This is a genomic window from Microbulbifer variabilis ATCC 700307 (assembly GCF_000380565.1).
Lineage (GTDB): Bacteria > Pseudomonadota > Gammaproteobacteria > Pseudomonadales > Cellvibrionaceae > Microbulbifer > Microbulbifer variabilis.
Window position 1 is genome coordinate 57,672 of record NZ_AQYJ01000022.1, and the last position, 57,387, is coordinate 115,058.

General features: G+C 49.7%; 56 protein-coding genes (2 of these 56 running past the window's edge). 23 read left to right on the forward strand and 33 right to left on the reverse strand.

What is annotated here, in order from left to right:
- The 6 genes from G367_RS0104405 to G367_RS0104430 form a co-directional block, all read right to left on the reverse strand.
- On the reverse strand, window positions 1–48 hold the 5' portion of the coding sequence (locus G367_RS0104405) for a MotA/TolQ/ExbB proton channel family protein (protein WP_020411894.1). The gene continues 747 nt to the left of window position 1, outside the view; the window shows 48 of its 795 coding nt (coding positions 1–48); its start codon is at window positions 46–48; its stop codon lies off the left edge, out of view.
- A gap of 24 nt (window positions 49–72) precedes the next feature.
- Entirely contained in the window at window positions 73–285 is a 213-nt protein-coding gene (locus tag G367_RS0104410) for a hypothetical protein (protein ID WP_020411895.1), read from the reverse strand.
- A 9-nt stretch (window positions 286–294) separates the two neighbouring features.
- Entirely contained in the window at window positions 295–2,385 is a 2,091-nt protein-coding gene (locus G367_RS0104415; protein ID WP_020411896.1) for a PEGA domain-containing protein, read from the reverse strand.
- Window positions 2,386–2,659: 274 nt separating this feature from the next.
- Window positions 2,660–4,210, reverse strand: coding sequence for a tetratricopeptide repeat protein (locus G367_RS0104420; protein WP_020411897.1), 1,551 nt, complete (start codon window positions 4,208–4,210; stop codon window positions 2,660–2,662).
- Between the two features lie 97 nt (window positions 4,211–4,307).
- Window positions 4,308–5,534 carry a hypothetical protein gene (locus G367_RS0104425; RefSeq protein WP_020411898.1) on the reverse strand — a complete coding sequence of 409 codons (1,227 nt, stop codon included), beginning with the start codon at window positions 5,532–5,534 and terminating at the stop codon, window positions 4,308–4,310.
- Between the two features lie 17 nt (window positions 5,535–5,551).
- Window positions 5,552–6,316 carry a hypothetical protein gene (locus G367_RS0104430; RefSeq protein ID WP_157533338.1) on the reverse strand — a complete coding sequence of 255 codons (765 nt, stop codon included), beginning with the start codon at window positions 6,314–6,316 and terminating at the stop codon, window positions 5,552–5,554.
- Between G367_RS0104430 and G367_RS25990 the strand changes: the two genes are divergently transcribed.
- Window positions 6,294–6,518, forward strand: a complete 225-nt coding sequence (locus tag G367_RS25990; RefSeq protein ID WP_157533339.1) for a hypothetical protein — start codon at window positions 6,294–6,296, stop codon at window positions 6,516–6,518. The genes G367_RS0104430 and G367_RS25990 overlap by 23 nt on opposite strands.
- Window positions 6,519–6,528: 10 nt before the next feature.
- On the forward strand, window positions 6,529–6,738 hold the full coding sequence (locus tag G367_RS25995) for a hypothetical protein (RefSeq protein WP_157533340.1): 210 nt from the start codon (window positions 6,529–6,531) through the stop codon (window positions 6,736–6,738).
- Between the two features lie 154 nt (window positions 6,739–6,892).
- Here the strand turns inward: G367_RS25995 and G367_RS0104440 are convergent, their stop codons facing one another.
- Window positions 6,893–8,245, reverse strand: a complete 1,353-nt coding sequence (locus G367_RS0104440; protein WP_020411901.1) for an energy transducer TonB — start codon at window positions 8,243–8,245, stop codon at window positions 6,893–6,895.
- A gap of 550 nt (window positions 8,246–8,795) precedes the next feature.
- Between G367_RS0104440 and G367_RS0104450 the strand changes: the two genes are divergently transcribed.
- From G367_RS0104450 to G367_RS0104465, 3 genes are all read left to right on the forward strand, one after another.
- Window positions 8,796–9,860, forward strand: coding sequence for a branched-chain amino acid aminotransferase (locus G367_RS0104450; protein WP_020411903.1), 1,065 nt, complete (start codon window positions 8,796–8,798; stop codon window positions 9,858–9,860).
- Window positions 9,861–10,224: 364 nt separating this feature from the next.
- Window positions 10,225–10,821 carry a Yip1 family protein gene (locus G367_RS0104460; RefSeq protein WP_020411904.1) on the forward strand — a complete coding sequence of 199 codons (597 nt, stop codon included), beginning with the start codon at window positions 10,225–10,227 and terminating at the stop codon, window positions 10,819–10,821.
- A 185-nt stretch (window positions 10,822–11,006) separates the two neighbouring features.
- Window positions 11,007–11,942 (forward strand): alpha/beta hydrolase, encoded by a 936-nt coding sequence (locus G367_RS0104465; RefSeq protein ID WP_020411905.1) that lies wholly within the window; start codon window positions 11,007–11,009, stop codon window positions 11,940–11,942.
- Between the two features lie 14 nt (window positions 11,943–11,956).
- Here the strand turns inward: G367_RS0104465 and G367_RS0104470 are convergent, their stop codons facing one another.
- Entirely contained in the window at window positions 11,957–12,439 is a 483-nt protein-coding gene (locus G367_RS0104470) for a hypothetical protein (RefSeq protein ID WP_020411906.1), read from the reverse strand.
- A 236-nt stretch (window positions 12,440–12,675) separates the two neighbouring features.
- On the opposite strand from G367_RS0104470, the gene G367_RS0104475 reads away from it, so the two are divergent.
- Together G367_RS0104475 and G367_RS0104480 are read left to right on the forward strand one after the other, a co-directional pair.
- Window positions 12,676–13,992: a parallel beta-helix domain-containing protein gene (locus tag G367_RS0104475; protein WP_020411907.1), complete on the forward strand. Its 1,317-nt coding sequence runs from the start codon at window positions 12,676–12,678 to the stop codon at window positions 13,990–13,992.
- Window positions 13,985–15,139 (forward strand): SO2930 family diheme c-type cytochrome, encoded by a 1,155-nt coding sequence (locus G367_RS0104480; protein ID WP_020411908.1) that lies wholly within the window; start codon window positions 13,985–13,987, stop codon window positions 15,137–15,139. Before G367_RS0104475 ends, G367_RS0104480 begins: the two co-directional genes overlap by 8 nt.
- A gap of 77 nt (window positions 15,140–15,216) precedes the next feature.
- On the opposite strand, the gene G367_RS0104485 is transcribed toward G367_RS0104480, so the two are convergent.
- From G367_RS0104485 to rsxA, 7 genes are all read right to left on the reverse strand, one after another.
- Window positions 15,217–15,924, reverse strand: coding sequence for a TetR/AcrR family transcriptional regulator (locus G367_RS0104485; protein ID WP_020411909.1), 708 nt, complete (start codon window positions 15,922–15,924; stop codon window positions 15,217–15,219).
- A gap of 351 nt (window positions 15,925–16,275) precedes the next feature.
- Window positions 16,276–16,989, reverse strand: coding sequence for an electron transport complex subunit E (locus G367_RS0104490; RefSeq protein ID WP_020411910.1), 714 nt, complete (start codon window positions 16,987–16,989; stop codon window positions 16,276–16,278).
- A complete protein-coding gene (gene rsxG / locus G367_RS0104495; RefSeq protein ID WP_020411911.1) occupies window positions 16,989–17,693 on the reverse strand; it encodes an electron transport complex subunit RsxG in 705 nt (234 codons plus the stop codon). Before rsxG ends, G367_RS0104490 begins: the two co-directional genes overlap by 1 nt.
- The gene (locus tag G367_RS0104500; protein WP_020411912.1) at window positions 17,693–18,745 is read right to left on the reverse strand and encodes an RnfABCDGE type electron transport complex subunit D; all 1,053 of its coding nucleotides are present in this window, start codon (window positions 18,743–18,745) and stop codon (window positions 17,693–17,695) included. The genes rsxG and G367_RS0104500 overlap by 1 nt, the downstream gene beginning before the upstream one ends.
- Window positions 18,745–20,889 (reverse strand): electron transport complex subunit RsxC, encoded by a 2,145-nt coding sequence (rsxC, locus tag G367_RS0104505; protein ID WP_020411913.1) that lies wholly within the window; start codon window positions 20,887–20,889, stop codon window positions 18,745–18,747. The genes G367_RS0104500 and rsxC overlap by 1 nt, the downstream gene beginning before the upstream one ends.
- Window positions 20,886–21,500, reverse strand: a complete 615-nt coding sequence (rsxB, locus tag G367_RS0104510) for an electron transport complex subunit RsxB (protein ID WP_020411914.1) — start codon at window positions 21,498–21,500, stop codon at window positions 20,886–20,888. Before rsxB ends, rsxC begins: the two co-directional genes overlap by 4 nt.
- A 9-nt stretch (window positions 21,501–21,509) precedes the next feature.
- Window positions 21,510–22,085, reverse strand: a complete 576-nt coding sequence (rsxA, locus tag G367_RS0104515) for an electron transport complex subunit RsxA (RefSeq protein ID WP_020411915.1) — start codon at window positions 22,083–22,085, stop codon at window positions 21,510–21,512.
- Window positions 22,086–22,534: 449 nt separating this feature from the next.
- Between rsxA and yghU the strand changes: the two genes are divergently transcribed.
- Window positions 22,535–23,410, forward strand: coding sequence for a glutathione-dependent disulfide-bond oxidoreductase (yghU, locus tag G367_RS0104520; RefSeq protein ID WP_020411916.1), 876 nt, complete (start codon window positions 22,535–22,537; stop codon window positions 23,408–23,410).
- 38 nt (window positions 23,411–23,448) lie between these two features.
- Here yghU and G367_RS0104525 read toward each other — a convergent pair whose 3' ends face one another.
- The 4 genes from G367_RS0104525 to G367_RS0104540 form a co-directional block, all read right to left on the reverse strand.
- Entirely contained in the window at window positions 23,449–23,691 is a 243-nt protein-coding gene (locus tag G367_RS0104525; protein WP_020411917.1) for a hypothetical protein, read from the reverse strand.
- On the reverse strand, window positions 23,669–24,151 hold the full coding sequence (locus G367_RS0104530; RefSeq protein WP_020411918.1) for a hypothetical protein: 483 nt from the start codon (window positions 24,149–24,151) through the stop codon (window positions 23,669–23,671). Before G367_RS0104530 ends, G367_RS0104525 begins: the two co-directional genes overlap by 23 nt.
- Before the next feature lie 35 nt (window positions 24,152–24,186).
- Window positions 24,187–24,438 (reverse strand): hypothetical protein, encoded by a 252-nt coding sequence (locus G367_RS0104535; RefSeq protein WP_020411919.1) that lies wholly within the window; start codon window positions 24,436–24,438, stop codon window positions 24,187–24,189.
- A 306-nt stretch (window positions 24,439–24,744) separates the two neighbouring features.
- Window positions 24,745–25,701, reverse strand: a complete 957-nt coding sequence (locus G367_RS0104540; protein ID WP_020411920.1) for a D-2-hydroxyacid dehydrogenase — start codon at window positions 25,699–25,701, stop codon at window positions 24,745–24,747.
- A gap of 151 nt (window positions 25,702–25,852) precedes the next feature.
- Here G367_RS0104540 and G367_RS0104545 point away from each other — a divergent pair, with 151 nt between their 5' ends.
- Entirely contained in the window at window positions 25,853–26,755 is a 903-nt protein-coding gene (locus tag G367_RS0104545; protein ID WP_020411921.1) for an EamA family transporter, read from the forward strand.
- A 23-nt stretch (window positions 26,756–26,778) separates the two neighbouring features.
- Here G367_RS0104545 and metG read toward each other — a convergent pair whose 3' ends face one another.
- Window positions 26,779–28,806 (reverse strand): methionine--tRNA ligase, encoded by a 2,028-nt coding sequence (metG, locus tag G367_RS0104550; RefSeq protein WP_020411922.1) that lies wholly within the window; start codon window positions 28,804–28,806, stop codon window positions 26,779–26,781.
- A 233-nt stretch (window positions 28,807–29,039) separates the two neighbouring features.
- On the opposite strand from metG, the gene apbC reads away from it, so the two are divergent.
- Both apbC and G367_RS0104560 read left to right on the forward strand, forming a co-directional pair.
- On the forward strand, window positions 29,040–30,155 hold the full coding sequence (gene apbC, locus G367_RS23080; RefSeq protein WP_020411923.1) for an iron-sulfur cluster carrier protein ApbC: 1,116 nt from the start codon (window positions 29,040–29,042) through the stop codon (window positions 30,153–30,155).
- Between the two features lie 664 nt (window positions 30,156–30,819).
- Window positions 30,820–31,212 (forward strand): hypothetical protein, encoded by a 393-nt coding sequence (locus G367_RS0104560; RefSeq protein ID WP_020411924.1) that lies wholly within the window; start codon window positions 30,820–30,822, stop codon window positions 31,210–31,212.
- Between the two features lie 5 nt (window positions 31,213–31,217).
- On the opposite strand, the gene trhO is transcribed toward G367_RS0104560, so the two are convergent.
- Window positions 31,218–32,222 carry an oxygen-dependent tRNA uridine(34) hydroxylase TrhO gene (trhO, locus tag G367_RS0104565; RefSeq protein WP_020411925.1) on the reverse strand — a complete coding sequence of 335 codons (1,005 nt, stop codon included), beginning with the start codon at window positions 32,220–32,222 and terminating at the stop codon, window positions 31,218–31,220.
- Window positions 32,223–32,420: 198 nt separating this feature from the next.
- On the opposite strand from trhO, the gene G367_RS0104570 reads away from it, so the two are divergent.
- On the forward strand, window positions 32,421–32,681 hold the full coding sequence (locus G367_RS0104570; RefSeq protein WP_020411926.1) for a hypothetical protein: 261 nt from the start codon (window positions 32,421–32,423) through the stop codon (window positions 32,679–32,681).
- A 212-nt stretch (window positions 32,682–32,893) separates the two neighbouring features.
- On the forward strand, window positions 32,894–33,427 hold the full coding sequence (locus G367_RS0104575; RefSeq protein WP_020411927.1) for a hypothetical protein: 534 nt from the start codon (window positions 32,894–32,896) through the stop codon (window positions 33,425–33,427).
- A gap of 119 nt (window positions 33,428–33,546) precedes the next feature.
- Here G367_RS0104575 and G367_RS0104580 read toward each other — a convergent pair whose 3' ends face one another.
- The 3 genes from G367_RS0104580 to ydiJ form a co-directional block, all read right to left on the reverse strand.
- Window positions 33,547–33,948: a 3D domain-containing protein gene (locus G367_RS0104580; protein WP_020411928.1), complete on the reverse strand. Its 402-nt coding sequence runs from the start codon at window positions 33,946–33,948 to the stop codon at window positions 33,547–33,549.
- Between the two features lie 517 nt (window positions 33,949–34,465).
- Entirely contained in the window at window positions 34,466–35,200 is a 735-nt protein-coding gene (locus G367_RS0104590) for a tetratricopeptide repeat protein (protein WP_020411930.1), read from the reverse strand.
- Window positions 35,201–35,273: 73 nt separating this feature from the next.
- Entirely contained in the window at window positions 35,274–38,312 is a 3,039-nt protein-coding gene (gene ydiJ / locus G367_RS0104595; protein ID WP_020411931.1) for a D-2-hydroxyglutarate dehydrogenase YdiJ, read from the reverse strand.
- A 279-nt stretch (window positions 38,313–38,591) separates the two neighbouring features.
- On the opposite strand from ydiJ, the gene G367_RS0104600 reads away from it, so the two are divergent.
- From G367_RS0104600 to G367_RS0104610, 3 genes are read left to right on the forward strand one after another with little or no spacing between them, the layout of a single operon-like run.
- Window positions 38,592–39,521 carry a YbgA family protein gene (locus G367_RS0104600; protein ID WP_245556654.1) on the forward strand — a complete coding sequence of 310 codons (930 nt, stop codon included), beginning with the start codon at window positions 38,592–38,594 and terminating at the stop codon, window positions 39,519–39,521.
- A gap of 8 nt (window positions 39,522–39,529) precedes the next feature.
- On the forward strand, window positions 39,530–40,468 hold the full coding sequence (locus tag G367_RS24900) for a MerR family transcriptional regulator (protein ID WP_211214883.1): 939 nt from the start codon (window positions 39,530–39,532) through the stop codon (window positions 40,466–40,468).
- Window positions 40,468–41,940 (forward strand): cryptochrome/photolyase family protein, encoded by a 1,473-nt coding sequence (locus tag G367_RS0104610; RefSeq protein ID WP_020411934.1) that lies wholly within the window; start codon window positions 40,468–40,470, stop codon window positions 41,938–41,940. The genes G367_RS24900 and G367_RS0104610 overlap by 1 nt, the downstream gene beginning before the upstream one ends.
- A gap of 53 nt (window positions 41,941–41,993) precedes the next feature.
- Here the strand turns inward: G367_RS0104610 and G367_RS25560 are convergent, their stop codons facing one another.
- Entirely contained in the window at window positions 41,994–42,194 is a 201-nt protein-coding gene (locus G367_RS25560; RefSeq protein WP_083922672.1) for a CPXCG motif-containing cysteine-rich protein, read from the reverse strand.
- Window positions 42,195–42,626: 432 nt separating this feature from the next.
- Here G367_RS25560 and G367_RS0104620 point away from each other — a divergent pair, with 432 nt between their 5' ends.
- Complete coding sequence (locus G367_RS0104620) at window positions 42,627–43,133, forward strand: YqaA family protein (protein WP_020411936.1); 507 nt, start codon at window positions 42,627–42,629, stop codon at window positions 43,131–43,133.
- Between the two features lie 961 nt (window positions 43,134–44,094).
- Here the strand turns inward: G367_RS0104620 and G367_RS0104625 are convergent.
- Window positions 44,095–44,811: an aspartate/glutamate racemase family protein gene (locus tag G367_RS0104625; protein WP_020411938.1), complete on the reverse strand. Its 717-nt coding sequence runs from the start codon at window positions 44,809–44,811 to the stop codon at window positions 44,095–44,097.
- 1,110 nt (window positions 44,812–45,921) lie between these two features.
- Between G367_RS0104625 and G367_RS0104635 the strand changes: the two genes are divergently transcribed.
- The gene (locus tag G367_RS0104635) at window positions 45,922–47,130 is read left to right on the forward strand and encodes a pyridoxal phosphate-dependent aminotransferase (protein WP_245556655.1); all 1,209 of its coding nucleotides are present in this window, start codon (window positions 45,922–45,924) and stop codon (window positions 47,128–47,130) included.
- Window positions 47,131–47,266: 136 nt separating this feature from the next.
- A complete protein-coding gene (locus G367_RS0104645) occupies window positions 47,267–47,743 on the forward strand; it encodes an Lrp/AsnC family transcriptional regulator (RefSeq protein WP_020411942.1) in 477 nt (158 codons plus the stop codon).
- Window positions 47,744–47,794: 51 nt separating this feature from the next.
- Here G367_RS0104645 and G367_RS0104650 read toward each other — a convergent pair whose 3' ends face one another.
- Window positions 47,795–48,724: a HupE/UreJ family protein gene (locus G367_RS0104650; protein WP_051089469.1), complete on the reverse strand. Its 930-nt coding sequence runs from the start codon at window positions 48,722–48,724 to the stop codon at window positions 47,795–47,797.
- Between the two features lie 164 nt (window positions 48,725–48,888).
- Window positions 48,889–49,704 carry a peptidylprolyl isomerase gene (locus G367_RS0104655; protein ID WP_020411944.1) on the reverse strand — a complete coding sequence of 272 codons (816 nt, stop codon included), beginning with the start codon at window positions 49,702–49,704 and terminating at the stop codon, window positions 48,889–48,891.
- Between the two features lie 242 nt (window positions 49,705–49,946).
- On the opposite strand from G367_RS0104655, the gene G367_RS23090 reads away from it, so the two are divergent.
- Together G367_RS23090 and G367_RS0104670 are read left to right on the forward strand one after the other, a co-directional pair.
- Window positions 49,947–50,351, forward strand: a complete 405-nt coding sequence (locus G367_RS23090; protein ID WP_169337095.1) for a DUF4345 family protein — start codon at window positions 49,947–49,949, stop codon at window positions 50,349–50,351.
- 205 nt (window positions 50,352–50,556) lie between these two features.
- On the forward strand, window positions 50,557–51,507 hold the full coding sequence (locus G367_RS0104670) for an AEC family transporter (protein ID WP_020411947.1): 951 nt from the start codon (window positions 50,557–50,559) through the stop codon (window positions 51,505–51,507).
- A gap of 58 nt (window positions 51,508–51,565) precedes the next feature.
- Here the strand turns inward: G367_RS0104670 and G367_RS23095 are convergent, their stop codons facing one another.
- The 5 genes from G367_RS23095 to G367_RS0104695 all read right to left on the reverse strand — a co-directional run bounded on the left by G367_RS23095 (window position 51,566) and on the right by G367_RS0104695 (window position 56,686).
- Window positions 51,566–52,408 (reverse strand): sterol desaturase family protein, encoded by an 843-nt coding sequence (locus tag G367_RS23095; protein ID WP_020411948.1) that lies wholly within the window; start codon window positions 52,406–52,408, stop codon window positions 51,566–51,568.
- A 154-nt stretch (window positions 52,409–52,562) separates the two neighbouring features.
- Window positions 52,563–53,630, reverse strand: coding sequence for a helix-turn-helix transcriptional regulator (locus G367_RS0104680; RefSeq protein ID WP_020411949.1), 1,068 nt, complete (start codon window positions 53,628–53,630; stop codon window positions 52,563–52,565).
- Between the two features lie 3 nt (window positions 53,631–53,633).
- Window positions 53,634–54,200 carry a lytic transglycosylase domain-containing protein gene (locus G367_RS0104685; RefSeq protein WP_020411950.1) on the reverse strand — a complete coding sequence of 189 codons (567 nt, stop codon included), beginning with the start codon at window positions 54,198–54,200 and terminating at the stop codon, window positions 53,634–53,636.
- 130 nt (window positions 54,201–54,330) lie between these two features.
- Window positions 54,331–56,058 (reverse strand): proline--tRNA ligase, encoded by a 1,728-nt coding sequence (locus G367_RS0104690; RefSeq protein WP_020411951.1) that lies wholly within the window; start codon window positions 56,056–56,058, stop codon window positions 54,331–54,333.
- A gap of 226 nt (window positions 56,059–56,284) precedes the next feature.
- Window positions 56,285–56,686 (reverse strand): HU family DNA-binding protein, encoded by a 402-nt coding sequence (locus G367_RS0104695; protein WP_020411952.1) that lies wholly within the window; start codon window positions 56,684–56,686, stop codon window positions 56,285–56,287.
- Window positions 56,687–56,976: 290 nt separating this feature from the next.
- Between G367_RS0104695 and G367_RS0104700 the strand changes: the two genes are divergently transcribed.
- On the forward strand, window positions 56,977–57,246 hold the full coding sequence (locus G367_RS0104700; RefSeq protein WP_020411953.1) for an FmdB family zinc ribbon protein: 270 nt from the start codon (window positions 56,977–56,979) through the stop codon (window positions 57,244–57,246).
- A gap of 77 nt (window positions 57,247–57,323) precedes the next feature.
- Window positions 57,324–57,387 carry the beginning of an aspartate--tRNA ligase gene (gene aspS, locus G367_RS0104705; RefSeq protein ID WP_020411954.1) on the forward strand. Its footprint extends 1,715 nt past the window's final position, so the window shows 64 of its 1,779 coding nt (coding positions 1–64); the start codon lies at window positions 57,324–57,326; the stop codon falls past the right edge of the window.

The window sequence follows — 57,387 nt, forward strand, 5'->3', positions numbered from 1 at the left end:
CAACAGCGCAAATATCTGGAAAATGAAATCTGATGATTTGAATTTCATGATGGTGCTCTTGGCAACTTTTCTCTATATATCTACTGGATAGGAAACGGATAGATCCTCAGAAATTTCTTCGGAAGCTTTGTAATCATCGGAACTGCTTTTACTACTTTTTGACTTCTTTTCATCCGATTTTTTTTGCGCGACCTGAGTGAGGGTCTCCCCTTCTTTTTCCTGCTTTTCCTGTGCAATTAAAAAGGAAGGTAACAGGAGGATGAAAATAAAAATAAATTTAGGCATAGCTCTCTCCTATTTGACCCAGCGCGCCACTCTGAAGCCGATATCGTTTCTTGGGGCCTCTCCATAGTCGCGATAAGACAAACGCAACTCCGTCAGCCCTGAGTGACGCCAGCTGGAGCCACGAATAACATGGTAGTCACCATCCTGTGGGCCCACTGGATTTTCCTCCTGGCGGGATGAAAGACCTGTGCCAATGGTATAGAGATCGTGTATCCATTCAGATACATTGCCTCCAAGGTCATAAATTCCCAACGGGTTTGGGTTATAGCTGGCTACAGGTGCAGTCGCTGCATAGCGATCACTATAGGTGCGCAGTACAGTGGGAATTAGTTTGGCAGCATGACTGTCGGCATAATTACCTGAGTTATTACCAATGGGCAGGTCATTCCCCCAAGGATATTTGCGCATAACACCGCGGTCGTAACGGGCTAGCCATGCCCATTCAGCTTCAGTTGGTAAACGATATCCATTTGCGGCGGAATCAAAGCCGACAACCCGACCGCGTTCTGTCAGGTATACAGGAGTCAGCCCATCCCGTTGGCTGAGCCAATTGCAAAAGAGAACAGCATCGGCCCAACTGACATTGACTACGGGAAGGTTGTCGTTATCTAAGCTCACACCGTTTACATGGCTTGAGGTATGTGAGGGTTTAAATCTTCGGTATTCCCGGTTGGTGACCTCTGTGGTGCCTATATAAAAGGGGCGGTTTAGAGCGACCTGCCGCATAACTTCATTTGCGCGACGCCCTTGCTCGCGTCGGGATGAGCCCATAGTGAATACAGCGTTGGGGCGCATTAATTTCATGGTGCCGCCTGCGCCATGGCGAAGCTCTGGTGGAACTTGTTGCCAGCGAGCCTGCTCCTTGGTTAATAAAACTGCACGCACAGTTTGCTCCAGTCTGGCACTGGGAATCACGCGGGTATCAAATGTTTCATAGCCTCGCTTGCGCACTTCAATACGGTGAGTTCTTGCGGGTAGGTTGAAAGTCTGTCCGGAATTCCCCGCAAATTGCCCATCAATATAGACTTCTGCATCTGGTGGCACACTGGAGACACGAACCCTGCCATACACTGCATTCAGGTTAATATTCAAGTCGCGCTGCATACCTGCAGCGAGGTCGATGGTGTGTTCTACGGAGGCATAACCGTCCTTAAAAAAACGCAGGCGATGGATTTCCCCTGATGTGAGCTCGAGCTCCAGTGGGGTATGACCTCGAAACTCCCCATCCACGGTTACACTCGCGCCCTCAGGAGTGGTAACGACACGCAATAGCCCGTCAGCTGGCCCGAGGGTTACTGTGGCTAGTGCCTGGTCTACTCCAGCGGTAACAGCGACAGGGATATCAACCGTCTTATGCTCGGCAAGGGAGATAGAGATAACTCTATCTCCCTGGATTAACTCTGCGTTAAGTGGCGTAGTTCCAAGTACCTTGCCGCCCACGGTTACTGTAGCGCCTTGCGGATTGCTGTTGATTCGGATACTGGCCCAGGCTGGACGTAGTTTGGCTTCAAGGCGGTAGGTTTTATCGAGCCCCTCGATATTAACCTCGCGGGTAAAAGGCAGATAGCGGTCAGATAAAACTGTTATCCGCATGGACCCCGTAGAGACATTTTTCACCAGACCATTTTCATTTGGAACTTCACGACCATTCATCAGAACTTTTACAGGTACTGGGGGATCCGTTTCGATTTGTAGATGGCCCGGAAGTTTTTCAAGGGTAACCGAGTGGCGACTATGGCCTTCCCGGCTGACTTCTACTTCGCCACTTTTGGCTAGATAGCCCTCAGCTTTAATTGTGTAGCTGTAGTTTCCAGGTAATACGAGGTGGCCATTGCCGAGGGGAATTGCAAAGCCACTGATACTGATTTTTGCATGGACGGGCTGTGTATCGAAAATTAGGGAGCGGGCGATAACTAAATAATATAGCGCCAACGCGCTTAAGAGTAAGCAGGCCGCAACAATCAAGGCGCGCTTGGAGAAAAATAACCGAGCACGAGTGGATTTTGGCTGTACTGGAGTGAAACCAATTGGTTCGATGAGGGGGGATTCATCGATTGCGGGTTTCTCATCCTGGACAGGTACTGCCTCTTTCACTGTCATTTATGCTTCCCTATTGCCACATCGTTATGGAGTTATCGCAATGACTTCGGTGTCGCTGGATAGGCCTTGTTAGGGCCAGGTTGGCAAAACCGAAGCAGGGGTGCTGTGTGCAACAAAGCTTAGCTCGCCGATACCATGGCTATGTGGCATGGTGAGAGGTTTGTCGCGGAACTCTTCATATCCTGAATTTAAATCAGGCGCTCTAAATCAGGCACGGCCCCACTGCGAAAAGACCTGTTTTTTTGATTTTTCGAGGCAATAGAGGTTCTTGTAATTAGCTGTTATTAGCGCCGTTAATTTTTTCCGCACATTGTATGACAACTTCTGTGACAGGTTTCCCTGGCTTGACGATAAACTCCCGACGCACATCCCGATAGCCGTCTCGGGTACCGATGGCTGTATAACGGCCGGGCTTTAAGGCAATTTCTCGCTGATCAAAATAGCCCAGCCTTCCCACATGATAAATCGTGACACTGGTACTACGGTCGGACTTAAAACGTACGGGCATGGGGATTAGTGCTTTAGTGAGTGCATCTTCAAGATCTTCGATCTGTTGTGCCAAACGTGGTGTTTGGCTATTGAGTTTCCGCGCATCACTGAGTACTTTTCTGGCAAAATGATTACGCTTTCCTTCGCCTAAAGTCAGAGGATCTTTAAGGAGATCCTGCATTTGATCATCCAGTTGAGCCCTGGCCGTGGCGCGGGCTTTCCCTGTCACAGCAGCCACTAAACTAGCGTCTTTTTTTACTAAGGTAGTGTAACTCTGCAGGGCTTTGTGCCAGTTTTCCTGCTTTTCCTGGTCGCGCGCGTGAGTGAGAAGTTCTTCGATCTTGGCCTGCTCGGCCCCATTTTTTGCCTGCTTAAGGCCTATACCTGGGGCCTTGGCTTCAGGCTTCAACTTACTGGCTTGGTTGAAGTGTTTCTTTGCTGAGTCAAATTTTTTATCAGCAATAGCGGCATACCCTGCGGACATGGCATTTTTGTAGTCGCGTTCGGTGATTTCCTGTTCTACTTTTGCCAATAATTTTTTTGCAGGCTTTGTTTGTGGATCAGAAGAAAGAGATTCCTTTAAAGATTTCTTGGCAAGATCTAAGTCTGAATCCAGATAGGCACTTTTCCCTTCTGTGAATTTCCACCAAGCCAGCGGAAGCTTATCGGTGCGCTCTAATCCTCTTAATCCCCTGGGGTGCTTCTCGGAAATTATAAGGGTAAGTTTGAAAGCTTCTGTTGCAGAATCCAGATCCCCACTTTCTAGCGCTCTTTCGCCTTCAGCAAGGTGTATTTCAATACGCTCGGGTATACCGTCACGTAATACTTCTAGTGCCTGCAATGATTCCTGATATTTCTCCAAAGCGGGCATAAATTGTCGTTTGCGGTAGAGGCTGTCGGCCTTGAGGGCCAGATCTTCTGCCGCATAGAATTCTTCATATGCCCATAGCTCTACTTTTCGCTCCTTTAATTCTTCCTTGAGGGCGAGAATATCCTGCAGAATTTTCTGGACTTCCCGGCGTTGCTGCATAATTTCGGCATCTGTATAAGGAGATGCTTGGGCAACATTTTCCGAGATGTTATTAGTTGGGGGGGAGCTTATTTGCAGGCTACGTAACGGAGGTTTTTCCACCACCTGGGGAAGCCCCCAAAAGACGCCAATGAGACCGCTGAGCATGGCTGCACCAATTACTATGGGTCCATAAAACCTTTCTTTTTTAGGTTTTCCCTTATTGGTGTTGGTTGCCTTGGGAGAATGAGCCTCCTCACCGCCAAAGGTAAAATTGGCTGGCTCGATTGGTGCTATATCTTCCTTGGCATTATCGCGGTGCTGCATAGTATTTCCGCCTAGTTATTCGTGGTCCCAGTGAAGATGTTGGGTGAAAAGAGTGGAAAAGCGCTTTGATTTACCTCAGTTAGTAACACTTGTGATGCTAGATACTGTTACTGGATGAGCCCGTCTCAGCATCGTATATTTCCTTCAGAATTTCGCGCCATTGCCGATATTGGTTTTCTACTGAACCGGTAAGAGTCACAGTACGATCCTCAAGCTCTACGATTTGTGGCTCAACTTCGGCCTCCATTGAGTCACCCAGCTCCTGCAGTGCCTCTAAGTGCATCTTGGCATCAGCACGGCGATCAAAGGCGCTCTTTATCAGGTAACCACCTGCGCCGATACCGACCTGGCCCGCAGCTTGGGCGCTGCCACCTCCAGCTCCTGCGGCAGCAATTCCGCCGATAATGGCTGCGGCACCCATAATGGTGTGATTACGGGCCTTACGCTTTAATTCGCGCATCTCCCGAACCTCCTCGTAACTGCGCGCACGCCATTCCTGATAGGGCACCTCCATGGTTTTTGCGAATGTGCCGTAATACTCCTGTAGGGTATCGACAAACAGGTAGTCCCGCTCACGAATTTTGCGCACCCTTGCTAGCATCGGATCATTTTCTGCGGGTAGGGCACTTAGATAGTAGATACCACTTTCGCTTTGGTGCAGGTAGCGGTCGAAGGCTTCAGGGGAGAAGCTGCGGGCAAAGCGCATTTCGGAAATAGTGCGAAGCTCGACAATTTGCTGATTTGATAGTTTTTGCCGGTACTGCAGCATGTCGTTGGCAATACGGTTGTAGATGCCTTGGAAAGCATCCCCCTCCGTAGGGTGCTTGCGATCGTAGGCATAATGCGAGGCGTTTTCACTGTACTCTTTTGTAAACCAGAGCTGGCCTCGGGAGTCAGCGACAGTAATTTCAACTGTCAGGGATTCGCCGTCGGATTTGAGAATACGGCCAGAGACGGTTACATCTATATTGGTGCGTGCAGATGGGATAACTCGAACTGCTCCCCAGCCAAGGCTTGATTGCAATGAGTCGGCCAAGGTGACGGCCATAAAGCGAGACTCCGCCTGGCGCAATTCAGGAAATACCAGGGTATCTTCGTCTGCCTCAGTAGTTTCTAGGCCTGGGTCAAACTGAATTACGCCTACGTCGAGTAATCGCTCTTCAGCAATATTTTTGTCCTCAATAGTAAGGGGCGTAAATGCGGTAGTTCGTACTTCCGTTGTGGTACAGCCTGTGAAAATTAATGCGACTACCGACCACAATAATATGGTAAATAAGCATGTCGGGGAGTGGCCGTTTTTGTAAGTGGACTTGTAAAATGACATACCGGCATCCTTAGTAACTACTTCGTCGCTTTTTTATACTTTCGGTATTCTTCCCATAATTTTTCCCGCAATTCGGGGTCGGTTTCCCGGGTGGCTGCTTCACGAATTTGCCTTGCTACAACATCGTCATCTGTACCACTGGGTATATCTGCGGGTACTATGGCCTGTGAGCTGCTGTGGTTGTAGTCCCCCTGTCGCCCTTTTGTAGGCAGCCCGGGTCCGGTAACCTGGCCACTGGAGTTATTTTGCTGCGGTCCTCCTCCAGCTGGTGCTCCACTGCCTGGTGGTGCGGGGATTTCAGCTTCGGCTGATTCAATGAGGTCTTCCAGGGATTCCCCTGGCGGCGCTTCATCCATGGCGTCCTCGTCACTTTCAGCGGAGGCCGAGCCAGGCCTATTACGCACGTAATCACGCTCGCGCAGGATCATGCCGTCGTAACTCACCATGGTGGATTCAAAGCGGCCCTCCAGTTCCGCAACCTGCTCCGCAGCCGATGTCGGGGCTTCGTTGGGTGCGCTTCCCGCCCTTGATGCACTATCGCCTGGTTGCCCGGCATTAGCGCTATTGGCACTACTACTGCTGGAAGATGCACTGCTGGAAGAACTGCTACTGGAGGCGCTGGAAGATGAAGCGGTTTGATCCTCCTCGGAAAAATCGATTTCGTTTGGAGGAGTGCCTTCCTCTCCAGAGGAGGGGTCTGGCGGATTACTTTGATCCCTTTGTGATTGCTTTGAATCACTATAAACCGGTGTGGAGCGATTGCGGGAATCAGATTCCGGCATAGAATCTCCAGCTGAACTCTGGCGGGAAGCCTGTTCCTCTCCCGGTGCCGTACTGCTGTTACTCTGGGAGTTTCTTTCCGCACCGGGCATGCTCATACTGGGCTGGCTAGAAGAGTTGCTACGTGGCTGGCCGCTGCTACTGCTGGCGGTCTGCGACTGGCTGGAGCTCTGTGAACTGCTGCTGGACGAAGAACTGCTCTGAGACTGCGATTGTGACTGCGATTGCGACTGTGGCTGCGATTGAGACTGAGAACTGGCAGAGGGCATTGATGGCATTGCTGGCGGTTGCGATTGTGTCTGTTGGCTCTTACAGCCGACCATCGCTGAGGTCAATAAGGCAACGGAGAGCAGAGTATGCCAGCCAATACACTGGCAATGACCTTTTCGAAGCGCTTTCCGAATTGTCATCTGCTTTCTCCTAAAATATTTGATATGTGCCCGGGCAGGCGGGTCGGTGAACAGTCTACGTAATCTGCCAGTCCGATAAGTAAACGGTGTGGAATCTTAAAAATAGTTGTTATTTGATTATTTGCGCGTTTACCACACCGCTTTAAAAGTGCTTTGCAGCAAAAATCCTCAATCAAAGACGAATCGTTGCACTATGCCGCGGGTTTCTACTGCTTCGCCGTCCTCAAAGCGAGGGCGAAACTTGGCGCGCTTTAATATGTTGCGGACTTTGGAACGAATGCGCACCTTGTCCGATGGGTAGGCTCTCAACACCTTAATATTGCGTGCTTTCCCGAAAGCGGTAACGTCGTATGAAACAGTGATGTGGGAGTTGGCTAGGGCCTTACTGTCGGAGTCCAGTATTGGAAGTGCTGGCAGGGCGACAGGACGCCCAAAAATATCCTCTATTTCGTCATTGGAGGCGCCATTGTCCCATAGTGCCTGATAGGCTTCGCCATATGTCTGGCGAGCCGAATGCCACTTGTTAAACATCATGTACCAGTCACCTAGCTCTACTTTTGCTTTGGCTGAAGCTGCCGGTGGGGATAGGGGATTTCTTTGGTAAACGTCGACGATACGGGTTATGGCTTTTTTACCGGTGTTAAAACTCTTCGTCCGGTAGTGATCTACTTTGTGAAGTTGACTGGCATTGGATCCACCAGCGCCAAAGCTGGTATTGACGATAACTGGTGCCTGTGGTTCGCCCTTATAGGTTGCCAAGTAATAATTGGTTGCTTTGAGTCCGCGTAGAGCGTCTACCAAGCGCAAATCACTGGCACCAAAATTCTTTGTGATAATATCAACCGCTAAGGTATAAAGTTTTGTAGCATTGATCAGGTGCTCAACAAGAGTCTCACCTTTTTCTTCTATGTAAGACTGTAGATGCCAGCGGCTCAGGTTATTGATAACGGGTAACATCCGTGGATCTTTTTCACCGTAATTTTTTTCGTAAAGCCAGTAGAGGTACTGTTGATTGTCGTTAGCTTCCTCCCACTGATTGAGGGCAATCTGACTTTCGATCAGTCGCTCAATCATAGGGATCTGGTTGAGGGAGTAGAGTCCTTCATTGACCCTATTTACCAGCATGGCACGACGGAACTCACTGGCGGCTTCTTTATGTGCACCAGTTTTTTGCAAAGCTGTGGCTAACCCAAGTAATTGTTCATCAATTCCCGCGCCATAAGCACCGTGTTGTGCCTCAAGTTCTTCAATTCGTTCGCGGTAGCTTTCTACCGCCTCAGAAGGACGAAGTTGTCGTCGATTTTTTTGTAGGGGTTTGGAGGCGGCCTCAATAAATGCCTTGGGAGGGGCATTAGTATCCTGGCTCACAGTTACGCCATCTGCAGCGAAGGCGCTTTTACACAGCAGTGCTGTGGCTGTAAACATCAAGCCGATAGCAAGTGATTTGCTGGTATCTATCTGTGTCACGATTGAACCACTTCCATTCCGGTTTTCATTACCCACAACTGCGAAAAAAGCCATGGCCTCACGCAGGGTATGTGGGTCTCGTTTCCACCTGTGGACCCCAAAGGTCGTTGAGTGGAAGCTCTCTCCTGAAATGTGGTTCTGCTTCAACACGAGGGCCGGCGGTGAGTTCGCTCTTGGGGCCTCGGGGAAGACGCAGCCGGATGCTTATCTTTGCGCTCCTGGCTGCGTATTAAACAGTATAGCCAGCACAATCTGTCATCAGAGGGATTGTGACGGAGACTTCAACCAACCGGCTATCGATTTGCCGGCATGCCTGCGACCACCCTTTTGGTTTAGCAGGCCGGGAGAAATAGCAGAACTCAAGGTCGGTAAGCAGGTGCCAAAAGTTTATTGTGCTTGTTTGGGCGACAGTTGATATTGCCGGGGGGATGCCGTATCTGACACTGTGGGGCAAGTAATACGAACTGCTTAGTGGATTTTTATCCTAAATTTTTGCGTTTTTTTAGGGGCTATTAGCTGTATCTGATCAACCCTCGGGTGACATATTTGGATTGCAGCGCAACAGGCGCCATAATCAGCCAATTGGAATGAGAGGAGAGAGCTGGTGAGCATCTATATCGACCCTGACGTAGCCCCGAGCCTGCGTGGATATGAAATGCCTGAGAGGCTGGGTTTTGGGGCAGTAATGGCGCCAGTAATGTTTCGTGCTGTCTGTCAGGATGGTTGCTGGAGCAGTGGTGAGTTGGTCCCCTACGCACCACTATCTGTTGACCCGGCAGCTAAGGTATTGCATTACGCTCAGTCGTGCTTTGAGGGGATGAAAGCTTACCGTACGTCGCAGGGTATTGCCCTTTTCCGCCCTGAAAAAAATGCAGAGCGCATGTCTTATTCAGCCAAGCGCCTATGTATGCCTCCAGTGCCTGAGTCTCTGTTCATGGATGGTGTGCGCACTGTCGCTGCTTACTGCGCAAATTTAGTACCTGGTAACAGTGGAGAATCCCTCTACTTGCGTCCCTTTCTGATGGGTACCCAGGCAGACCTAACGGTATCTGCGAGCACCTCCTATGAGTTTTATGTGATCGCAAGCCCTTCAGAGGCTTACCACTCCGGTAATATGCGACTTTGGGTAGAGCGAGAAGACGCCAGAGCTGCAGTAGGGGGCACTGGGGATGCAAAGGTCGGTGGTAACTACGCAGGCTCCTTGCTTAGTATTGGTCGCTTAAAAGAGCGTGGCTTTGACCAGTCACTATGGCTTAACCCAGACGACCGCAGTAGTGTGGATGAGTTGTCTGGTATGAATTTCTTCGCGGTAATCGACGGCGAGCTTCACACTCCGGCGCTTAATGGCTCCATTCTAGAGGGGATTACCCGTTTTAGTCTGATTGAATTGGCTAGGGACCTCGGATACAAAGTAATTGAGGGTGCAATTCATATTGATGAATTACTAGGGCAGGTCGCCTCGGGCGTCTGCTCTGAAACATTTGCCTGTGGCACCGCTGCGATTATCAGCCCTATAAGCGTGATAGGTGATGAAAGTGGTACCTACAAACTTCCTCAGGCACCTGGTCCTGTGGCCCAGCACCTGCGTCAGGCGCTCCTTGATATTCAGGAAGGGCGAGAGGAGGATCGTTTTGGTTGGATGTGCGCTATTCAGGCGGTCAGTTTCTGAGGCTGGAATGTCCCTCCAGGTAGCTGGCTGAGTTAATTCGCCAGCTACCTCTGATATGGCTATATCCACTTATTTGTCTCTCTTTTATTTATACAGATAATTATCCTCCCGGGTTGTTTTGTATCATTTTCGGTGGGTTAAATGTTTCTCCTAGAAACGCTCATGTAAGCATTTCCGCCAATTCCTTCCTTATTGTTGACTTGAACGACTTAAGCTCCTAAAAGTAAGTCGATAGAAGAAGAAATGAACTGGAGCTTCGAGGATGGCCTTTTAGTGGTACACCTCATTTTGACCAGCAGTTTCAAGATCAAATTGAGCAAATAGGTCGCACTTAGAGTTCCTTACAGAGCGTGAGGAAAACGGAATGTTGATCCATATGTTCGGCCTTATGATACAGCCCCGCAGGCAGTGGGAACTGATCAGTAGCCTCCCTGAAAAGAAATTACGCAGTCAGTTGCCCTACGTGATTATTTTGGCGTTGCTTCCAGCAGCGGCGTGGTATTTTGGCACCACTCAGGTGGGTTGGAGTATTGGTGGCGGTGAACCGGTCAGAATTACAGGTCAGAGTGCACTGGAGTTGGTTGCGGTTTTTTACTGCACTATGGTATTGACTGTTGTTGCGATTGGCTACTTCATTCACTGGATGGCCAAGACCTATGGAGCTGAAACACACCCATTGAAGGGCGTTGTTATCGCAGGATTTACTGCAACACCAATCTTTTTAGTCGGTGTCGCCGGTATATACCCTTTGCTATGGTTAGATATTCTTTTGGCTACCGTTGCAGTTGCCTATGCCGTTTATTTGTTATATTTGGGAATTCCCATTGTTATGGGTGTCTCGGAAGAGCGCGGGTTTCTTTTTGCCAGTGCCATTATTACTGTCTCTCTGGTAATGGCTGTGTTGATTATGGTGGGAACTGTACTTTTCTGGAGCTATGTCTCCGAGCCAGTTTTCCACTGATATCACAATTATTCTTCAAATAGCCAGTTTACTTGTTAATTCTAAGCTGGCTGCTTTTAGTAGACAAAATAATTATATTTATAGATTCTTAATTATTTTCTATCAGTTAATCAGGTAGCCTTTATGTATGGAGACTACTTATAATGTTGATGATTGCTTTGTGATTTACCTGAGAGGACAGCCTGTTGCGAAAGGTAAATGCGAAACTGATCCCTTTTCTGGATCAACTCAACGAGAGTATGGCTGCGCAAGCAGCTCAGGGGTTCAAGTTTAGTGTAATTAATTCTCGTGAGATGTCTGGAAATATGATCAGGAGTTACATTTCTGATATTCCAGAAGTGGACTACATATTTGATGAAGTAGTCTATTCCACTGGCTATAACGTGCCTGTCAGGGTATATAATCCTGCACCAGAGAAGAAGTTGCCTGTACTTTTATATTTCCATGGTGGTGGTCATGTTGTGGGAAGTGTAGAAAACTATGATCCGATATGCCGGAAATTTTCCCTCGCGACGCAGCATATTTTGGTGGCACCAGAGTATCGGCTGGCTCCCGAAAATCCATATCCCGCTGCAGTGGTCGATTCGTGTGCTGTCGCTCGTGGGATATGGACGGTTTTGGATAAAAGAAAAGTCAATTATCAAAAAAGTTTATCTCTTGCTGGAGACTCAGCAGGTGGAGCCCTGTCTGCATCAGTTTCGCATCTCGCCCAATATGATCTAGGTATTACTATTTCCAAACAAGTTCTGGTCTATCCCTGTGTTGATTATACAGCTAGGTGTGCGTCATATAAGGAAAATGGTGTGGGCTATTATGTCGAACGCGATAAATGCATCTGGTTTTCTGAGCAGTACTTTAAGGATGGCCAATGTAGAAAGTCAGCATCTCCATTACATATGGATTTCTCCGGAGGATTGCCGGATACTCTAGTTATAACGGCAGGGTTTTGCCCCTTGCGAGATGAGGGGGTGCTTTATTATCAGTCTATAAAAAATACTGGGGTTCGTTCAGAAAATTTCCACTTTCCAGATATGATACATGGCTTCTTAAACATGGAGGACTTAGTAAGAGATGAATGTCAAGAAACTTATTTTCAGGCTGGTAAGTTTCTAAATGTTTAATTACTTGTATGGTTTTATTTTGGAGTGTAATGATATTTTAAAATGTAGCCGTTGCTTAGCTCCAGCTCCTCTTGCTTTTCTATGTTCCTCATAAGATCAATTTCTCCAATAGTGTTAAATATCTGTTTTGGCTCGGTATCAATACAATGAATGCCCATACTTGCTACTGTCAAATCTTTATTGATTACTGAATACTCGATAAACTGTAGGTATACTCGATCATTCTTCTTGAAAATCTCTATGCCTGGACCGCTTGATAGCATCACCTTGTACTTAATTGCACCCCATGGGCCGTTGCACCGTATCGCTTGATACTCTTTCATTATTGCCCTTATAGATATTACGGGAGTGCTTTCTGTGAGTCGATTTTCCAATATTTGTTTTGTTTGAAATGTTTCTCCATCAGGTGTCATGATCACTACTTTAAGTGACTGCTCGGCGAGAGTGCTCTCCGCCAATAAGCTGATGGAAATCAAGGCTGGCTTTAAGATTTTCATCGCTTTAGCTTTCCTGGGCCAATTTTAAAGTGTAAGTGACGGATAATTTGCTAATGCCGAGTCGGTATTGTTTTCCGGTTCATTAATAATAGTGTCTTGATGCAGAGGCACTGGTTGGATAGTATCGGTAAAGCTATGTAAGAGGGTTTTTTGCGCAACTTAATTGGTACATTCGTGCCTATTTTTATAGATTGCCACTAATTGCTACCGATAATAATTCAAATAAAGGACGTATCATGAAAACATCAATCTGTGTGGGAGTGGTTTTGGCACTAATGGCTTCCACAGCTTGCTCGCCTAGTGACAAAGACAAGCGGGTACAAAATGACGCTCCCGACGTAAAAGCTAGCCATGATTTTCAAAAGCAACTACTCAGGCAGCTGATATCCGCAAAACCGGGGGATGTGGTGTTAATTCCCGAAGGAGAGTTTCAAATTAACCGCAGCTTATCCTTGAATGTGGATGGCGTCACGATACGCGGTGCGGGTATGGATAAATCTATTCTCTCGTTTAAAGGGCAGATTCAGGGGGCTGAAGGATTACTGGTGAATGCAAGTAATTTCACTATCGAAAATCTTGCCATTGAAGACACAATCGGTGATGCCTTAAAAGTAAATGAAGGCGAGAACATAGTGATTCGCAATATACGTGTTGAGTGGACAAATGGGCCAGCCACTGAGAATGGAGCTTACGGCATATATCCTGTTCAAACTAAAAATACCCTGGTGGAGAGTTCAGTTGCTATAGGGGCATCCGATGCGGGTATTTACGTAGGGCAGTCGAGAAATGTCATAGTGCGTAATAATCGTGCCGAATTCAATGTGGCTGGGATTGAAATTGAAAACACGATCGGCGCTGATGTATACGGAAATGTGGCAACTAACAATACGGGTGGAGTCTTGGTTTTTAATATGCCAAACCTTCCTCAGCCTGGGCATAGCACCCGTATTTTCAATAATAAAATTTTTAAAAACAATACATCAAATTTTGGTCATGAAGGTACGCCAGTAGCTGCAGTTCCTGCAGGGTCAGGTATTGTAATTAACTCCAATGATAATGTTGAGATATTTGAGAATGAGATAGCAGATAACGATACCGCTAATATAGTAGTGAGTAGCTACTTTACGGCGGGTTATTATAGCGACAAATCCACACAGGAAGATTTCGACCCATATCCTGAAGGAATTTATATCTATGATAACCAGTTTTCTGGTGGGGGCACTTCACCGGACCACCTGGAATTGAAAGCCTTGAAATTGGCTCGATTTGGACTGGGTGGAAGCATTCCCGATGTACTTTGGGACGGGGTTGTCAATCAAGAGAAAACAGTTGATGGAGCCCTGCCGGATCACTTGAAATTATGCATTGATAATGCAGAAGCTGGTATTCTCAATGTGGATTTCCTCAATGGCTATCAAAATATCTCTACAGATATTTCCGCACATAAATGCCAGCTTGAGAAATTACCCCAAATTGTCCTGGAGTTTGAGCAGCCCGTAGAGGATCAGAAGACAGATAATCATCTGGCAGTATTAGAGGGTAGAAATGAATAGTTGGATATCCTGGGCAAGTGCCTTTATCCTGCTTCCAGGAATGATGCTGTCCACTATAGCAGGCTGTGATAAATCTCGCCCTCAAGTGGTCGTGTTTGCTGAAAATGCGATTCCGGAACGACTAAGTGATTGGAACCTGGTAAATATTCTCGATGGTGTATTAACGCCAAATATCGGAGTGGTGCCCTATGATCTCAACACAGGACTATTTACTGATTATGCCCATAAGTTGCGTACAGTGTGGATGCCTGATGGTGTTTCGGCCCGATATGGCGATGAGCAGTTTGACTACCCTGTTGGCACAGTTTTAACCAAAACATTTTACTACCCAAGGGGCGAAAACGAGACAGTACTGCGCACTGATAATTTCGAGCATGACTATGCTGAAGGCCGTATGGGTGAGGCCCTGGATATGCAGCGGGTGCGTCTGATGGAAACCCGGTTGCTAGTGAGGCGTGAGAGTGGCTGGCAGGCGATTCCCTATATTTGGAATGAATCACAGACAGAAGCGGTATTTGAAATTGCTGGTGATGCCAGTCGACTTAAGCTAAAAACGGCAACGGGGGATATTACAGAATTTACCTATGTGGTGCCTGATGCTAATCAGTGTGCTGGATGCCATGCAGATAATTTCACCGGCAAGAAAATTTCACCTCTCGGCCCAAGGGCCAGACACCTCAATCGAGATTACCCCTACCTCAGTGGTACAGAAAATCAGCTGAAGCACTGGCAAAAGATTGGTTATCTTCGTGATGTTCCCAAGACTATTGAACTGCCCAGCTTAGCCAAATTTATGGATAACAGTGTAACGCTGAATGAGCGAGCCAGGGCCTATCTTGATATCAATTGTGGTCATTGCCATAACCCTGCTGGCGCGGCCGATACCTCTGGTTTAATGCTAAATCATAGTGAGACAGACTTGCGTAAGTTGGGCTTGTGCAAGCCACCGGTGGCGGCGGGAACTGGCAGTGGCGAGCGCTTATTTGCCATAGTGCCGGGTGAACCGGATCACTCCATTTTGAATTTCAGAATTGAGTCTGTTGATCCCGGTGCGATGATGCCGGAACTGGGTCGCAGTTTGGTGCATGAGGAGGGGGTGGAGCTACTGCGCCAGTGGGTTGCGGCTATGCCGGGTACTTGCACATAAACCCTTCTGAAAGACGGAGCTAGTTCAGAAGAATGGGTACAGTGCCCGAGGGCACTGTACCTTATCCGAACCCCATTTTAACCGTATGCTGCGGCTTCAGTAACCGGAGTGGCGGCGGGAATCAGCCCGTGGACCATCATGGTAACCGTACGCTCGAGTAGTGGTGAGTCGAGGGCAATAGTGCCACTCAGTATTTCATACTCTAGCTTTAGAATTGTGCCATGGGCGATCTGAGCTGCAGCTTCGGGGTCTGTGAGGCCGAGCAGGTGGAAGAATTCCTGCATCAGGGATTCCCGTGCATGGTTTGACATGCGTACTGCTCGTGTCAGCTGCTCATTCCGCAGTGCTTCATTGCGAAATGCTAGTTCTATAAGGCGCCGGTCCTTGTCCTCAGCTTGGCTTCGGACATGGGTCAGCACAAAACGGGTTAGCTGTTGGACTAATAATTTGCGGCTACTGTTCGAGGCGCGTTCTTGTGCTGAAAGGTTACGGGCAGCGCTGAAGCTTTCTTCCTGAAGTTGGCGCGTACTCTCTAGTCCCTGTTCGACGAAATATGTAAATGAGTCGCTGATAAGGTCATTGAGGTCTTTAAAGTAGTAGGTAGTGGCAGCCAGGGGTACACTTGCTTCCCGGGCTACAGCGCGGTGACGAATACCGCGAATACCTTCCTTTACGATCAGTCGCAGGGTGGCCTCAAGGATTGCCTTGCGGCGCAGGCGGCTGTCGGCGCGCTGAGCGCGGCGGCCGTGGTAGACCAAATCAGACTTTCCATTGTCTACAGTCATAGCAGTATCCCTGTTCTTATTGCGTTGGCACCGATAGCACTCTCAAGCTGGTCGGTCGTGCCATTCTAGCCAAACGAATTCAAAAAGAGACAATAATGCTATTACATTCGATTACACCAGTATTGCACTGAAAAAGGGCTTTATTTTCAGTGTGTTAGCAAAGGTGTATGTTTTTGGGCTTTTGGTGACAGATAGATGTCTATTAATCTATCAAAGGAAAATAAATACGCCAAATATGAATATTTTATTTAGAAGAATAAATGAAATATGCCCTTTAAATAATCACTGGCAATCAAATGGTTTTCGCTAAACTAAAAGATTGCCGTCGATATTTTTTCTCCAAGTTTATTTCTAAGAAATTTTTCCGGTAACGCGAACACGTTTAGAGCCGGGAACAATTTTTACTTGTTGGCTGCGACGACGTTCAATACCTGAATCTATTGCATTTTTTGTTGCGATTAGTAGACCTGCAACCAGGAATGCTCCTGGGGGGAGTACCGCCACAAGTACTCCAGGATAGTTACTACCCAGGACCGAGATGCCCCAGTCTTTTGCCATGGGGCCGAGTAATAAATCCATATCTGAAAAGAGAGTGCCCTGGCCCAATATTTCCCGTACGGCGCCAATTACGATTAATACTGCGGTAAAGCCAACTCCCATCATAAATCCATCTACCAGCGAGGGAAGGACCGGGTTTTTACTCGCGAAGGCATCTGCACGCCCGAGAATGGCGCAATTGGTAACAATCAAGGGAATAAAAATACCGAGCACCAAGTACAACTCATAAGTGAAGGCCTTCATGAGCAGCTCGACACAGGTAACGAAGGTGGCGATGATCATGACCGAAGCGGGCAGTCGAACAGTATCTGGCATTTGCTGACGCACGAGGGATACCGCCAGGTTTGAGCAGGTAAGAACTCCGGTTGTGGCTAGGCCCAATCCAATAGCGTTGACCACTGTGCCTGTCACTGCCAACAGGGGGCAAAGCCCCAGTAGCTGCACCAGTGCAGGGTTATTCTTCCAAAGCCCATTGTGGGTGATTTCTGCGTAACCGGGGGTTGCCATCAGTTTTGCTCCATCTCTGGTTGGGCCCCATCTGTTTTTTCTGCTTCGGGGTTCTCAACTTCCACCGCACGCTTTGATATTGGTGCACTAAAAATCTTTTGGTGATTCTGTGCGACAAATTCCAATACTTGACGCACCTCATTCACGACCGCGCGCGGGGTAATTGTGGCCCCGGTAAACTGATCGAACACTCCGCCATCTTTCTGTACTTTCCATTCATAGGCGGGTGGATTTTTTAATGACAAACCATCGAATTGCAGTATCCAGTCACTTTTCTTCAGCTCAACTTTGTCGCCGAGGCCGGGGGTTTCGCTATGACCTGTAACCCGCACCCCGGCAATAGTACCGTCGCGGTTTACTCCCACCAGCAATTGGATCGGGCCTGAATAACCGTCGGGTGCCACCGCTGGCACAATCACAGCGGAGATTTTTCCATCCTCCCCCCGCGCGAGGTTGATATCACCACCCTGGGGGAGGCCGAGCTGGTTCCAGAAGACCTTGGGAATTGGATAGGTATCAACCAGTAGGTCGTTACTGTGGCGATCCAGGGGAATGATTTCCAACAGTGCTTTTGCCGATGCTGCCCGTATGGCGCGCTCAATGGGTTCACGTGTAGTGACCTGGGTCACTGCCAGCGTTCCGGCAGTGACCAGGGCAAATAGGGTTAAGACAGCGGCGTTTGTCGCCATGGACTGTTTGAGCATCAGCGCTCCTCCAGATCGGTGGCGCGTCGTGGCCGCTTATGGCCATAAGTGCGGGGCAGGGAATAATTGTCGATAGTGGGCGCGGCAAAGTTCATCAAGAGCACTGCGAAAGCCACTGCATCCGGGTAGCTGCCCCATGCGCGGATAATATAGGTAAAGAGCCCCACCCCCGCCCCAAAAATCAGGCGCCCCTTATTACTCGTACAGCCGCTAACCGGATCGGTAATAATAAAGAAGGCTCCAAACATGGTGGCACCAGAAAATAGGTGCAATAGCGGTGAACCTTCAGACAGTGAACTGCCACTGTCATAAAAAAACAGGGATAAAAGAGTCAGGGTGGCGAGCATCGCGACCGGCGCATGCCAGGTGATAATGCCGCGGAAGAGCAGAAATAGTCCTCCGAACAGGAAACCAAAACTAATGGTTTCCCAGCCAGCCCCAGCAAAGGTGCCCTTGTTGAAAATGGGCTCCAATTCATACAGCTGTGACAAAAGAACTGATTCATTGAGGCGGACAATCTCCAAGGGTGTAGCGCGGGTGAAACCATCCACGTTGTAATTGCCGAAGACGAGGGCGAAGGCTTCCCCAACACTGGGGGCACCGCCGATTACATCTGCAGCGCCCACCCAGCGAGTCATGTCCACAGGGAAGCTGATGAGTAGCACCACATAGCCCACCATTGCAGGGTTGAACGGGTTGTAGCCCATACCGCCATAGAGGTGTTTAGCCAGTACTACAGCCACGGCACTGCCTACTACCGGCAGCCACCAAGCACAATAGGGAGGAAGGGCGATGCCAAGGAGCAATGCGGTGACAAAGGCACTATAGTCACGCAAGTAAAAGGCCACGGGGCGATTGCGTAATTTCATCACCGCCGCTTCGCACAGCATGGCGGTGATAATCGACAAGGCAATATTGATCAGAACGCCTATGCCAAAGTAGATCACCATCGCCAGTACACCCGGGGCGGTGGCGGCGGCCACCTGCAGCATCACTTTGGCTGTTTGATCTCCGGAGCGGGCATGGGGAGAGGTGGCACGGATCAGTGACATTATTGATCTCCACCCTGTGCCGATTGCTGTTCATGCATCTTGTTTTCCAATTTTTTCTGCAGCTTCTCCAAGGCGGTCTCAAAAGCCTCTAGATTAGCGTCATCTTCTTCCCGGGCCTTTTGCAGTCGTGCTTCGGCTTTGGATACCCTCTTGCGTAGAGCATCAATATCCGCAGTGAGCTTTTCCGCATCACTTAACTGGGCCCGCGCCTCTGCGGCGGAACGGGCTTTGTTGATAGCGCGTACAGCGGCATTGGTTTCTTCTTTACTGGGTTCTCGCGCGGGGTCGCGGTCGGCGCGTCGCTTGGCCAGGGTGAGCTTGTGTTCAGCTTCCTGTAGTTTCAATTCAGCAGCTTTGAGTTGAGCGGCAAGCTGGTCGCGCTGGCTGTCATTGGCGGTTTCCAGTTTGCCGCGTAGGCGCTCCACGCGGCTCTCTGCACTGGAGAACGTGCGCTGAGCACGGGCGAATAATTGCTGGGGGTCCTCTTGGCGGGACTGGACCCTAGCTAGCGCTGCGGCGACAACATCGGCCTCCTGTTTACTGGCTTTGGCTTGCTCAGACTCTGGGTTTTGCTCGCGCTGCTGGCGGGCCAGTTCGGCTGCCTTGCGTCGGGCTTCACGTTTTGCCTCTTTTTCCTTTTCCGCCTTTTCCAGGCGCAGTTTACGGAATTCGAAGCGGTCGCGAGCACGGTCGGATTTCTCCTTCTCCGCCTCGGTCTGGCGTATAGCCCCCTTTGCCGCGCGGTAATACTGGACCAGAGGAATCGTGCTGGGACAAACATAGGAGCAGGCCCCGCATTCAATGCAGTCAAACAAATTGTAAGCCTGTAGTTTTTCCCGTTCATCAGCGCGTGCATACCAGTAGAGTTGTTGTGGTAGCAGCGATGCAGGGCAGGCTTCTGCGCAGAAACCACAGCGGATACAAGCTTTGGCTATTGGAGCGGGTGGCAGCTCATCAATGGTAGGTACCAGCAGACAATTGGTGGTTTTTACAACTGGTGAGCTTTCATCATCAATGGTGTACCCCATCATGGGGCCACCGATAATCACCTTTTGCATCAATCCGCGGTGAATTCCGTGATGCTTAAGGATATGACGAATGGGGGTACCGATGGGTACTTCAATATTGCGTTGTCGCTCCAGGGCTTTGCCCACTACAGTGGTAACCCGGCTGATCAAAGGCTCTCCGAAGTGTACTGCGCGGAATATGGCTCTGGCAGTACCCACGTTCTGGCATACGATACCGACATTGGCCGGCAGTCCCTGGTTGGGGACCTCACGCCCTGTGAGAATCTGGATCAGTTGCTTTTCACCGCCGGAGGGGTATTTAGTAGGAAATACGACAATATCGAAACGAGTGCCTTTGGCGGCCTCGCGCATCGCTGCAATCGCTTGAGGTTTGTTATCCTCAATCCCGATGAGAACCCGTTCCGGTTCATCAAGGATGTAGGAAAGGATACCGACTCCGGCAATAATTTCTCCAGCGCGCTCCCGCATCAGCATATCGTCAGCGGTGATATAGGGTTCGCACTCGGTGCCATTGATAATCAAAGTATCAATCTCTGCACCGCCATGAGGGTCCAGTTTTACTGCAGTGGGGAAACCGGCACCTCCCATTCCCGCGATGCCGCAGTCACGAATTTTCTCCAGCAACTCCACTCGGCTGAGCTGGGTAAAGTCCTCACAGGTCTCAAGCTTGCACCAGCGCTCCTCACCATCGGTGCGAATAACAACGCAGTCTTCCACCTGCCCCGATGGGTGGGGGACGGCGCAGGGCTCTATAGCAACGACCTTGCCAGAGCTGGGAGCGTGCACTGGACAGCTGATCAAGCCATCCGCTTCAGCAATTTTTTGCCCCTTTAATACATCGTCACCAAGATTAACCAGTGGCAGGGCTGTAGCACCTGTGTGCTGTAGAAGGGGCACTATCAGATCTTCGGCTAAGGGAATACTGCCAATGGGCTCGCCGGTACTTTGATGCTTATTCTCCGGGGGGTGTACGCCACCGTGAAAATCATTGGGGCGCAGCTCCCGCGCTTTTTCGCTGGCAATTAACTGGGCCTCACGGGCAGCGCGACGCTCGGTAACCGCTTTCCGCTGTTGGGCTCTCTCTTGCTGTGCTTGGGTCTCGTTCTCGGGGCTCAAACTGCACCTCCCCCAGTTTCTGTCTGATTACCGCGACGGTCAGAGGCTATTAACTGGATGCCGTCCTCAGGTTTCCGGGGGTGCCAGTCTTGTAAAGGCATATCCACAGGCACCATATCAATACAATCCACTGGGCAGGGTTCCACACACAGGTCGCAGCCAGTGCATTCATCGGTGATGACGGTATGCATGTATTTAGCAGCCCCGGCGATAGCGTCCACCGGGCATGCCTGGATACATTTGGTACAGCCGATACATTCTGCCTCGCGAATAAAAGCGACTTTCTTTACTTCCTCTACCCCGTGCTCGGCGTCCAGTGGCATGGGTTCCATGTCCAGTAAGTTGGCCAGCTCATTGATGGTGGCCTGGCCTCCGGGTGGGCACTTGTTGATGGCATCGCCGTGCACGATGGCTTCCGCATAGGGTCTACAGCCGGGGTAACCGCACTGTCCACACTGGGTCTGTGGTAGTAGCGCATCAACCTGTTCCACCAGGGGGTCGCCTTCAACTTTAAAGCGTACAGCGGCAAATCCCAGCAGGGCACCAAACGTCAGCGCCATGCCGCCAAGTACCAGTAGGGGAGAGGAAATTTCTGAGATCCAGTCCAGCATCGTAAAACCCTATACCAGACCGCTAAAGCCCATAAATGCCAGGGACATCAGCCCGGCAGTTACCATACCGATAGCTGCACCGCGAAATGGCAGGGGTACATCTGCGGCAAAGAGACGCTCACGCATGGAGGAGAAAAGAATCAAAACCAGGGAGAAGCCTACAGCAGCTCCGAAGCCGTACAAGGTGGACTGCATAAATGTATGGGCCTTCATGGTGTTTTGCAGGGCCACTCCTAATACTGCGCAATTAGTGGTGATTAGAGGTAGGAAAACCCCTAGTACCTTGTACATTAATGGGCTGGTTTTCTCGATAAACATTCGCGCAAACTGCACTACTACTGCAATTACCAGAATAAAGGAGATAGTGCGCAAATACTCGATACCAAAAGGCTCAAGCAAGTAGGTATTTACCAAGTAGGAGCAAATTGACGCCAGGGTTAGTACAAAGGTTGTGGCACCGGCCATGCCCACGGCGGTCTCCAACTTGTTGGAGACACCCATAAAGGGGCACAGGCCCAGAAACTGTACCAACACATAGTTGTTGACCAGGATGGTACTGAGCAGGATAACTGCGAATTCGGTCATAACAGGTCCGGTTGAAGCCCTGGGGCGAAATGGCACGAGCGCTATGGCGGTGTATATGCCCCTGCCCCTGATAGTGGTGCGTTCTGTGAGCAAGGTGTCCGTCGAATGTCGCGCAGGGCCGGTATTATGGGTGAGTCGCAGAGGGCCTTCAACTCGGAAAAGGCATCTTCTGGCAGGTGAGGGGCCCCAGCTTCGGGGTCAGTAATATGACCAAATAGCCGCTGCATGACTATAAGCTGTGCGAGGTTATTGAGATATGGGGTTGTCGTTAGTGTCCATATAAAAAATAGGGCTTATTTCAGCTGGTTTGCCGGTTGTGAGTGTAGTTTCGGGTGAATTAAGTGAACTCCTTTGAACTTTCTCGATAAATGTTGGCGCGCCCCTTTACAGTAAATTGACGTGGCCATATCTATGGCTGGACAAATCCTAATATCAGTTGGAGCCGTGAAATGTCGGATCAACCTTATACCCCACCAAAAGTCTGGACCTGGGATTCGGAGAGCGGTGGGCAGTTCGCCAAGATCAATCGCCCGGTGGCGGGTGCCACACATGAGAAGGCGTTGTCCCGGGGTAAGCACCCGATGCAGCTGTATTCACTGGGGACGCCGAATGGGGTCAAAGTGACGATCATGCTGGAGGAGTTGTTGGAGCTGGGTTTTGATGGAGCTGAATACGATGCCCATCTGGTTCGTATTACTGAGGGAGATCAGTTTGGCAGTGGTTTTGTGGAGGTGAACCCCAACTCGAAAATTCCTGCTCTTTTGGACCAGAGCACAAATCCGCCTATCAGGGTATTTGAAAGTGGCTCGATACTCCTTTACCTGGGAGAGAAGTTTGGCGCCTACCTACCGCATACCCCGGAGCAGCGCACGGAAACTCTCAACTGGCTTTTCTGGCAAATGGGCGCTGCCCCCTATCTCGGTGGTGGTTTTGGCCACTTCTATGCCTACGCCCCTGAGAAGTATGAATATCCGATCAATCGTTTTGCTATGGAAGTAAAGCGGCAAATGGATGTCTTGGATCAGCAGCTGGCAAAACACCAATATATAGCCGGGCGTGAATACACTATTGCAGATATCGCGATCTGGCCCTGGTATGGAGCATTGGTACGCAATGAGGCTTATGATGCTGCCGAATTTCTCGATACCCAAAGTTACAAACATCTGAATCGCTGGGTTGAGGAAATTGCCGCACGGCCTGCAGTGCAACGTGGACGCATGGTAAATCGAACCTGGGGAGATCCCAAAAAACAGCTTCACGAGCGCCATGATGCCAGTGATTTTGAGACAAAGACCCAGGACAAATTAACAGATGAAGAGAGCTAACAGGGAGTTGTTTATGAGAAAAAAGCTCGCCTTCCTCTTTAGAAAGTACGCAGTGAAAGCATCAGCTGAACTATTTGCGAGGTGCGTGGCAGCCGCCACAATTTCTCGGTAATAAAACCAGCAGCGAATGCCAGACCGAGCATTAGTGGTACAGGAATTGAACTCAGGAGTTGGCGGGCCTGCTGCTGCTGTTGATTGATTAAGTGCAATGCGCTACGACGCTGTTTTTCTGTATCGTGGCGGCATTGTTCAATCTGTTTATTTAAAGTTCTCAGCGACATCGCTTAAGGCCTCTTTCACCTGCCGCTTGGTTTCTTCAAACCCAAGCAGCGGGCGCAGTTTCTGTTGGTATATCAGCACGCCGATAAAAATAGCAATTTGTAATAAGAGAAAGACGAGAAAGCCAATATAGATAGACTGGGAAAAATAGTAGGCAAAAAGGCCTACGCCGCCGCAAATAGTGACAAGCAGGGCTGTTCCCAGGGGCACCAACATCAGTTGCAAAAATATAAGGCGTTTGCCAGCAGTCAGAGTCCGATCCAATTCCAATTGGAATAATCGCTGAATATTGCTGATCCAGGCAGTAAGCAACGTGAGAGTGGCTTCGGCACGGGCCAAAGTTGTTTCTAAACTGTCATCGTCGCTATTTCCAACGCCGTTGGCTGATCCATCTGTTTCGTCCCGGCCGCGATCGTGCGCAGCCGGGCCGGAATTAGAGTCGGGCTTTTTTCCATTTCCCATCTAGGGTATCCCTACTGGTAAAAAAATGATCAGAGCTATTTAAAAAGCTTAGCGATTGCCCAACCGACTACAAAGGCACAACCCACCGCAAGAATTGGGCGTTCCCGCAATGAAGATTCCGCTTTTTCCATAACTTCCGCAGCACGCTGTCTCTGGGTTTCCACTGAAGATTTAGCTCGCTGTCTCAAGCTTTCCGCAGCATCAGTTGCCGCCTCGCCTGCGAGATTATAGGCCTGTTGCAGCTTTTCCCTACTGGAGTTTGTGTGGGGAGATCTTGCAGTTGCCATCGGGTTGCTCCTTTTCAGGGGTTGATTGGCAAGGAATGATATAGTCGTCCCCTGTATTCCCCAGTCAAATTAGCGCTTTTATTAGGGGAATTGAAAATAAGCACAATTAATTATTTTATAAAAAGCTATATACACTCTCTTTTCTTGTCTCCTAACCAAAATCACTGAAATTCCTTCCTGGGTATAAGTACTTTTTAGGGTGAGAATCGTGCCCAATGGGTAGGATAGTGACCCCGAGCCTTAATTGTGATCATTTTTCTAAGGCTCTGTTGGGTGCGGGGAGAGCATATAGATAGAAGAGGGAAGTCACGGCTTAAGGGGTGCGTTGTCGAATTCCCGTCTCCAGGATTCAATATTATTAACCACGCCATTTAATAGGCGCTGGCGGCTTTCTCGGCTGATCCAGGCATTGTGAGGGGTAAGGATTAGGTTGGGAATGTCGTTATCCAGCAGAGGGTGGCTTGCGGGTGGGGGTTCTTCGCTGAGTACATCCAAGGCTGCCCCACCCAGCTTGCCGCTGCGCAATGCGTCGGCGAGAGCTTCCTCATCTACCAGGCCGCCGCGGGCTGTATTGATCAATAGAGCGCCGGGTTTCATTGCAGCGATAAATGTGCGATCGATAAGTTTCTCAGTTTGCTCTGTGAGTGGACAGTGCAGACTGAGCACATCTGACTCCGACTGCAACTGCGCCAGGGGCACCCGGTTTTTCTGTTCAGTTTGTCCGGAGGATTCAGCGATCAAAATCCGCATATCCAGAGCCTCGCCGAGGCGAGCAACCCTCTGACCTAACTCCCCATAGCCAATAATGCCGAGAGTTTTTCCCGATAGTTCAACTACTGGATGATCCAGCAGGCAAAAAATCTCTGACTGACTCCATTGTCCCGCCATTACGTCCTGGTGATAGAGGTGCCAACGTGAGGCGAGGGCCAGCATTAAGGCCAGAGTATGTTGTGGCACTGAGGCTCCAGCGTAGCCTTGGACGTTGCGCACTGGGATGTCGAATTCTTTTGCGGCCTCAAGGTCAACATTGTTGGTGCCGGTAGCGCATACACAGATCAGTTTGAGGTTTTTTGCTTGCGCTAAAACGGCGCGATTTAATACCACCTTGTTGGTGATTACCACCTCCGCATCGGCAATGTGTTCAGCAGTTTGCGTGTTGGAAGTGGTATCGTGGAAATCCCAGTGGTCTAGACTGTTTTGCAGGGCTGATATGTCCAACTCCTCCAGCTTCATTGTCAGTGCGTCAAGAAATACGCCGCGCATGGGGTCTCCTTAGTTTCTGTGTTGTTTTAGGCATGCTACGGCAGTTGATGCCGATTGCAATGGCTTCGCTGGAGGGGCGCGTGATCTGTCCTGTGTGGGTGGCTACGGTTTGTTTGTCGGGCCTTTCTGTTTCAGTTGAAGAGGGCTCTTAATGGGAATATCGGTAACCGCAGCAACACTGGTTTTAGTATCGGCATTTCTCCATGCGGGATGGAATTTACTGGGAAAATCCCGCACACCTTCCCCGGCTTTTTTTTGCATCGCCACACTGAGCGTGGGCTTATTACTTCTTCCCCTTGGTGTTTGGGTCTTGTCTCAAGCACAGGGATTGCCGCGTGCGTTCTGGCTGCTTCTGATAGGCAGTGGCTTTTTTCAGATGATTTATATGGGAGGTCTGGCGTTAGCATACCAGCGCGCCAATATGGGGCTTGTTTATCCCATAGCACGAGCACTGCCTGTATTACTGGTGGCGCTGGCAACGGTGCTGCTCGGACAGACTCTGCCGTGGCTTGCCTGGCTGGGCATGTTACTGGTCACCATTGGCTGTCTGTTAGTGCCACTGGTGTATTTTCGTCAATGGCACTGGCGCGCTTACTGGCGAGCTGATTGTGCCTGGGCTCTGGTCGCCGCACTGGGGACTGTAGGGTATTCACTGGCAGATAAGGGAGCTTTACTCCACCTGGAGACAGCTCTCGACGGTGCCGTTCGGCCTATGGCGATGGCATACAGTTACCTGGGTATGCAGTTCTTTGCCAGCGGCTTGTGGTTGCTTTTCGGTTGTCTTGGTAGCAATGGGCGTGCCCAATTGGTGCGAAGCCTGGGTGATTTGAAGCTCGGGTTAGTAACGGGACTCATGATGGGAGCTACCTATGGCCTTGTTTTGCTGGCCATGGCGATGACGGAGAATGTGAGCTATGTAGTGGCCTTGCGCCAGCTCAGTATTCCGCTGGGAGTTGGTTTTGGTATCTGGCTATTAAAAGAGCCGGCATACAGGCCCCAACTGCTTGGTGTGGGGCTAGTATGCGCCGGCCTGATTGCGGTGTCACTGCGCTAGGCTAGGGACATCGCCAGATTCAATTACATGACTCGCATGCCGGGCTTGGCGCCCTCGTGAGGCTCTAGAATCCAAAGGTCTTTACCACCAGGCCCGGCGGCCAACACCATACCTTCGCTCACCCCGAAGCGCATTTTGCGCGGCGCCAGATTAGCTACCATGACAGTATGCTTGCCCTCCAGTTCTTCTGGCGAATAGGCGCTCTTGATGCCGGCAAACACCTGTCGTGTTTCGCCGCCCAAGTCTAGGGTCAGCCGCAGTAACTTACCGGCGCCCTCTACGTGTTCTGCTTTGGCAATCAGGGCGATACGCAGGTCTACCTTGGCGAAATCATCGAACTGGATTTGCTCGGCAATGGGCTCATCGGCCAGGGGACCTGTGGCGGCCTTGGCCTCGGCCTGCAGTTGGGCCAGAGACTCCTTTGCCGCATCCATCACTGCATCCACTTGGGTTTTTTCTACACGCTGCAGCAGCGGCTTGAACTTGTTGATCTCATGGTCGACCAGAGGTGTAATCGCACTGTTCCATTCCAGCCCGCTGTTGAGGAATTCAGCCGCCTTTTGCGCGGTGTTGGGCAGTACTGGGGCGAGCCATGTGATCAGCGCGCGGAACATATTCACGCCTTGAGAACAAATTGCCAGTACTTCGGACTCAGCTCCTTCCTGCTTAGCCAGGGACCAGGGGGCTTTGTCGGCGATCCAGGCATTGGCAGCATCGGCCAGTGCCATAATGTCACGCATGGCGCGGGCATATTCGCGCTGCTCATAGTAATTGGCAACGCGTGGTGCGGCTTCTATAAACTGGTCCCACAATTTTTCATCGGCCAGTTCAGTGGCGAGCTTGCCACCGGCCTTGCTGACAAACTTGGCGGTGCGTGAGGCGATATTGACTACCTTGCCTACCAAGTCGGAATTCACCTTGGCGATAAAATCATCCAGGTTGAGGTCCAGGTCATCCACTCCGGCGGTGAGTTTGGCGGCGAAGTAGTAGCGCAGGTATTCGGGATTCAGGTGATCCAGGTAGTTGCGGGCGTTGATAAAAGTGCCGCGGGACTTGGACATTTTCTTGCCGTTGACGGTTAGGAAGCCATGCACACATACCTTGTTGGGGGTGCGGAAATCTGCGGAGTCCAGCATGGCCGGCCAGAATAGGGCGTGGAAGTTGACGATATCCTTGCCGATAAAGTGATATACCTCAGCATTGCTGTCTTTCTTCCAGTAATCCAGCCAGTCGCTACCATTCTTGTCGCAGTAATTTTTCAGGCTAGCCATATAGCCGATAGGAGCATCCAGCCATACATAGAAATATTTGCCCGGCGCGTCTGGGATCTCAAAACCGAAGTAAGGTGCGTCGCGGGAGATGTCCCATTCCTGCAACCCCTCTTCGAGCCACTCGGCCAGCTTATTGGCGACTTCATCCTGCAGGGTACCGGAGCGAGTCCAGTCACGCAGAAATTCGGTGAAGGCGGGCAGTGTAAAAAAGAAGTGCTCGGACTCTTTTTCCTCCGGTGTAGCGCCAGAGATGGCGGAAACCGGATCGATTAGCTCTGTGGGGCTGTAAGTAGCGCCACAAGCCTCACAGTTATCACCGTATTGATCGGGTGTGCTACAGCGTGGGCAGGTACCCTTGATATAGCGGTCTGCCAGGAATAGCTGTTTCTCTGGATCGAATGCCTGGGTGATGGTGCGAGAGGCGATATGGCCATTGTCGCTCAAACGCTGATAAATCATAGAGGACAACTCGCGGTTTTCCTCTGAATGGGTGGAGTGGTAATTATCCACGCCGATCAGGAAGCCGGCAAAATCCCGCTCATGTTCCGCCTGCATGTTGGCGATGTGCTGCTCCGGAGTCAGGCCCAATTGTTCGGCCTTGAGCATGATTGCGGTGCCGTGCGCATCATCTGCGCAAATGTATAGGCAATCGTTGCCGCGCGCACGCTGGAAGCGCGACCAGATGTCGGTCTGGATGTACTCGAGAACGTGGCCCAGGTGCAGGGAGCCATTGGCATAAGGGAGTGCGCTGGTGACTAGGATTTTGCGCGTATCGGGCATCGGTTTTTCCATCGCTTTGGGGTTGCGGCCGGGGGCTCCGCTGGAGCGGCCGGAGAACGTCAAAAGACCGCGGAATATAGCAGATTTGTGCTATGCCGGGGAGGTATGTGGGATGTCGTTGAAATGATCCATTCACTGGCGTTGGGCTGTTTCATCCTACACAATGCATCCCAGACAAGAAGCACCAAGAGGGAGATACCGTGAGCGATCATCACGACCATGAAGAGCTATCAATGGAAGTTCAGGCCGAACTCGAGCGCCTGGCTGAATGCCTTGGTCAGTTGCACGACTCGGCCAGTGGGTTGTTACTGGACGAGTTGGATGCGGACATTGAGGTAGGTTACGAGGGCGATACAGTGCTTGTAGGTATAACCCTTGGCTACCCTTGCGCGAGCCAGGTGGAATCCTGGCACAAAAGGGTCAAAGAGGCCTGTGAGCCCTTGTTGAAAAGTGGCCCCCTGGGTGGTAGCAGCCTGCAGTTTGAGCTCTTCAGTGATATCCCCGCGACTTCATCGCCAAGTGCCCCTGAGCCACTGCAAGGGGTAAAAAATATCGTTGCGGTAGCCTCTGGCAAGGGGGGGGTGGGGAAGTCCACCACAGCAGTAAACCTGGCGCTGGCGCTGGCGGCAGAGGGAGCCCGGGTAGGGTTACTCGACGCAGATATCTATGGCCCCAGCCTACCCACGATGCTCGGTACTGAGGGGCAACGTCCTCACGTAAAGGAGCAGAAATTCTTTGTGCCGGTGGATGCTCTGGGAATTGAGACCATGTCTCTGGGCTACCTGATGACTGAGGATACCCCAGCTGTATGGCGTGGCCCGATGGCCAGTGGTGCTCTTAATCAAATCCTTACCCAGACTCTATGGTGCGATGCAAAGGAAGAGCTAGATTACCTGATTGTGGATATGCCGCCCGGCACAGGTGATATTCAGCTGACATTGGCACAAAAAACTACTCTAGCTGGGGCGATTATAGTGACTACCCCCCAAGACTTGGCGCTGAAAGATGCCATCAAGGGAGTAGAGATGTTCCGTAAGGTCTCTGTGCCTGTACTTGGTATCGTCGAAAATATGGCACTGCACACCTGCTCCAAATGTGGTCACAGCGAACCGATTTTTGGCGTTGGTGGCGGTGAACGCATTGCTGAGGAATACGATACACATTTACTTGGTGAGTTGCCGTTGGCACAAAAAATCCGTGCAGATGTCGATAGTGGCTGTCCGAGCGTTACCGCAGATCCAGATGGGGAGATTGCTGGGTTTTATCGGGAAATTGCTCGTAAAGCTGCTGCTCAAGTCTGGCTCAATGCCAGTAGCGAGGAGGACCTTCCAGAAATCGAAATTAGTTGAACCCATTCGCGATATTGATCACAAAGAATTAATTTTTTTATTATTGTGGTTTTTCGCGGTGGTAAAAATCCCTATATTGAGCCTCTCCGGTGTGCCTTCCATGGAATTTTCTGTTGTGTGAAAGGTGCCTAAATCAATGGCCGGGTATTATACCCGGCCATTACGTATCAACTGTCGGTTTGTGAGTTCTGGCCGAACAGTGCCTCAACCTTTTAATTAAAATATTTTTCGTAATTTACGGGTATCACTGTAGGTTGCCTTATTTAGAAGCTTAAAGGGAGATTGTCCGTATTTGCAGTATTTTAGGGGGCATTTGCTCTGCACTGAGATTGATGATTGTGTTAATGAGCATTTATACCTATTTAAGAAAAATTAAGTATTTATGCTGTATTTATGCTGGTGGTCGTCATAGCTATTAGTCAGTGATTCTGCCAAGGCTTCACAATTCAGGGAGGGCAAAAGGCCGATATAGATTGCGTGATAAGAAATTTCGACGATCCGGCAGAACAGCACAAATTTGTCGGGTTAAAGTGATAATTTCAGGAGTGTGCGAAAAGTCCCCAGCAGCTGCGTTAGCCATAGTTGCAGGTGAGGCTCATAAAAGGCATTGCAAAAGCTGTAGTCGATAAAAATAACAAAGACAAAAGCGCGGGTGCTTATATCAATGAATTTTCAAATCAGCTATCGACCGATAGGGGGTATTGCGCGGGTATTATTTTATGGGCCGGTTGGTTTTGCGGAGAAAATGGAAGCTGCAGCCCGGCTTGTGGAAAAATACCGCCACAGGGTGCCATTACGAGTACTTTTGGACCTGCGCTATGCGCGTTCGAAAGTCACTTTAGAGGAGCAGCGGAAATTTACTACTTACATCGCGGAGCATCCGGTATTGCGACGTGCTTATATAGCTGTGTTGCATCCACGCAGTCGTTGTACATCTCCGCTGGCGACACAGGGGACCTGCCTATGCAGACATAGCTCGCGGGAATTTGTCGCCGAAGCCGAGGCTGAGGCCTGGCTTACCCAAAATAAGGGAGCTGTCAGGCCTGTCGCGCTCTAGTTATTTTAAGCCTGCTGCTGGATCTGTGTGCGCTGGGCTTCAGCCTGGCGTCGGCGCTCTTCTTTTTTCTGCAGACGTTTATTTGAGGTCAGGTCACGGGCATCCTGTCCCATATGTTTTTCGCCCCGTTGTTTGGCCAGTTGAATCTGCCTTTCACGCTCGCGGAAGCGGGCGCGATCGGCATCGCTGACCTTGTCGTGGCAGTGTGGGCAACTGACCCCCTGTTCAAACAGTGGGGACTTCTGGTCTTCCTGAGTGATCGGCATTCGGCAGGCGTTGCACTGGTCGTACTGCCCGCGTTCCAGGTCGTGGTTGACAGTAACACGCTCGTCGAAAACAAAGCACTCACCTTCCCATAGGGACTCCTCTTTGGGCACCTCTTCGAGGTACTTCAAGATCCCGCCGTGCAGGTGATACACCTCTTCAAAGCCCTGCTCTTTCATATAGGCTGTGGACTTCTCGCAGCGAATGCCCCCAGTGCAGAACATGGCGACCTTCTTGTGTTTGGTCGGGTCCAGGTTTTCTTTTACGTACCGGGGAAATTCGCGGAAAGTATCGGTTTTTGGGTTGATTGAATCCTTGAAAGTACCGACTTGGAATTCATAGTCATTGCGAGTGTCGACTAAAACGACTTCTGGGTCGCTGATCAGGGCATTCCAGTCCTTGGGTTTGACGTAGGTCCCCACCACGCGGAGAGGATCAATACCCTCCACACCCATAGTGACAATTTCCCTCTTCAGTTTGACCTTGCTGCGAAGGAAAGGCATCTCGCCGGTAAGGGATTCCTTGTATTCCAGTTCGGCTAGACGCTTGTCAGATCTTAGGTGGGCAAGGACAGTGTCTATGCCCGCGCGGGAACCAGCAATAGTGCCGTTAATGCCCTCGCTGGCCAGAAGTAGGGTGCCGCGTACACTGTGTTCCAGCATGACATCCAGTAGAGGGGCGCGCAGAGACTCGAAGTCCTCCAGGGTGACGAACTTATAGAGTGCACATACAACAAATTGATCCATGGTACTTCCTCATTTGCGGGCCGGAGCGTAAATCCGGAGCAGAAAAAATCGCCGCGCATTTTATCGCAAAAAAAACAGCTTGTCGTACATTTAGCAAGCAGTTCATAGCTTGCCCCAACACAGATTTGTAGTTGACCGGGAGGCTGCAAATTGTCAAAGTTCTGGCCGAAATATAAGGGTCACAGCGAGGCGAACCCCATGGGCGAAGAATTTGCACCGAAAGAGTCGGAGTTAAGCCAGGTCTACCGCGAGGGCGAGGTTTCTGTCCAAATTGATATTTATGAGGATGGAGAGGGCGGCTGGCTACTTGAAATCGTCGATGAGAATAATAACTCCACGGTGTGGGAAGACTCATTCGAGACTGAAAAAGAGGCCCTGGATGAGGCGATGGATGCTCTGCGTGAGGAGGGCATTACGGCCTTTATAGGCCCGGTACAGGAGGTAGATGGTCATTGGTGAGTAGTTCTTTTCATACATCATGCGGGAGGCTGCGCCCCGTCTAAAGCCGGCAAACCCACCGGCTTTTGAGGTGCCACCGACTTTTACTGCTATGGTTAAGGTGAGAAGGGAATCGCGACTGTGTGACAGCACACCCAATCACCGCGCCGTCGCGAGGCAACTGTGTAGTCTTTGTCTCCGGCGGTGCTATCTAGCCAGCGGTTACCCTGCCGATGAAACTGCGCTGCGTATTGCCTCTTCTATCTTTGTGCATTCTGCCAGCCTCTGCTGAAACCTTAATTCTCTCCGATAAACAGCTGCTTAATACAGGCCTCAAGGAAGCTCGTCTGATTTCAGAACTACATGGTTACGCCATTGTAGCTGGGCGCTATTGCGTGGACTGTGATGAGAATTTGGCAATTTATATTCATCAGATCCCCCGACAGGAGGAGGGTGGTGGTGAATTGCTGGGCTCGATAGGTTCTGACCGCTATACCTACCCAGGTCGCTATATCGATTACATGACCAAAAAACTGGTAGAGAAAACCCGGATGTTTTATGGCTACTGTTATGAAGGGCAAGCTTCTTTACTGTGGCTTACGGAATACTTCACTGGTGACAAGTGGGTCAAAGCGGAGTATCTGATAGTGCTGGGTGATAATGGACTAGAACATCGCTATAACGAGAACCAGCAGCCGGGTATTTTTAATCTTGAAAATGAAGACTGTCGGGAGTTGAAGGGTATCTTTGCAGAAATGGAGCCTTAGGGATTTTTAAAAAGAATATAAGCCCTTAGGCTCATCTGTGCTTTTAATAGCAAGGTATCGCACAATAAAAAAACCCCGCTGGAGGGCGGGGCCAAAAGGGTCGTTGAAATCAGTTCTGCTTACTTAACAGGTTCGAAAACAATCTTCAGTTTTTTCTTGCCCCAAGCTCGGGCTTTGCGAATATCTTTTTCCATCCACACGTCAATACGGTTGGTAAATCGCTTGTTCATACGGTCACGCACAGTGTAAGTACCGGGCAGACCTTCAATTTGTACTTTGGCACCGTTCGTCAGGCCGTGCTTTTCCAAGTCACGGGATACGGCAATTATTTTATCGCCTGGGCGCAGGCGGTTGTTCCAGGCGGCAACCCAAGGGTCGCTGTCAGTTTGTCCTGGTACAGAGTTATAGGCGGTTGCATCAACGATCATGGTTTTCTTGATTGCCGCGGACGCGTTGACACTTACACCAATTGCAAGAAGAGCGGCGATGAAAAAAGCTGTATTGCGCAGAGTCTGTTTCATGATGTCCCATTACCTCCAGGAATCAAATGGTCACAAGCCAAGAGGCGCTTGTGAAATTTCCAAGTGTTTTTGGAAATCGTTGATCAATATTTAATCAACGCTGGTTATATTACCGGCGATTTAGGAGGTATCAACTTTTTCTTATTTGATGACAGGATCACCAGCAGAACGGAGGCGGGCATAAAAACTTTGGAATTATTTGTTAAATAAATAGATAAAATAGAAATTTTAAAAGCATAATATGGAAATTTATTACTCTAAAAAAGAATTAAAAAGGTCTTTCAGAGGGAAATAATTTCAATATCAAAAATCTACCTGACAGCGATGTCATTCTAAATATTGCTGGGCGGTACGAGGATCGGCTTTCTAATTAGCAGCAAAAAAGTAAAAAATTTCTCTGTAACTATTTGTGACTAGACCTTCAAAACCTTCATATTGGAGAGATATAGGGTTATGAAATGGCGTGACTAATTATTCATATGGCCGGTTCGGGCTTAAAGAGCATTTTTGTCGAAGGCTAAAGAGTAGTTTCGGGGTTCTGACCAATAGGTTCCACCTGCTGACGCAATGTGGCGAGATAGTCAGCATCCTCTTTCAGGTCAGGTAGTTTGTATTGAAGATCTAGTTGTACCGCTTTCTCCAGCCATGCGATAGCTTCTTCCAGATTTCCTTGCCACTCACATACCTGTCCGATATTGAAGTAAGTAATGGCCAGGTTATGCCACTCTTCCTGAGCCGATAGCCCGTTAATAGCACTCTTATAAAGAAGGTAAGCGGTGTTTAGTAGGTGGGCACGTTGGGTTATGGTTTCCTCGCTGGCTGCTTGGCGATGGTAGGTGTGTGCCATAGCTGAGCGTACCCTGGCAGCAGAGTGTGGCAATTCAGCACCGGAGTCCAGGTAATTCAATACAGATTTAAACTGGGCGCGAGCCAGAGGGTAGAGATCAGGGCGGGATTTTGCTCCCAGTGCATTTAACACAATGCCATAGCGATAACGCAGGGCCTGCTGCTGTGCTGGGTAAGGGGATAGTGCGGAGATAGCTTTTTCATAAAGGGGCAGAGCGGCACCGTATTCCCCTTTACGAGCCAGAGTTTCAGCTTCATTCACCCAGGTAACAGCGCCATGGGTGCTGCTGTGCGAGTCGAGCTTCTCGATTTGGGCATGTTGTGTGATCGATATAGCGGGCACTAGTATCGCAAGGGTGAGAAGGGCGCAAAATAGGATCTGAAAACTGAAAAGATTTCTGTGCATAAGGATTTCCGCAATCTGGCCCGGTCGACGGTAACAAGGCCCACTTTCGTAGGCCCCTTACGTTAGTAAATCCCTAGTTCTTGAGTTGTGCCAGGAGTCCTTGCAGAGGGTGGCGCAGGCTGACACCTGCGAAGCGATTGGCTTGGCAGCGACAGGAATAACCGGTGGCTAGTTGGTTGCCCTTGCCGCCACTAAGTTTGGGTGCCCATGACTGCTGGAATATTACTTGCGAGGTATCCTTGTGTGTGGCCTCGTGGCCATAAGTGCCCGCCATTCCGCAGCAGCCGAGACTTTCGGTTTGCAGTTCCAGGCCGAGGGTGGCAAAAACCTCCTGCCAATCCTTCAAAGAAGCGGTGGCGTTGGTTTGTTCACTGCAGTGGGGCAAGAGCTGAAAACTGGCTGGGCGCACTCGCTCGCGTTGTTTGTATAGGTGTTCTTCTTGCTGTGCCAGCCACTCCTGTAAAAGGTGGACTTTCGGTGCCTGTTCGCCCAGGAGTTTTTTGTACTCGGAGCGGTAGGTGAGAGTCATGGAGGGGTCTATCCCCACAAGAGGTATGCCACTGTCCGCCAGATTGTTGAGCATCTCGCTATTACCCTCGGCAACCCGTTGAAACTGGCGCAGGAATCCATGCACATGCAAGGGTTTGCCGTTGGCGCGGTAGGGAGCAAGTATCGGTACAAAGTCCAACTGTTTGAGCAGGCGCAAGATATCGGCCACCACTTCAGCATCAAAATAACTGGTGAAAGCATCTTGCACGATGATTACCGCCCGGCTGCGCTGGGACGGTCCCAGGGTTTCCAGGCAGGCTTTACTGGCAGTAGGCACGCCGAGTTCACGCACACTGGCTTGCAGAGTTTTCTGCGATAACTGAGGACTATCTACCATGCCGAAAATACGTTCCATTAAGAGGGAAACCGGCTTCAGTTTTAAGGGCCAATTGTAGAGCTGTGGCAGTTTTGCCATATGCGGCATCAGAAATTCCAGTCCGCCGACGGCGTAATCTTTTAACGGACGCAGGTATCGGCTGTAATAGAGTTCGAGAAACTTGCTGCGGAATTCCGGTACATCTACTTTGATTGGGCATTGGCCGACACAGGACTTACATGCGAGGCAGCCTTGCATGGCTTCATTCACTTCGTGGTTGAAGTCGTATTCGCCGCGAGTTTTAGCCAGGGTATTGATGAAGCGTTTGGGCAGGCCGACAAAAAAGGAGCGCTCGCGGTACTTGCGCGCGCTGGCTACAGCATCTACATCGTGCTTGCTTAACAGCCGCAGCCATTCGCGCATTAGAGAGGCGCGCCCCTTGGGAGAGTGGATTCGATTGCGGGTGGCCTTATAGGACGGGCACATCGCTTCATCGGGGTTCCAGTTAAAGCAGGCGCCGTTGCCATTACAGTGCACGCCTTCATCATAGCCCTCCCATACCTGGGCTGGGATCTGTCGGTCGAGTTCTCCGCGGGTGTTTACCGCATCAATTTTCAGCAGGCTGGAGTTGTCATCAGGCGTGGCAATTTTGCCGGGATTAAACTGGTTACGTGGATCGAAAGCGGATTTAATTTTTTGCAGCTCGGGATACAGTTCCCCAAAAAACTCTGGTGCATACTCGGAGCGAATGCCTTTGCCGTGTTCCCCCCAAAGTAGCCCCTTATATTTTTGCGTAAGTGCCACGACCTGGTCGGTGATTGGGCGAATTTGTGCGGCCTGCTGAGGATCTTTCATATCGATAGCTGGACGCACATGTAATACACCGGCATCCACATGACCGAACATGCCATAGTCGAGGTTGGCTTTATCCAATACTGCGCGAAACTCAGCAATAAAATCTGCCAGGTTTTCGGGCGGTACGGCGGTGTCTTCCACGAATGGAATCGGGCGTTTTTCCCCTTGGGCATTACCCAATAGGCCTACCGCTCGTTTGCGCATGGCCCATATCCGGTTGACCTCCGTGTGACCGCGGGCGATGGAATAGCCGAAGCTTTTACCCGGTCGGCCTATGGTCTCATCAATGTGCCCAGTGAATGTTCTTAATGCATGCTCCAGCTCTTCTTCTGTGTCTGCAGCGTATTCCACCAAGTTGACACCTTTGACTGGGCGATCCTCTGAGGGAAAAAATTCGCTCACGCTGTGCCATACGATATCTTCCATGGCCAGCTGCAGGACTTTACTGTCTACCGTTTCGATAGACATGGGCCCCGCGCGCATCAAATCATTAGCATCGCGCAGTGCTTCCTGGAAGTGATCATACTTCAAGTTGACTAGCGCTACGCACTTGGGGATGGGTAGAAGGTTTAGCTTCGCTTCAGCGATAAAACCGAGGGTCCCCTCGGACCCGCAGAGTACACTATTGAGGTTAAAGCGCTCGCCTTCGCGGATATGGGCCAAGTCATAACCAGTAAGGCAGCGATTGAGCTTGGGGAACCTCTGTTCAATTAATTCGGCTTTTTCCCTGGCGATGTCATCACAGGTTTCGTGTACCTTTGCGGAGCGGCTGTCCTCTTGACATATTTTTTGTAGCTCTGTTTCCTCTATGGAAGAGGAGTGCCACAGCTCTCCCCCCATGAGTACTGTATGCAGCTCGAGCACGTGATCGCGGGTTTTACCGTAAACACAGGAGCCCTGGCCTGAGGCATCGGTATTGATCATGCCGCCGATGGTGGCGCGGTTACTGGTTGATAGCTCAGGAGCAAAAAACAGACCATGGGGTTTCAAGGCGGCATTTAACTGGTCTTTAACTACGCCAGCCTGCACTCGCACCCAGCATTCTTTTGCATTGATTTCCAGGATTTGATTCATATGGCGGGAGATATCCACTACCAGTCCGTCAGTGAGTGACTGGCCATTAGTGCCAGTGCCGCCACCTCTAGGAGAGAGCACAATAGAGTGAAACTCTTTCTGATCCGCCAGCGAGGCCAGTAGCTGCAAATCGCGGCTATCGCGGGGATACACCACTGCCTGTGGCAACACTTGATAGATGGAATTATCGGTGGCTAGGACCGTGCGGCTGGCGTAACTGGGGGTGGTATCGCCGCGGAAACCCGCATCTGTCAGTTCTTGCAAAAACTGCAAATAGAGCGCTTGAACCTCGTCGACTTCGCGCAATGCTGGAATCATGAGCTAATCCGTACTTATGGGGGAGGTGAAGGCCGCATACAAGACCGGAGTGGAAGGCAGGTAACAACTTAAAGCCTGGCCGCTCGGTAGGAATGCGGCTCTGCATTGTAGCTGCGGTGTGGGTGGGCGCAAGCGGCATAGCGCTAAATCCAGGGTGCCCAAAAAGTTATACAAAGAGGAAGCTTGTATAACTAATTGCCGCAGGCTATAAAAAAGATACATGAAATTTTTCTGCGCACCATAACTATGCATATCCATCTACTGCCTAAGAAAATCCCTGTGGGAATTAGTCGCTGCGCGGTGGGGGACCCAGTGCGTTACAACGGCAGTCACAAGCACAGTAAAGTCTGCACTCAGCTGCTGAGCAATTGCTTCGAGCTCCATTCCTATTGTCCGGAAGTGGCAATTGGCATGGGAGTGCCTCGACCACCTATTCATCTCATAGTGAGTGACCGCCTGCGAGCGGTGGGAAGAGAGGATGCCACCCTGGATGTGACGGAGTCACTGGAGCACTATGCGGATCAGGTAGTACCAGAAGTGGAAAATCTTCGCGGTTTTATTCTGATGCAGAAGTCTCCCAGTTGTGGCATTCGCACCACGCCCCATTACAAGGTGGATGGAACCGGAGTACTTGCCCATGACTCTGGATTGTTTACCGCGCGTTTACGCCATCATTTTCCGCATTTGCCGATGGAAGAGGTGGGGCGTCTGAATGCCAGTGATATACGTGAAAATTTCCTCACCCGCGTTTTTGCCTACGATGCCTGGCATCGCTACGTGGCTTCCGACCCCCGCCCGGCTCGCGTGATCGAGTTTTATACCGCTTATAAGTACTTGCTGTTGGCCCATAGCCAGCCACAGACACGTGCACTTGGCCAGTTTGTTTCAAATTCCCGAGCGTTGGAAGCTGAGCGATTTGCCTATGAAGTGCGGGGAAAAATTATGGAAATTCTTACCAACCAAGCCAGCCGCAAGGATCGAACTAATGCCCTGATGCATAGCCAGGGCCACCTGAAAGGTTATTTGACCAAAGAAGAGCGGGCCGAGTTGGCACATCTTATTGATGAGTACCGCCAGGGGCGCAAACCTTTATCGGCAGTGCTTACTATGCTGCGCCATTATTTACCGCGCAGTCCCCATCATTTTATCCATAGCCAGGTCTTACTTGCTGCAGAGCCAGCTGAACTTGGTTTGTGTGAGTTTCGTTGATGGTTAGCATGAATGATACAGGTCTCACAGAAGTTGCCTATCTGCCTATTCGAGAAGTGGCACGTCGCACTGGTGTTCAGCCGGTAACATTGAGGGCCTGGGAGCGCCGTTACGGCCTCTTGACTCCGGTCCGTACCAGTAAAGGCCATCGTCTCTACAGTGACGAGGAGGTCGGGCGTATCGAAACTATTTTGACGTTCCTAGCGCGTGGCGTGTCTATAGGACAGGTTCGTGCACTATTGGAGCGTGGTGATGGAATAGTATTGCGCGCAGAGGAAAGTATAGAAACCGGGAGCAGTTGGCGTGAGTTACTTGATGAAACTTGTGAGCTGCTTCGAGAGGTTGCTGAGCCTCAGTTACGCCGGCGATTAGATCAGTGGATAACCGGTTTTTCTCCGCAGTTATTATTGGAGTGCTGGTTAAAGCCCTTGAGGGAAAGACTGGATCGGTCGCCTTTACCTGACAGGATGTTGGTTCTTTCCCTTTTTTGGCAGTTGCTACATGAACAGCTGATAGTGGCCAACGATATTGCCCGCAAAAACCTGTGCAAAGATAACAAACCAGATAAGTGTCGTATTTTTCTCCTGGGGCCTCCGGGTGAGGAGCAAAAGGTTTTTACCCTGATGTTTGGCAACGTGCTGCTTGCCAATGGTATTGATGCTTTTGTCTTTAATGGTCAGGTAGGCATGGGCAACTTGGCAGCAATTATGCAAAAGCTGCAGGTGGATGGTGTACTTTGTTATAGCTACCGTGCGTTGCCCAAGCATTTTGTTACTAGGGATTTATCGACTCTGGCCTCAGGGCTTCGGGTGCCTCTATGGCTGGCGGGGGACTATGTTGAGATCCAAATTACTGAGTTGGATGGCATTATGAGACTGCCTTTTTGCTCAATTCTGCCAGGAGCTACCGCTAGTATTATTGCTCAATTACGGGAGCAGCTGAAGTAATGAGCCAACAATTTACCCTGGGGCGCGGATTGGTTTGGTTGCGCAGTGATCTGCGGTTACATGATAATTCTGCGCTCTACCATGCCAGCAAATGTTGTGAACAGTTGGCAGCGATTTTCATTGCATGCCCCGATAGTTGGAAAAGCCATAATGAAGGTGATGTATTAGTGGCTTTTCGTATGGGCTGCCTTTACGAACTACAGCTCCAGTTGCAAACCAAAAATATCCCCCTGTATTTTCTCGAGGTGCCCACATTTTCTGGAGTTCCCCAGGCACTGCAGAAAATTATCCGACGCCTTAAAATAGACGCGCTATTTGCCAATGCTGAATATCCCCTAAATGAACAGCGCCGGGATAATGCTGTGCGGGAAAAGCTACAGAGAAGTGGTATTCAGGTAAATTATTATAGTGATCGTACGCTCTTTTCTCCGGGGTCAGTGAGGACAGGTAGTGGAGATCCTTACAGGGTTTTTACTCCTTTTAAGCGCGCACTGATAGAACGATGTACAGATAGTGATGTTAAGCCTTTGCCCGCCCCTCGAAAAATACCCCTGACTGATGAGAGAGCACAATGGCCGAGGTCGGTGACCCTGGAGGGGGGCGAAAAACTGAATCAAAAAGTACCTGGTAAGTTATTACATTTTTCAATTGAGGCCTTTAATTCGGGGGTTGTCAATGGCTGGAAGACTGGGGAAAAAGCTGCGCAAAAACGCCTGAAGGCATTTAGTGAAATAGTTAATAAATATCAGGCAAAACGGGATTTTCCTGCCTTGGATAGTACCTCGCGGCTATCGCCCTACTTAAATAGTGGGGCTATCTCAATCCGTCAGTGTGTAGGAATGGCCCTAAAACTCAATGACGGACACTGGTTAGGTGGACAAGATGGTATCGCCTGCTGGATTAGTGAGCTGATCTGGCGGGAGTTTTATACCCATTTATTGGTGGATTTCCCTCGGCTGAGTAAAGGAAAACCATTCAGAGAGGAAACTGATCAAATTCCCTGGTCATATGATAAAGATAGATTTGAGCGTTGGAGCCGAGGTGAAACTGGAGTGCCTATTGTCGACGCGGCTATGCGACAGCTGAACGAAACGGCATGGATGCACAACCGGTTACGTATGATAGTAGCTTCATTTTTAAGCAAAAATATGCTTATCGATTGGCGCTGGGGTGAACGGTATTTTATGCAACGCTTGATTGATGCTGACTTTGCATCTAATAATGGCGGTTGGCAGTGGACGGCATCCACCGGTACTGATGCTGCACCCTATTTCCGTGTATTCAACCCTTATAGTCAATCTCGGAAATTTGATCCCAAAGGTGAGTTTATCCGAAAATTTGTGCCGGAGTTAGCTTCTCTTGATGACAAGGGTATCCATGATCCACCACCTGTTGCAGGTTATCCGCAGGTTATTTGTGATGTGGGAGCTGGACGAAAACGGGCGATTGAGCTTTTTTCGAAATTGAAGTAAAGGCCGCTAACGTGTTTTAGTAAGTATCATGTGCTCCAGTTAATAAGATACGTTCAAAATATTTCATCTTCATCATATGTAGAGATTGATAAGTCTCCATTCATATCAATATTTATGCGAAAAACTATTGGATTGCAACATACTTGGCAGTCTTCGGTGTATTGCTGTGGGGTTACAGAGGTGTCGATCAATACCGTAATTGATTCACCACAATATGGGCAATATATTCTCTCTTCAATTAAGGCATTAGGCATGGTCTGCTACCTCGCTAAGTTGGGGTAAAACTTTCATTTATCTTGCCATAAGAAAAGCTTTTTGAACTCGTTGTTCGATTCTATGATTAGAATATTCGACAATTTGTGTCATGATTACTTATGTGAATATAGCAGAAATTATTTCTTTGCTATAAGGCGGGCTCCCTATTGTAACTACCCTTCCCCCTTTTTGGAGAATTTTTTAATTTATGAAGTTGTCGATGTGAAAGGGGATGGCTTAATTAAAACAGGGGAGAGTCTGGTTTTAAACCTGAAAGCAGATTTTGCCATCTTTTAACAGGGCTTTTTCATGTCTAGCCAGCTTTATTGGCTTTAAAAAGAAAGAGAGCTACTTTTTAGATTGTCATTTTCTTCCGATGAATAATAAATTGATACTACAATATCTTGTTGCCCTCTAAGGCAGTAGCATATATGGTGTGGATTATTGCTTTAGGACTTCTGTATTACTTGACAGATATAAAGGTAGCTTTGAAATTTATGGGCAGCTTGGTTGATTTTGGGTTTGTAGGTCTTTTTATTTCCGCACTCTTGGCTGCAACTATCTTACCTTTAAGTTCAGAGGTTATTTTAAGTGCATTATTATTAAGTGGCCTATCACCAATTTCTTTAATTGCTGTAGCAACTGTTGGGAATGTGGCAGGCTCTCTGATTAATTATGCCTTGGGGTACTGGGCTGGCTTGGGGCTTGCGAAGAAATGGCTTAAGATGACCGAGAATGAATTTGATCAGGCAGAACAAAGATTTAAGAAGTACGGGGTACTTTCACTTTGCTTTTCCTGGGTTCCAATTATTGGCGATCCATTGACAGTTGTAGCTGGTATTTTACGGGTGCGCTTGTTGTGGTTTTTGATATTAGTAGGCCTGGGTAAGCTGCTTCGATATATAGTTCTTAGCTATATGGTGTTAAAAGTTGTATAGCTATAAGGCCTTGTTATGTTTTCCTCCTGTAATGTCCATTTTATGGTACTTTAAAGGGTAGCCGTGTTGCCTAATTGGAGTGGCGAGTACCGTAATGCCACTTCTCAAAGAGGTGAAATAGAGGCGAAAAGTAAGATATGTTTTTTGGACTAATTTATTAGAAGTCAAAATTTGTATATGCTCAGTCATTTTTACTTTATAAAACGAAATGCTCAATTGTCTTGCTGTTAAGCCAGTTTTTCAATTTTATTTCCAGTTTTTAATACCTCCGATATAGACCTCGTCGACATGGTAGTATAAGAATGTGCGGTCTCCGCGTTCAAACTTGTGTATTAACCTATCGATAAAGCTTCTATCAGGTGGTGTGGAGAAGAGAGAGTAAACAAATTGACCTGTTTGGGAATGTAAGCGTGCCTGCCCATTTCTCAACTTATGTCTCCAGTTTTGGCTTGGTAGCTTCAAGAATGTATTGATATCCATTAGCTTTAATCTGTGTTCGGGCGGATTAACCCAATTATAATTTTTCTTGTGGCGAGTGATTCTAAGCTGTCTATTTACTTTTGATATAGTTTCCATCTGTTCAGCTAATCCCTCATTTAGCCTGGAGGGAGAGTAGGGTGTTATAGTATTTTTGTTAGCGTGGCTAACATCATGTTTGGTTGTACGAAACGTCCTAGCTCTTGTTTGCTTATCTAGGTATTTAACGTTTCACCGGTGATTTTGAACGGAGATCAGTCTGATATGTACTTTTTAGAATTGATTATTTCTTGTTTTACATTTTCATTTTTCTTATCACTAAAATGTACTTGGCCGATTTTTATCGGCCCACTTATAAATATTGGCATTGGCTGTAAACGAAATTAGGATAAAAAAGAGAAAGGTAATGGAAGATAAAGGGGAGGTCACTGCGGATATTCTCTAGATAACAGATACTTGGTGCTTTTGTATATATTAATGATTGCTATTTTGACCGCATCAATATCGCTTCTGCCATAGCTGCCTCTGCCAATAATCGATTGGAGTTTAACGTTGGAATGGGTGAATTACTATCGTTAATTATCAATGGTATTTCCGTGCAGCCAAGGACTACAGCATCGCATCCCACTTCCCCGAATTGCCTTATGATATCCTGAAAATATTGAATGGTGTCTGGTTTAAAAATCCCGTTGACCAGTTCATACATAATTAAGTGGCCGACTTTTTCAATTGTTCTTTGTGGTGGGCGCTGCCAGCTTATATTTGCCGCCTCAATTTTTTCCGGATATACATCACTCTCCACAAGCCACTGGGTCCCAAGTATGCCTAGATTTGTGTAGCCCTTTGACAGTGCTGAATCAACTACACAGTCAACGATATGGAGCCAAGGCAGTGGAGACTTTGAGCTTATATAATTGAATGCTTGATGGATGGTATTGTCAGGGCAAATTAGTAGATCAGCCCCTTGAGCTTTGAGTTTCTTTGCGGAAGAGAGCATCAGGTCGCCGATACCCTCGAAATTATTTGACTCCAGGTACTGTACATAACTTGCCAGGGAGTGGGTGTGCATGGAAACCTCAGGATGGGCGTGTTTCCCAAGATACTTGGCGCTCTCATTGCAAATTGTCTTGTAGCAAAGCGCTGCTCCCTCAGCGGAGCATCCCACAATACCAATGTGCTTTATTTCGTTATTTAGCTTCACTGACTACTTCCTTTGATGTTTGAATAGCGCCCAAACACGCTCTCAATTGCTTATAGGGACAGGGTTTACTGACTCGGCAATAGGAATAGTTATCTTAAACGATGCATCCAGTGGAAAGAATTGTCAGGGATTAGCTTTTCCTTTGGTAATCTCACCAAGTAGAGTGGCTCTCTTTAAGTGTTTTTGGTAGTAAGCAAATGCTTTTGTACTAGAGAATGTGTTTTTGCTGGCCCTAAAAAAATAGGAGTATCAGATCTTCTTTCGCCGTTAATATTATCGGAAGTTCAGAGTTCTGATGTTTTATTGGAAGCTTTCCAATAAATGCTGTTCAAGTGTGTAGGCATATCAATAAGCAGCTGCCAATCGGCTGGCCCATATTTCCATCACCGCCACAATTATTCCTGAGAGTAAAGATGATGAAATCGGTATCTTCTGCTTGTGTCTCTTTAGATTGGGAAGCCCTCTGTAGACTTTTGTGAATTGCAGGAATGTTTCCTGTAGGATGTAACAGCTGGACATTTCCAAGTTAAGCGCACTAATTAAAGTGTCTTTTTGCTCTTTTGGTAAAGACGTGGAGAAGGCTAAACTTGCGATATGTAATAGCGATTTAGCCAGACATCTGTTCATTTGGTCCAAGCTCTTTTTTATTTGTCCCTGAATGTCCAGTTCAGAATGGCAACTGAAAATTATCGGCGATTGTAAACCTTAAAAGGTTATGACAGATCTTCCTAGTCTCGGTTGCAGAAATAGGCGCCAATAGAAAACAGGTTTGTGCACCTTGGTAACAGGTTGACTCTTACCGGGCCTAAAATGAATTTTGCCTATCTGATCAGGTTGCTGCTGAATTATCCAGACCAATTGGTCATATTCAGGTGCTTGATAGCATTATCTGATTACCTGCTTTAACTCCTCCCCTTTAACTCTCTCTCTGGTATCTCTTTGCCGACCAGAACCCACTCCCCGGTCGCAAATCGAGAGAGACGGATACTCACAGAATTTTCTGCGGTAATGCCCCTGCAAAATTCTGCCTAATGCGAAATCAGCCCTGATTTATAGCCATCAATTACCCTGACGGTTGTTACCGTATCGGGCATAAATGGCAGATAAATAGTGAAGAACGTGACAGATTTTACTCCCCGATTCAGCCTGCAAAGTCAGGCTCTGAACAGCGAGGATTCTAATGTATGGGCCGTCAGTGACCGGGCCCATGGCCTGGCTGACAAGGGGGAGGACGTCATATTTCTGTGTGTGGGTGATCCAAACTTCGACACCCCGGAGCCCATACTGGATTTTGCCCGTGCCAGGCTTGGCGTGGGACGTACCCATTACTCTCCCGCCGCGGGGGAGCCTATGTTGCGCCGCGCTATTGCCGATATCGAGAGTAAGGTATCTCAACACCCCTGCAACCCCGATGATGTCGTAGTGTTTCCAGGTGGAACCAACGCTATCTACGCAGTGCTTTCCTGCCTTCTGAATCCTGGTGAGGAGATAGTGATTCCCGAGCCGATGTATATTGGTTATGTGCCAATTTGCGACGGTCTCAGGCTCTCTGTTAAGCGGGTGGCTTGCCCTGCAGAGAAAGATTTTGCTTTCGATGTGGAAGCAATCAAGGCAGCTATTGGTGAAGAGACCCGGGTGGTAATGATCAATACCCCGGTAAACCCCACTGGCGCCATGGCAACCCCAGAGCAGTTACATGAACTGGCGGCATACTGTCGCCAGCGCAATGTCTGGTTGGTGTGCGATGAGATGTATTCCATGATTACGTTCGCTCGCCGTCATACTTCCCTACGCACGGCCGCTGAAGAGCTGGATAACATTGTGGTCATTGACGGCCTATCTAAATCCCATGCCATGAGTGGATGGCGCCTTGGCTGGGCAGTAGCTCGTGGTCCGTTGGTTGATCGGCTGGCGGAGTTTGCAGGTGCTACTATTTTCGGTTGCCCACAGTTTATCCAGGAAGCAGCGGCTTTCGCCCTGGAGTTCGATTCCTATTTCGTCAAACAGATGCGGGATGCTTACGAGCGCCGCCGCGACTTAATTGTCGAACGCATTGGCAAAATACCTGGCCTTAGCTGCTACAGCCCAGAGGCGGGAATGTTTGTTATGGTGAACGTGTCTGAAGTCGCTACCTCTGGGCAGGAGTTTGCCGAGGCCCTGCTGGATGCTGAGCGGGTATCCGTGCTACCTGGCGCACCTTTTGGTGAGAGTGCAGTGAACCATGTTCGCCTTACCCTTGCCGCGGATGAAGCTGAACTGTCCCGAGCGTTGGATCGTATCGAGCAGTTTGTCACCAGTGGAAATCGCCAGGCCGGCTGAGCCGAAGAGCGAAAGAGGTCGCCTCAGACTAAAGTGTTGAGGCGGTGGCTTTTGCCGCTGTGGAGGCTGTAATGTTTCAGCCTTCAGCGAATACCGCTATCCTTGCCCCCTTTCAGATTCAAAAGAAATCAGTTCTGTGAAAATTGACCGGCATAATTTGCGTATTTTGCAGGCGCTGCAAACCAACGCCCGTATTAGCAACCTGAATTTGAGTGAACAGATTGGTCTGTCGGAGAGTGCCTGCCTGGCTCGGGTTAAGCGCCTGACCAGTGAGCGCTACATCCGCGAATTCCTTGCCGAGATTAACTTGGATAAGGTGCGCCATGCAGAGTTTTATGTAAACGTGGCCCTTAAGCGCCAGGATGCGCGTACCAGTGAAAATTTCCGGCGGATTATCAATGACATCCCTCAGATAGTATCCTGTGTGAAGATGTCTGGTGAGTTTGACTATATGTTGCGTTTCGTTTGCCCTGATGCGGCGGACTTCAATCGGGTCTCTGAGCAGCTGCTGGCCAACGAGGAAGCTGCGATCTCACGTATGACCTCGCACTTAGTCATTGAAAAAACCAAACCTTTCACTGGCTATCCCCTGGAGCTGCTGTTTCAGGACTGAGCCAAAACCGCAGGTGGTGGGGCTGAATAGCCCTACCACTGGAGCCAAGGGCTAGATTAGTAGCGATAGAGTTCTATCCAGACACCACCAGCAGGCGACTGCGCCGATCGAGTAGGCAATTGGTGTTGCTATCCAGACTGTTATATTGCCCCTTTCCCACTTCTTTTCAGGCACCTGCTGCCCTGGGATGTATCGTTGATGGAGCAGCCTGAGTATGTGACAAAACCCTATGAATAGAGTGGCAGTGATGGCGACAAACAGTATTTGTCCAGCTTCCACACCCAGGTTGAAACTGAGAAGTGCCAGGGGGATAGAGCTTTGCGGTAGCCCAATATCCGCCAGAGCACCGGCAAAGCCGAGGCCATGCAGCAAACCGAAGGCGAAGGCCACAAGCCATGGCAGGCGCGTTGTCAGGCTGCTGTAACCATGACCCTTGGCCAATATTTCTCGGGCTATAAAGACAATGCTGAGAGCGATGATTACTTCGACAGGGGCTTGTGGCAGGGATAAATGCCCCAGGGTGGTGGCGCCCAGGGTTATGCTGTGAGCTAGGGTGAAACCGGTGAGGGCAAGCAGTAGCTGCTGCCAGCCACTGCAGAGCAACATCAGGGCCAGGACAAACAAGAGGTGATCTATGCCGAGTAGAATGTGTTCCAGGCCGAGCTTGAAATAGGTGATGGTAACTTGATCATGGGATTCCTTTTTGCCGACAGTAAAGCCAGTGCGCTCGGGCATCAGTCGTTGGAATATTTCATTCCCATCTAGCCAGGCAATCCGTACAAGTACGTCGGTGAGGGTGTGTTCCAGCCCATCAATGGAGATGGGCAGTTGTGAAAGCGCATTGGGGTGATATATCTGCCAGCGCTCTGTATAAAATCCGTTTTGGAAGCCACCACTGGCTGGGCCAAGTACAGTAGAACCCAGGCCCAGATGTACATCCAGAGACAGCCGTAATTCTCCGCGCGCGGGCACTCGCCACATAACATCAAATCGCCGTGAGTCTATCTGTTCAATTTGGAGATAGGCGGATCGTAACTCATGGGCGGTGGTAGGGAGTGAGAGAGCAGCTATACACAGCACTAATAAGTATATTTTTGCCCAGCTTTTATAGTGCATCTTTTTCGTCCTGCTATAGTGTGGCAATTTCAGAGGGATGGTGCGTCAATACGTACTGTGTAATTTTCTCGGTACTGCTGATATTGCTGTTCCAGTTGTGCTTTTCGCCTGTTTAATTGCCAATCACGCAGCACCTGAGTCCGCACTTCTGAAAACTTGGCTGCGCTGCTGGGTTCATAATCATCTACGAAAACCAGGTGCCAGCCATAAGCGGACTTCAGTGGTCCAAACCAGTTTCCCTGCGATGATTTAGTAAGTTGGCTGGAAAAGCCGGGGCCAAATAGCTGATCAATACGCGTGCTGCTCTTATTGTTTATCTGATTGGGCAATAGGCTACTGTCTCCGGCAGAGGCGTCTTCCAGGCCCTGGTTAAGCCGGATGAGGACTTTTTTAATATCCTCCTGGCTATTACTGGTTTGAAAATAGAGTTGTCGGAAGCTGAAGTGGGCTTGGCGCTGGTAGTCTTTCCCATTTTGCTCCATGTATTGCTGCAGCGTGCTTTCCGCCGGCTCAAAGTTGTCGGCAATATCCCTGGCGGCAAGTTCTATCTTCATACGTAAACGTCGCCGGATCACGGTGTCATTGTGATCCAGACCGAGGTTCAGCGCCTCACGGTACAATATTTCTTCTCGCACATAAGTTTCCACAAGCTGCTGTACCTCAACAGGAGAGGGTGCCCGTTGCCAGCGACGGGAAAATACTGCGGAAAGGTGCTCAATACGGTCCTCAGTTATGACAATTTTGTTGCGGTCCACCGATTGTTCTTGTACAAGCGTATCAAGGATAAACAGTGCACCGCCGATGATTAACATATGAGTGAGCGGCTCTTTGATTAGTGCTCTCATACTCGGGACCTGTTTGAAGTAACTGGTGGGAATGAAGTGGCGACCGGTAAGTATGGAAGGCGGTAAGTGTTTTGCCAGAAAGAAAAAGCTTTCCCTGCCGGCCAATTTACCAAGGAATGGTGACCTATTAGAAAGAGTGGCGGCTTGGGCCTCATATATACTTGAGGAAGGCTTTCGGGAAGGCTTGCGGTTTTGCGAGCCTTCCTAGACGTTAGATCACCGCTGGTGGAGGGGAGTTGCAGTTGAAATATTTGGGTAGAGTCTATTTAACTCTCAACTTGTTGATTTTTGCGTCTATCGGTCTGGGAGCTCTGTTTAATCCAGAGGCTTTCGCTGCAGCAGTTGGCCTGTCATTCATTTCCCCTGCAGCTGTGCCAGAGTTTCTTGCTACTTATGGTGGCTTTATGCTGGCAATTGCCGTAATTCTCTTAATTGCTCTGGCAATGCGGCCACACCGCCGGGCAGCCTATGCGGCTTTGTCGATTTCTTATATTGGGTTCGCCATGGGTAGACTTTTTGGCATGCTGGCAACCGGCAGCTTTGACGAGCGCAACTTGTTGTTTTTGGCCCTGGAAATATTGATGGTGGTCTGGGGACTTTTCTGTTATCGAGAATCTCGCTGGTTGCCGTTGCAACATGGACACTAAATGAGAGTTTTCCAATTCAAGTTGTACCTCTAAAGCTTTCGCTTATTGATAAATGACTTATTCTTTTCCCATCCAATAATTTTCCTTGTATTAATTATTGCCAAAAAGCCTGGCGAGGGCTTTCAGCCCTGGCCTGCTGTGTCTTTTTTATCAATTGAAAAATTGTTGCGCAGTGGCCCTGTGTGGCCTCTGATTGGTGGGTGAAATGTCACAGTTCCAAAGCTTGGTTGAAGCCTTGGTTATCCTGGTTGCTCTCTGTGCCTCGGCAATCTGGTTGCGTAAGCACCGGGTGATTCTCGAAGAGGAGCAGGGCGTTTTTGGGCGCCTAACGACGGATTTTGCACTGCCCGCAGTCATCCTACTCAGTTTGAGTAAGGTTCCTTTTTCCTCTCAGGCGTTAATACCGGCTGCAATTTTGTTCGTGGTTAGCATCGGTATTATGGTGCCCGCGTGGCTCATCGGAAAAATGATGGGATTAGGTCGCAAGACACTTGGCTCTATTGTATTGGTGGCTGGGTTTGGCGGCTCATCCACCTTGGGACTATCGTTGATCCGGCGGGTTTTTAACAATAATCCACTGGTAATGAGAGATAGTGTACTGATAGGGGAATATGGCGCCTTATTATCCGTGTTTACTTTTGGTGTTGCCGTAGCTATTTACTTCGGCAGGGATGAGGGAAAAAGGGAAAGTCTGTGGGAAGCCTGCAGGCCTTTTTTTACATCGCCAATTTTCATTGCCATGATCCTAGGAACTGTTATTTCTCTTATTAGCTTGCCTCAGGGAAATGTCTTTGTTCAACTATTTGAAGATATTTTGCGAGTTTCGGGTCGGTCCCTGATTGTACTGGTGGCATTCAGTATCGGTTTGGCATTGCGTCCAATTGCGGTGCGTGAACTGGCGGGTCTGATTACTGTTGCTGTGCTTTTGAAGTTAGCGGCAGAGCCTCTTCTTGCCTGGGTTCTGGCGCTGTCTTTTGAGCTGCCACACCTGGAGCGGGAGTTACTGGTTTTACAGTCTGCTATGCCCTCTGGTGCGATTGCTGCTGTCCTGGCTAAACGTTATGGATGTGATGGTGCGGTTGCCTCAGCTATGGTGGTGGCGACAGCCTTTATCAGCTTGGTATCACTGCCACTCACGCTGTATTTGGGAGGATGAGCATTCGGGATCCGGACCTGTGAATATCAGTTGAATGCCACAGGTCCGACCGAACGCCCTATGCGATAATTTTTTCTCCGTCCTCCCTATCTGGAGTTGGTGCCGTCCCATGGGCTTGAGGCAGCTTTTCACCATGGAGCTCCCCGTCTACCGCTTGGCGGAAAACTTTCTTGTAGTCTTTGAATTCAGTACCCATCAACCGGTCCCACCAAGTGAAGTAGAAGCCATAATTACCCTGGAATCGCTGGTGGTGAAGGTCGTGGTGGGTGGTTGTAGTCATATTGTCCAGCGGACCATCCACCCAGCTGCGTGGGTGAAATTCGCGGCCGGTATGTAGCATGGAGTTACGGAAAATCATTACAAACAGGAAACTGAGCCAGATAGTTGGGTGTAGGGGTATTGTTAGTGCAATCAGGGGGGAGAAGAGCCCATTAACAAAAATTTCCCCGATTGAAAAACTGTAAGCCGTCCAGGGTGTGGGAGTCCGCGACATATGGTGCAGACGGTGGAAGTGTTTAAACACCCTTGGGTGGTGCATGGCCCTGTGGGTCCAGTAAAAGTAGGCGTCATGTAAAAGGATAACTACAGGCAGGCTGATCAGGTTCCACCACATAGGGTAATCACTCCACTGCCAGTAAAGCTTGGCAATGCCCATATCCTGCAGCAGATTAATAGTGATACCGAAAAGAGTGAAAATACAAACGGTCAGCATTGAGTAGCTGACTTCTCGTCGAATGTCCCCCCAGTTGGCTCGGCGTTCTTGAATTCGGCGCCGGTTCATCCAAGCGCGAAATAGCCAGCCTGCACAGATACTCATTACCGAAGCCGCCAGCACATAGCGAAATAGGGTTAATTTAAAGTGAGTGGCTCCGTAGTGACTCACGTCCATTAGAAAATCCATACTCTCACCATCAATATTGTATTGGAAATGGAGTCGCTGTTTTCCCGGTAGGATTGGGGCAGCGCGTGCGGTGGAGTTTCCAGTCTGGGGACGTTTTTTAATAGAGGCTTGCGGAAAATGAAAAAATGCTGACGGATTCCGAACGGCTGCCCAATCAGGCGGGCAGCTTCTCGCGACGGTACTCGGTGGGAGTCAAATTATGGCGGCGCTTGAAGGCAGCATTAAAGGGGCTGAGTGAGCGGTAGCCGATATCCAGGGCGATAGTCAGTACCGGAAGGTGCGCCTGTTCAGGGTCTGCAAGGCGGGCGCTGGCTTCATCAATACGGAACTGATTTAGATACTCATTAAAATTCCGATAACCGAGATGGCGATTAATCAGAGTGCGCAGCAGGTGTTCGCGAGTATCCAGTTGCTCTGCCAGCTCCCGAATAGTAAGACCCGTGTGACGGTAGCCGCCGTTTTCCATATGCTCCTGCAGTTTTACCAGCTGTGCCTGCTGCTGTTCATCCAGACTTGGCACTGGTTCTGGTGGTGGTGCCTCTTCCTCTGGGGATTCTACTGGTACTTGTGAAAGGGACTCCCCCAAGGCGCTGGGTGCTAGTGCCAGCAGCCATAAACAAGCTGCCAGCGATAAAAGGCTGGCTAACAGTGCGTGTAGGGTCGGTACACCATTCGGCACAGGTCGGTAAGCAAACAAAGACTCGGCACTGATCACAATAAACATATAAGCGCCAACTACAATTAACAGGATTGCGCGCAGGCGGCGGCGCTCTTCCACAAGGTCGGATTGGAATTGCCCTAACAGTGTCAACACTCCCAAGCCAATCAGGGCGAGGCGCAGGAATTGGGATAGATTAAAGAAAATTTCCTGTGCGTTGGCGCTCACTGAAATTGGTGCGTGATTTGCCATGACGCTGAAGATGATGGAGAGGGAAATCGGGAGCCAGCCCCAATGTGGGAAGGATTCCTCCTCTCGGCATAGCAAATGTGTAAAAAGCCAAAAGGCGGCAGGCACCAGAATCACAGGCATATGAACAAGCATGGCAACGGTGCCACTAAGCGCGGGCAGTGTCGGTAGTAGCAGGTAGCAAATTACGCCTAGCAGGACCAGAATCAGCCACCGACCTGCAGCGAGCTGGTAGTGGTTAATGGATACTTTGGCAGCCGCCAGCAACAGTAAAGCGCAGGCCCCGCCAGAGAAAAATAAATAACCGGCGGTCATGGCTTACCTCCAGCGGTTAGCCCAGGCATCCAGGACTTTGCTGCTATAGCTGTGGCGGCCATAGCTGCCATTGTAATAAGCGAGGGCATTGGCCAAGTTACCCTTGGCTTTCTTAATATAGTGCTTGAGGATTGTGCAGCCATAGCGCAGATTGGTATCCATATCGATCAGGTTGTCATCCGGACGCCCGATTTCCTTTTTCCAGAATGGCATCACCTGCATCATACCCTGGGCACCTACTCGGGATACCGCATAGGGATTGAAGGCGCTCTCGATCTGGATTACGGCGAGGACAATCTCCGGTCGTAGTCCCGCACGCGTCGCTTCGCGGTGCACCGCTTTCAGCACATGCATCCGTCTTTTAGGGTCTTTGATATAGCGGGATAGAGGCTGGGATTTTGACATCAGCCACACTTCTGCATCGAAGCGATCGACAAAACTGTCTGCCTGGCTGATGGCTTCTCTCAGGGCGAGGCGCAACTCGGGATCGACTTCATTGGAGATGCTCTGGGATTGGGCGCCACACCAAGCCAAGCATAACCATATTGTGGTGATAGCTTTTTTTATCATGGCTTGGATTTTACGAAATCCTGGCAAAATGGGCAGTGCCTTTTTGCGGACCTGTAACGCAAATCTACTTTATCGCGGAGTATTGGCAGGATACCCGGCCCGCTAAGGAGCCGGGATGGCGGGTTGTGGATTAGTGGCTGATTTTATCCAGTAAGACTTCTTCCAGCTGGAAGACAGCAAACTCCTGGCTTTCAGCATCGCCGCGCCCTTTGTACTCCACCACACCTTTTTCCAGACCGCGGTCGCCGATTACGATACGGTGTGGGATACCGATCAACTCGACATCTGCAAGCATGGCGCCAAGTCGTGCCTTTGGCTCATCCATCAGCAATACATCGATGCCTTTGTTGCGCAGGGATTCGTACAGGTGGTCGCACTTCTCCCGCACCACTTCGCTTTTGTGCATATTGATAGGCACGATCGCCAGCTGGAACGGAGCGATTGCATCTGGCCACAGAATGCCGGAATCGTCGTGATTCTGTTCGATCGCTGCCGCTACGATACGGGAAACACCGATGCCGTAACAGCCCATCGGCATTACCTGTTCCTTACCGTTTTCGTCGAGTACAGTGGCATTCATTGCGCGGCTGTATTTGTCACCCAGCTGGAAGATATGGCCTACTTCAATGCCGCGTTTGATTTCCAGGGTTCCCTGTCCATCAGGGCTGATATCGCCGGGAACCACATTGCGCAGATCGGCAATACGGCCGAGCTCTACATCGCGACCCCAGTTCACGCCGGTATAGTGGTAATCGTCGCGGTTAGCACCACAGATGAAATCTGCCAAGTGCGCTGCTGATCTATCCACAACCATCTCGATCTTCATGCCCACTGGGCCCAGAGAACCGATATTGCAGCCCAGCTCGTCAGCGATACGTTGCTCTGGTGCGAACTCAAGCGGGCTTGCGATACCGGCCAGCTTTTCCGCTTTTAGTTCATTTAACTCGTGGTCGCCGCGGAGGACCAGCGCGACCAGTGGTGCGGTTTCCCCTTCTTCGCATTCGCCCATCACAATGAGAGTTTTCACCGAGTGGGCAGGGTCGCTCTTCAGGAATTCGCTGACATCGGCGATGGTTTTCTGCCCTGGGGTGTGCACTTCCTGCATATCCCCACTGGGTGCGGCACGCTCACCGGCAGGGGCTACAGCTTCAGCCAGCTCTACGTTGGCTGCGTAACGGGACTCTGTGGAGAAGGCGATATCATCTTCACCACTTTGTGCCAGAACGTGGAACTCGTGGGAACTGGAGCCTCCGATAGAGCCGGTATCCGCCAGTACTGGACGGTAGTCCAGGCCAATGCGGTCAAAAATACGACAATAGGCATTGTGCATTATGTCGTAGGTTTCCTGCAGGGAGTCCGCATCGATATGGAAGGAGTAGGCGTCTTTCATGGTGAACTCGCGTGCGCGCATTACACCAAAACGGGGGCGAATTTCGTCGCGGAATTTGGTTTGTACCTGGTAGAAACTCGCCGGTAGTTGTTTATAGCTGTTGATCTCGTTGCGGATCAAATCGGTGATCACTTCTTCGTGGGTTGGGCCCAGGCAGAAGTGATTATTGTGGCGGTCCTGGATTCGCAGCAGCTCAGGGCCATACTGCTGCCAGCGGCCGGATTCTTCCCAAAGTTCTGCCGGTTGTACCACGGGCATTAGTACTTCCAGTGCTCCGGCTCGGTCCATTTCCTCGCGTACAATACGCTCCACCTTACGCAGCACGCGCAACCCTGTGGGTAACCAGGTGTACAGGCCGGATGACAGGCGACGGATCATACCCGCGCGCAACATTAGTTGATGGCTAATTACCACCGCGTCGTTTGGGGTTTCTTTTTGGGTTGCAATGAGATAACGGGATGCGCGCATAGGAATCTGTTGGGCTCAATTATCAGTAAGCTGGCTATTTTACGCTATTCATCGCGCAATAAATATTGCCGCTTGGTTCTGGTCTGGTTATTAAGATTGGGGGGGCAGTGAGCTCTAACTGGCTCATATCCTATGTAAGCCAAATTAAGTAGGAAAGGGCGTTTTCCGAGTACATCAGTAAAAAACCCCGCATGAGCGGGGTTTTTTACTGAGGAAGAGGGATGTCTTAGGACTCCGCCATTTCTTTCAGCTTCTTCAGCGGACGAACTTTCACCTGAATGCTGGCCGGCTTGGCCTTAAAGGTGGTCTCTTCACCAGTGAACGGGTTGATACCCTTGCGAGCCTTCTTGGCCGGCTTCTTCACGGTGGTGATTTTCATCAGGCCAGGCAGAGCGAACTCGCCAATAGCGCGCTTCTTGATGTGACCTTCGATGATATCGCTCAGCTCATCCAGAACAGACTGAACCTGTTTGCGGGACAGCTCAGTGTTTTCCGCAATTTGGTTCAGGACCTGGGTTTTAGTGTACTTTTCCTTGATTGCCTTTACTTTTTTGGCCGGTGCGGCTTTCTTAGCTGGAGCCTTTTTGGCAGCAGCTGTTTTAGTAGCAGCTTTCCTGGTAACAGCCATGGCTTACTTCCTTCTTTTGTTGTTTGGTATGTATCCGGTAAAAGTGTGTTTGGTCTCCCGCTGCGCTGCATCCAAAAAACGGCGGTCTCAGCGGGTGATGGAGGGAAGTATATATAGTTTTTGTTCGGCCGCACGGGGAAATACTGGAAAAATAGTGCTTTTTCTATAGTTTTTAGCCTTTTTGTGACTCTGAAACCCCTCTCGACAGGCCAAAAGGTGGGGGCAGCTTCTTCCCTTTGGGGGGCTCATGTATACTCTGTCCCCCTTTTTACAGCACCAGGTACTGAGTAATGCCGATCTATGAATACCAGTGCAATGCCTGCGGCCATGAAATGGAGGCCCTGCAGCGCATGAGCGATGACCCGCTCAAAGACTGTCCAGCCTGTGAACAGGCAGAGCTGCGTAAGAAAGTTTCCGCGGCTGGATTCCGCCTGAAGGGCGGCGGTTGGTATGAGACTGACTTTAAAACCGGTAATAAGAAAAACCTTGCCGGTGGCGCAGCCAATAATGGTAATGCCAAGGGCGACAAGCCCGCTAAGCCGGCGGCAAAGACGGCCTAGATCCGCTGTGCGGGTTTGCCCGCGCGGTGTACTCTCTACTTAAACTTTTCACCTATCGATAACGGGAATTTTCATCCATGCGCAGCGACTACTGTGGCGTCCTTCGTTCCGCGGATATAGACCGTGTAGTAACCCTCTGTG

Bases quoted from the DNA above. Each gene is read 5' to 3' on its own strand.
- G367_RS0104410 (WP_020411895.1), bottom strand. From the start codon at position 285: ATGCCTAAATTTATTTTTATTTTCATCCTCCTGTTACCTTCCTTTTTA.
- G367_RS0104415 (WP_020411896.1), bottom strand. From the start codon at position 2,385: ATGACAGTGAAAGAGGCAGTACCTGTCCAGGATGAGAAACCCGCAATC.
- G367_RS0104420 (WP_020411897.1), bottom strand. From the start codon at position 4,210: ATGCAGCACCGCGATAATGCCAAGGAAGATATAGCACCAATCGAGCCA.
- G367_RS0104425 (WP_020411898.1), bottom strand. From the start codon at position 5,534: ATGTCATTTTACAAGTCCACTTACAAAAACGGCCACTCCCCGACATGC.
- G367_RS0104430 (WP_157533338.1), bottom strand. From the start codon at position 6,316: ATGCCGGAATCTGATTCCCGCAATCGCTCCACACCGGTTTATAGTGAT.
- G367_RS0104440 (WP_020411901.1), bottom strand. From the start codon at position 8,245: ATGGCTTTTTTCGCAGTTGTGGGTAATGAAAACCGGAATGGAAGTGGT.
- G367_RS0104460 (WP_020411904.1), top strand. From the start codon at position 10,225: ATGTTGATCCATATGTTCGGCCTTATGATACAGCCCCGCAGGCAGTGG.
- G367_RS0104470 (WP_020411906.1), bottom strand. From the start codon at position 12,439: ATGAAAATCTTAAAGCCAGCCTTGATTTCCATCAGCTTATTGGCGGAG.
- G367_RS0104475 (WP_020411907.1), top strand. From the start codon at position 12,676: ATGAAAACATCAATCTGTGTGGGAGTGGTTTTGGCACTAATGGCTTCC.
- G367_RS0104480 (WP_020411908.1), top strand. From the start codon at position 13,985: ATGAATAGTTGGATATCCTGGGCAAGTGCCTTTATCCTGCTTCCAGGA.
- G367_RS0104485 (WP_020411909.1), bottom strand. From the start codon at position 15,924: ATGACTGTAGACAATGGAAAGTCTGATTTGGTCTACCACGGCCGCCGC.
- G367_RS0104490 (WP_020411910.1), bottom strand. From the start codon at position 16,989: ATGGCAACCCCCGGTTACGCAGAAATCACCCACAATGGGCTTTGGAAG.
- rsxG (WP_020411911.1), bottom strand. From the start codon at position 17,693: ATGCTCAAACAGTCCATGGCGACAAACGCCGCTGTCTTAACCCTATTT.
- G367_RS0104500 (WP_020411912.1), bottom strand. From the start codon at position 18,745: ATGTCACTGATCCGTGCCACCTCTCCCCATGCCCGCTCCGGAGATCAA.
- rsxB (WP_020411914.1), bottom strand. From the start codon at position 21,500: ATGCTGGACTGGATCTCAGAAATTTCCTCTCCCCTACTGGTACTTGGC.
- rsxA (WP_020411915.1), bottom strand. From the start codon at position 22,085: ATGACCGAATTCGCAGTTATCCTGCTCAGTACCATCCTGGTCAACAAC.
- yghU (WP_020411916.1), top strand. From the start codon at position 22,535: ATGTCGGATCAACCTTATACCCCACCAAAAGTCTGGACCTGGGATTCG.
- G367_RS0104525 (WP_020411917.1), bottom strand. From the start codon at position 23,691: ATGTCGCTGAGAACTTTAAATAAACAGATTGAACAATGCCGCCACGAT.
- G367_RS0104530 (WP_020411918.1), bottom strand. From the start codon at position 24,151: ATGGGAAATGGAAAAAAGCCCGACTCTAATTCCGGCCCGGCTGCGCAC.
- G367_RS0104535 (WP_020411919.1), bottom strand. From the start codon at position 24,438: ATGGCAACTGCAAGATCTCCCCACACAAACTCCAGTAGGGAAAAGCTG.
- G367_RS0104540 (WP_020411920.1), bottom strand. From the start codon at position 25,701: ATGCGCGGCGTATTTCTTGACGCACTGACAATGAAGCTGGAGGAGTTG.
- G367_RS0104545 (WP_020411921.1), top strand. From the start codon at position 25,853: ATGGGAATATCGGTAACCGCAGCAACACTGGTTTTAGTATCGGCATTT.
- metG (WP_020411922.1), bottom strand. From the start codon at position 28,806: ATGCCCGATACGCGCAAAATCCTAGTCACCAGCGCACTCCCTTATGCC.
- apbC (WP_020411923.1), top strand. From the start codon at position 29,040: ATGGAAGTTCAGGCCGAACTCGAGCGCCTGGCTGAATGCCTTGGTCAG.
- G367_RS0104560 (WP_020411924.1), top strand. From the start codon at position 30,820: ATGAATTTTCAAATCAGCTATCGACCGATAGGGGGTATTGCGCGGGTA.
- trhO (WP_020411925.1), bottom strand. From the start codon at position 32,222: ATGGATCAATTTGTTGTATGTGCACTCTATAAGTTCGTCACCCTGGAG.
- G367_RS0104570 (WP_020411926.1), top strand. From the start codon at position 32,421: ATGGGCGAAGAATTTGCACCGAAAGAGTCGGAGTTAAGCCAGGTCTAC.
- G367_RS0104575 (WP_020411927.1), top strand. From the start codon at position 32,894: ATGAAACTGCGCTGCGTATTGCCTCTTCTATCTTTGTGCATTCTGCCA.
- G367_RS0104580 (WP_020411928.1), bottom strand. From the start codon at position 33,948: ATGAAACAGACTCTGCGCAATACAGCTTTTTTCATCGCCGCTCTTCTT.
- G367_RS0104590 (WP_020411930.1), bottom strand. From the start codon at position 35,200: ATGCACAGAAATCTTTTCAGTTTTCAGATCCTATTTTGCGCCCTTCTC.
- ydiJ (WP_020411931.1), bottom strand. From the start codon at position 38,312: ATGATTCCAGCATTGCGCGAAGTCGACGAGGTTCAAGCGCTCTATTTG.
- G367_RS24900 (WP_211214883.1), top strand. From the start codon at position 39,530: ATGAATGATACAGGTCTCACAGAAGTTGCCTATCTGCCTATTCGAGAA.
- G367_RS0104610 (WP_020411934.1), top strand. From the start codon at position 40,468: ATGAGCCAACAATTTACCCTGGGGCGCGGATTGGTTTGGTTGCGCAGT.
- G367_RS25560 (WP_083922672.1), bottom strand. From the start codon at position 42,194: ATGCCTAATGCCTTAATTGAAGAGAGAATATATTGCCCATATTGTGGT.
- G367_RS0104620 (WP_020411936.1), top strand. From the start codon at position 42,627: ATGGTGTGGATTATTGCTTTAGGACTTCTGTATTACTTGACAGATATA.
- G367_RS0104650 (WP_051089469.1), bottom strand. From the start codon at position 48,724: ATGTGGCGAGTGCCCGCGCGCGGAGAATTACGGCTGTCTCTGGATGTA.
- G367_RS0104655 (WP_020411944.1), bottom strand. From the start codon at position 49,704: ATGAGAGCACTAATCAAAGAGCCGCTCACTCATATGTTAATCATCGGC.
- G367_RS0104670 (WP_020411947.1), top strand. From the start codon at position 50,557: ATGTCACAGTTCCAAAGCTTGGTTGAAGCCTTGGTTATCCTGGTTGCT.
- G367_RS23095 (WP_020411948.1), bottom strand. From the start codon at position 52,408: ATGGATTTTCTAATGGACGTGAGTCACTACGGAGCCACTCACTTTAAA.
- G367_RS0104680 (WP_020411949.1), bottom strand. From the start codon at position 53,630: ATGACCGCCGGTTATTTATTTTTCTCTGGCGGGGCCTGCGCTTTACTG.
- G367_RS0104685 (WP_020411950.1), bottom strand. From the start codon at position 54,200: ATGATAAAAAAAGCTATCACCACAATATGGTTATGCTTGGCTTGGTGT.
- G367_RS0104690 (WP_020411951.1), bottom strand. From the start codon at position 56,058: ATGCGCGCATCCCGTTATCTCATTGCAACCCAAAAAGAAACCCCAAAC.
- G367_RS0104695 (WP_020411952.1), bottom strand. From the start codon at position 56,686: ATGGCTGTTACCAGGAAAGCTGCTACTAAAACAGCTGCTGCCAAAAAG.
- G367_RS0104700 (WP_020411953.1), top strand. From the start codon at position 56,977: ATGCCGATCTATGAATACCAGTGCAATGCCTGCGGCCATGAAATGGAG.